The 57671-nt window shown below is 43.5% G+C and carries 49 protein-coding genes (1 of these 49 running past the window's edge); 19 read left to right on the top strand and 30 right to left on the bottom strand.

Features of this window, described 5'->3' with window-relative positions:
- A partial coding sequence (locus tag BT127_RS16315; protein WP_082335003.1) for a dockerin type I domain-containing protein occupies positions 1-420 on the top strand: 420 nt, incomplete at its 5' end.
- Positions 421-480: 60 nt separating this feature from the next.
- Here BT127_RS16315 and BT127_RS10685 read toward each other — a convergent pair.
- From BT127_RS10685 to BT127_RS10700, 4 genes are all read right to left on the bottom strand, one after another.
- The gene (locus BT127_RS10685; protein ID WP_075424990.1) at positions 481-1158 is read right to left on the bottom strand and encodes a recombinase family protein; all 678 of its coding nucleotides are present in this window, start codon (positions 1156-1158) and stop codon (positions 481-483) included.
- Positions 1159-1338: 180 nt separating this feature from the next.
- Entirely contained in the window at positions 1339-1755 is a 417-nt protein-coding gene (locus BT127_RS10690; protein ID WP_075424991.1) for a hypothetical protein, read from the bottom strand.
- Between the two features lie 150 nt (positions 1756-1905).
- Positions 1906-3072 carry a nuclease-related domain-containing protein gene (locus BT127_RS10695; RefSeq protein WP_075424992.1) on the bottom strand — a complete coding sequence of 389 codons (1167 nt, stop codon included), beginning with the start codon at positions 3070-3072 and terminating at the stop codon, positions 1906-1908.
- A gap of 129 nt (positions 3073-3201) precedes the next feature.
- Positions 3202-4050 carry a helix-turn-helix domain-containing protein gene (locus BT127_RS10700; RefSeq protein ID WP_075424993.1) on the bottom strand — a complete coding sequence of 283 codons (849 nt, stop codon included), beginning with the start codon at positions 4048-4050 and terminating at the stop codon, positions 3202-3204.
- Positions 4051-4554: 504 nt separating this feature from the next.
- On the opposite strand from BT127_RS10700, the gene BT127_RS10705 reads away from it, so the two are divergent.
- From BT127_RS10705 to tnpC, 7 genes are all read left to right on the top strand, one after another.
- Positions 4555-6381 carry a type I restriction-modification system subunit M gene (locus BT127_RS10705; RefSeq protein WP_075424994.1) on the top strand — a complete coding sequence of 609 codons (1827 nt, stop codon included), beginning with the start codon at positions 4555-4557 and terminating at the stop codon, positions 6379-6381.
- Positions 6378-7559 (top strand): restriction endonuclease subunit S, encoded by a 1182-nt coding sequence (locus BT127_RS10710; RefSeq protein WP_075424995.1) that lies wholly within the window; start codon positions 6378-6380, stop codon positions 7557-7559. The genes BT127_RS10705 and BT127_RS10710 overlap by 4 nt, the downstream gene beginning before the upstream one ends.
- On the top strand, positions 7556-8599 hold the full coding sequence (locus tag BT127_RS10715; RefSeq protein WP_075424996.1) for a RelA/SpoT domain-containing protein: 1044 nt from the start codon (positions 7556-7558) through the stop codon (positions 8597-8599). The genes BT127_RS10710 and BT127_RS10715 overlap by 4 nt, the downstream gene beginning before the upstream one ends.
- Positions 8600-8611: 12 nt before the next feature.
- A complete protein-coding gene (locus BT127_RS10720; RefSeq protein ID WP_075424997.1) occupies positions 8612-11743 on the top strand; it encodes a type I restriction endonuclease subunit R in 3132 nt (1043 codons plus the stop codon).
- A 482-nt stretch (positions 11744-12225) separates the two neighbouring features.
- The gene (tnpA, locus tag BT127_RS10725) at positions 12226-12549 is read left to right on the top strand and encodes an IS66 family insertion sequence element accessory protein TnpA (RefSeq protein ID WP_318257225.1); all 324 of its coding nucleotides are present in this window, start codon (positions 12226-12228) and stop codon (positions 12547-12549) included.
- Positions 12543-12899: an IS66 family insertion sequence element accessory protein TnpB gene (gene tnpB / locus BT127_RS10730; RefSeq protein WP_075424999.1), complete on the top strand. Its 357-nt coding sequence runs from the start codon at positions 12543-12545 to the stop codon at positions 12897-12899. Before tnpA ends, tnpB begins: the two co-directional genes overlap by 7 nt.
- A 92-nt stretch (positions 12900-12991) precedes the next feature.
- Positions 12992-14521, top strand: coding sequence for an IS66 family transposase (gene tnpC / locus BT127_RS10735; RefSeq protein ID WP_075425000.1), 1530 nt, complete (start codon positions 12992-12994; stop codon positions 14519-14521).
- Positions 14522-14642: 121 nt separating this feature from the next.
- Here the strand turns inward: tnpC and BT127_RS10740 are convergent, their stop codons facing one another.
- Positions 14643-16454 (bottom strand): leucine-rich repeat domain-containing protein, encoded by a 1812-nt coding sequence (locus BT127_RS10740; protein WP_075425001.1) that lies wholly within the window; start codon positions 16452-16454, stop codon positions 14643-14645.
- Between the two features lie 656 nt (positions 16455-17110).
- On the opposite strand from BT127_RS10740, the gene BT127_RS17205 reads away from it, so the two are divergent.
- The 10 genes from BT127_RS17205 to BT127_RS10790 all read left to right on the top strand — a co-directional run bounded on the left by BT127_RS17205 (position 17111) and on the right by BT127_RS10790 (position 29543).
- Positions 17111-17242 carry a hypothetical protein gene (locus tag BT127_RS17205; RefSeq protein ID WP_318257226.1) on the top strand — a complete coding sequence of 44 codons (132 nt, stop codon included), beginning with the start codon at positions 17111-17113 and terminating at the stop codon, positions 17240-17242.
- A 193-nt stretch (positions 17243-17435) separates the two neighbouring features.
- On the top strand, positions 17436-17846 hold the full coding sequence (locus tag BT127_RS10745; RefSeq protein WP_075425002.1) for a sporulation initiation factor Spo0A C-terminal domain-containing protein: 411 nt from the start codon (positions 17436-17438) through the stop codon (positions 17844-17846).
- A 27-nt stretch (positions 17847-17873) separates the two neighbouring features.
- A complete protein-coding gene (locus BT127_RS10750) occupies positions 17874-18623 on the top strand; it encodes a LytR/AlgR family response regulator transcription factor (protein ID WP_075425003.1) in 750 nt (249 codons plus the stop codon).
- 13 nt (positions 18624-18636) lie between these two features.
- Entirely contained in the window at positions 18637-18993 is a 357-nt protein-coding gene (locus tag BT127_RS10755; RefSeq protein ID WP_318257227.1) for an Hpt domain-containing protein, read from the top strand.
- Positions 18994-19020: 27 nt separating this feature from the next.
- Positions 19021-19356 carry an Hpt domain-containing protein gene (locus BT127_RS10760; RefSeq protein ID WP_075425005.1) on the top strand — a complete coding sequence of 112 codons (336 nt, stop codon included), beginning with the start codon at positions 19021-19023 and terminating at the stop codon, positions 19354-19356.
- 82 nt (positions 19357-19438) lie between these two features.
- The gene (locus BT127_RS10765; protein ID WP_075425006.1) at positions 19439-21964 is read left to right on the top strand and encodes a response regulator; all 2526 of its coding nucleotides are present in this window, start codon (positions 19439-19441) and stop codon (positions 21962-21964) included.
- Complete coding sequence (locus tag BT127_RS10770) at positions 21951-24806, top strand: ATP-binding protein (RefSeq protein WP_075425007.1); 2856 nt, start codon at positions 21951-21953, stop codon at positions 24804-24806. Before BT127_RS10765 ends, BT127_RS10770 begins: the two co-directional genes overlap by 14 nt.
- 273 nt (positions 24807-25079) lie before the next feature.
- Complete coding sequence (locus BT127_RS10780) at positions 25080-26177, top strand: MBL fold metallo-hydrolase (protein WP_075425008.1); 1098 nt, start codon at positions 25080-25082, stop codon at positions 26175-26177.
- Positions 26178-26333: 156 nt separating this feature from the next.
- Entirely contained in the window at positions 26334-27719 is a 1386-nt protein-coding gene (glmM, locus tag BT127_RS10785) for a phosphoglucosamine mutase (RefSeq protein WP_075425009.1), read from the top strand.
- Positions 27720-27944: 225 nt separating this feature from the next.
- A complete protein-coding gene (locus tag BT127_RS10790) occupies positions 27945-29543 on the top strand; it encodes a lipopolysaccharide biosynthesis protein (protein WP_075425010.1) in 1599 nt (532 codons plus the stop codon).
- A 279-nt stretch (positions 29544-29822) separates the two neighbouring features.
- Here BT127_RS10790 and BT127_RS10795 read toward each other — a convergent pair whose 3' ends face one another.
- Positions 29823-31373: a LolA-like protein gene (locus tag BT127_RS10795; protein ID WP_075425011.1), complete on the bottom strand. Its 1551-nt coding sequence runs from the start codon at positions 31371-31373 to the stop codon at positions 29823-29825.
- Positions 31374-31384: 11 nt separating this feature from the next.
- On the bottom strand, positions 31385-31942 hold the full coding sequence (locus BT127_RS10800) for an RNA polymerase sigma factor (protein WP_075425012.1): 558 nt from the start codon (positions 31940-31942) through the stop codon (positions 31385-31387).
- A gap of 348 nt (positions 31943-32290) precedes the next feature.
- Between BT127_RS10800 and BT127_RS10805 the strand changes: the two genes are divergently transcribed.
- The gene (locus tag BT127_RS10805; protein ID WP_075425013.1) at positions 32291-32695 is read left to right on the top strand and encodes a hypothetical protein; all 405 of its coding nucleotides are present in this window, start codon (positions 32291-32293) and stop codon (positions 32693-32695) included.
- Between the two features lie 197 nt (positions 32696-32892).
- Here BT127_RS10805 and BT127_RS10810 read toward each other — a convergent pair whose 3' ends face one another.
- The 23 genes from BT127_RS10810 to ilvB form a co-directional block, all read right to left on the bottom strand.
- The gene (locus tag BT127_RS10810) at positions 32893-33867 is read right to left on the bottom strand and encodes an aldolase catalytic domain-containing protein (protein WP_075425014.1); all 975 of its coding nucleotides are present in this window, start codon (positions 33865-33867) and stop codon (positions 32893-32895) included.
- A gap of 125 nt (positions 33868-33992) precedes the next feature.
- Positions 33993-35312 (bottom strand): hypothetical protein, encoded by a 1320-nt coding sequence (locus BT127_RS10815; protein WP_075425015.1) that lies wholly within the window; start codon positions 35310-35312, stop codon positions 33993-33995.
- Between the two features lie 290 nt (positions 35313-35602).
- Entirely contained in the window at positions 35603-36439 is an 837-nt protein-coding gene (locus tag BT127_RS10820; protein WP_075425016.1) for a hypothetical protein, read from the bottom strand.
- 11 nt (positions 36440-36450) lie between these two features.
- Positions 36451-36927, bottom strand: coding sequence for a 23S rRNA (pseudouridine(1915)-N(3))-methyltransferase RlmH (gene rlmH / locus BT127_RS10825; RefSeq protein ID WP_075425017.1), 477 nt, complete (start codon positions 36925-36927; stop codon positions 36451-36453).
- Positions 36924-37709, bottom strand: coding sequence for an MBL fold metallo-hydrolase (locus BT127_RS10830; protein ID WP_075425018.1), 786 nt, complete (start codon positions 37707-37709; stop codon positions 36924-36926). The genes rlmH and BT127_RS10830 overlap by 4 nt, the downstream gene beginning before the upstream one ends.
- 67 nt (positions 37710-37776) lie before the next feature.
- Positions 37777-39195, bottom strand: a complete 1419-nt coding sequence (gene cysS, locus BT127_RS10835) for a cysteine--tRNA ligase (RefSeq protein ID WP_075425019.1) — start codon at positions 39193-39195, stop codon at positions 37777-37779.
- A gap of 617 nt (positions 39196-39812) precedes the next feature.
- Complete coding sequence (locus BT127_RS10840; RefSeq protein ID WP_075425020.1) at positions 39813-41318, bottom strand: sialate O-acetylesterase; 1506 nt, start codon at positions 41316-41318, stop codon at positions 39813-39815.
- A 10-nt stretch (positions 41319-41328) separates the two neighbouring features.
- On the bottom strand, positions 41329-42315 hold the full coding sequence (locus BT127_RS10845; protein ID WP_502687168.1) for a hypothetical protein: 987 nt from the start codon (positions 42313-42315) through the stop codon (positions 41329-41331).
- A gap of 14 nt (positions 42316-42329) precedes the next feature.
- Entirely contained in the window at positions 42330-43283 is a 954-nt protein-coding gene (locus tag BT127_RS10850; RefSeq protein WP_075425021.1) for a hypothetical protein, read from the bottom strand.
- A gap of 14 nt (positions 43284-43297) precedes the next feature.
- On the bottom strand, positions 43298-44236 hold the full coding sequence (locus BT127_RS10855; RefSeq protein WP_075425022.1) for a hypothetical protein: 939 nt from the start codon (positions 44234-44236) through the stop codon (positions 43298-43300).
- A gap of 16 nt (positions 44237-44252) precedes the next feature.
- Positions 44253-45197: a hypothetical protein gene (locus tag BT127_RS10860; protein ID WP_075425023.1), complete on the bottom strand. Its 945-nt coding sequence runs from the start codon at positions 45195-45197 to the stop codon at positions 44253-44255.
- A gap of 10 nt (positions 45198-45207) precedes the next feature.
- Complete coding sequence (gene hydE, locus BT127_RS10865) at positions 45208-46254, bottom strand: [FeFe] hydrogenase H-cluster radical SAM maturase HydE (protein WP_075425024.1); 1047 nt, start codon at positions 46252-46254, stop codon at positions 45208-45210.
- 1 nt (position 46255) lies between these two features.
- A complete protein-coding gene (nadA, locus tag BT127_RS10870) occupies positions 46256-47182 on the bottom strand; it encodes a quinolinate synthase NadA (RefSeq protein ID WP_075425025.1) in 927 nt (308 codons plus the stop codon).
- Positions 47183-47698: 516 nt separating this feature from the next.
- The gene (locus BT127_RS10875; RefSeq protein ID WP_075425026.1) at positions 47699-48076 is read right to left on the bottom strand and encodes a RidA family protein; all 378 of its coding nucleotides are present in this window, start codon (positions 48074-48076) and stop codon (positions 47699-47701) included.
- Between the two features lie 250 nt (positions 48077-48326).
- Positions 48327-49400: a 3-isopropylmalate dehydrogenase gene (gene leuB, locus BT127_RS10880; protein WP_075425027.1), complete on the bottom strand. Its 1074-nt coding sequence runs from the start codon at positions 49398-49400 to the stop codon at positions 48327-48329.
- A gap of 378 nt (positions 49401-49778) precedes the next feature.
- Entirely contained in the window at positions 49779-50261 is a 483-nt protein-coding gene (gene leuD / locus BT127_RS10885) for a 3-isopropylmalate dehydratase small subunit (protein ID WP_075425028.1), read from the bottom strand.
- Positions 50258-51526 carry a 3-isopropylmalate dehydratase large subunit gene (leuC, locus tag BT127_RS10890; RefSeq protein ID WP_075425029.1) on the bottom strand — a complete coding sequence of 423 codons (1269 nt, stop codon included), beginning with the start codon at positions 51524-51526 and terminating at the stop codon, positions 50258-50260. Before leuC ends, leuD begins: the two co-directional genes overlap by 4 nt.
- A gap of 214 nt (positions 51527-51740) precedes the next feature.
- Positions 51741-53402: a dihydroxy-acid dehydratase gene (ilvD, locus tag BT127_RS10895; protein WP_075425030.1), complete on the bottom strand. Its 1662-nt coding sequence runs from the start codon at positions 53400-53402 to the stop codon at positions 51741-51743.
- Positions 53403-53512: 110 nt separating this feature from the next.
- On the bottom strand, positions 53513-54196 hold the full coding sequence (locus BT127_RS10900; RefSeq protein ID WP_075425031.1) for a hypothetical protein: 684 nt from the start codon (positions 54194-54196) through the stop codon (positions 53513-53515).
- Complete coding sequence (locus tag BT127_RS10905) at positions 54190-54672, bottom strand: hypothetical protein (RefSeq protein WP_075425032.1); 483 nt, start codon at positions 54670-54672, stop codon at positions 54190-54192. Before BT127_RS10905 ends, BT127_RS10900 begins: the two co-directional genes overlap by 7 nt.
- 260 nt (positions 54673-54932) lie before the next feature.
- Positions 54933-55967 carry a ketol-acid reductoisomerase gene (gene ilvC, locus BT127_RS10910; protein WP_075425033.1) on the bottom strand — a complete coding sequence of 345 codons (1035 nt, stop codon included), beginning with the start codon at positions 55965-55967 and terminating at the stop codon, positions 54933-54935.
- Positions 55968-56270: 303 nt separating this feature from the next.
- On the bottom strand, positions 56271-56774 hold the full coding sequence (gene ilvN, locus BT127_RS10915; protein ID WP_075425034.1) for an acetolactate synthase small subunit: 504 nt from the start codon (positions 56772-56774) through the stop codon (positions 56271-56273).
- 10 nt (positions 56775-56784) lie between these two features.
- Positions 56785-57671, bottom strand: partial view of a biosynthetic-type acetolactate synthase large subunit gene (gene ilvB / locus BT127_RS10920; protein ID WP_075425101.1) — the 3' portion only. 811 nt of this gene lie beyond the right edge of the window; the window shows 887 of its 1698 coding nt (coding positions 812-1698); the start codon falls outside the window, past its right edge; the stop codon is at positions 56785-56787.

The raw sequence follows: 57671 nt of genomic DNA on the forward strand, positions 1-57671 counted from the left end.
TTTTTTGATAGTGATCGTACTATTTCAAATGTTGAAAATTATTATTCCACCTCTCCAGCTGAATATAGTGGTGTTATTCGTGGCTACGATAATTCTACAGCGCAAGCCTATGCAGAGAAATACAACTACAAATTCGAGTCCCTCGGCGCCGCTCCCGAAGATAATGCAACAGAGTCAGGCGACCTTAACAGCGACGGCAAAATAGATGCAAACGATGCTACACTTGTCCTCGTTAACTACTCTTTGCTGTCAACAGGTGAAAAGATGCAGCTGACAGAGAGTCAGCAGAAAGCCGCAGACGTAAACGGCGACGGAAAGATAGATTCCTCAGATGCTACAACTATACTGCAATACTACTCTTACCTTTCAACAGGCGGTGATTTAGTGTTCAAAGAATATATGAAGCAAAACGGTAAATGAGGAAAAAATCTCCCTGACAATTTATTGTTGTCAGGGAGATTTTGGCTATTATAGCACAATTTATTCAGATTTAAGCTCTTTCTTATACTTATAATACGTATTTCTGCTGATATTGGCAAGTTTTATGCACTCCTGATCAGAGAGAGTGCCGCCGAAAGATTTGGAATGCTTTTTTATAAGTTCCTTTGCAGGAGCTTCTTTTTTTATATTCAGACGTTTACCTTTTGTACCACCAATCTGTTTTCCATTGAGCCGAGCTGTTTCAATCCCTTCTTTTGTTCTTTGACGAAGATCGGATACTTCTTTCTCTGATTGTTCAAAAGCAAGTTCAATCTGACGAGCAGCAAGCAACCGAAGGACTTTATTTGTTGCTGTAATATAGATATCAGCTATGTCATTTCCTACAAGCTCAATTCCACTACTGAGAGCTTGTTTATATGTGCTTGTATTCACATGAGGTTCTTTCAAGAACACAAGTTCTATTCCTTTGTCAAAGAGCTGCATATATAGTTCAATACCCTCTGTAGCATTACGGCTCATACGGCTAACGCTGTCAAACACAACAATATCACCGCTTTTGAGTTTGTTGTTCAGTCTTTTCCAAATTGGACGGGCTGAGGATGTACCTGTGAAAGTTTCTTTGAAAATTACTGCATTCGGAAAAGAAAAATGAATATTTCTTTCCTGTCTGATGAGACTTTGTTTGATAGTTGAGATTCTACAGTAACCGTAGATCATGTGAATCACTCCCTTTTAGTATTAAAACTGACGATCGCTGCTTTTGGTACTTTATATCATAACTCATTTTTGTATGGAAGGCAACAGTTTTGGTACTTATTAGATATACGTAAGATTTGGTATTGGAAATGTGCTATAATAGCACATTTTTTATTTAGTTTAACTCTGATGATAATTGTATCAACTTTGGACTAAATTTTTCATATATGAGTCAACAATAGTCTGATGCTCTCCAAGCTCAATTCCAAGCGCTGCTGCCTGTGCAATCTTTTCGGCAGAGGGATGGCCCTTAGAAAGGTTACGTATACCTCCTTTTACTTCAAATGGCAAGCCATTGTTTAGCGACTTGCTGACAGTGATTGTTTCCGTATCCACAACTGTGGTTAATTCAGAAGCTGTTTTGATAATAGAAGGATCAGCAATCTGAGAAATATTGCTTGAAAGCTCTTTGCCGTTTTTTATAAGTGATATAAGTGTATCCTTGTTCTTAAAAACAAGAACACCTACACCAACTGTTGCGACACCACCACTGATAATGAAAACCTTATGCTTATTACGCTCCCACCATGTCATTTCATTTTTCTTCTGTTCGTTCATACTAATTTAGCCCTCCTTAGTTTTAGACAACTAGAATTACAGTCATCAAAGTTCGTGTGTGACTTCTGTTTCCTATGAAAAGAAAAGCAAACCCATTCATAATCCGTACTTGATATGAATTATATAAGTGTGTTAAAACTCTCCTTCATATTAATTCCTCAATGCAATTCGCTTTCCGAGTGCAAATCTTAAACCATCAAACGCAGCACTTGCAAAGGCAACTCCTATAACAGATGCTACCGCTTTTTTATTCTTGTTAACTCTATCTATATGAGTAACACTATCGCGATTCTTTCCTATCGCTTTATCCCCAGTTTTTGCTATTTTGGTTTCACTTTTAGTCTCCTCAGGATTTTCAAGCAGAACTAACAGATTTGCAAAATCTTTCTTAAACTCATCCATATTGATCGACATTCTATATTCTTCTGAACACCTTGCTTCGGTAATTGCAGCCATCATAGCATTTATATCGTCATGTGTATACCAACGATCACTTGTAAACTTATCAATGAAATAAGGAAGCACTTTACATGAACAGACCTTAATATAACGATATTTGTTTTCCACATCTATGCCTTGATTTGAAAATGCAAGAATTTTAAATATTTTCAAATCACTTAATCCTGTCTTTTCAAGAGCTTTTCTAAGAAGCATTTCACGTTCATCAATTTTTCTAGCAATGTTCCCATCGCAATGTAAGTTTTTTCCGTTTCTGATGAAGTTTCCTTTTTCATCAATGAATACATTTTTTTTACTATTTTTTACCTCAATCAAAAAGATACAATTATTAGTAATTACAATAGCATCGATCTCCTTTCGAATTCCGTCATATTCGAGTTCGACATTATAAAGAACTTCATGTTGACAACTAATATCATTCAGAGCTTGATGACATATTTCTTCTCCTCTGATTCCTGAAATCAAACCACGAGTATCGTTGATTATGTCTTTAAACCCTTTTTCAACTTTTTTAAATTCATGATATGGAATACTATTGCACCTACTATAACGGTTACGTATTTCATCTATGATATGCCAATATCTTTTATCGTCCTCATCTAGTTCGTCAAAAATTGCTTGCAGATAATTTTTTTCATACTTATTGTTGGGATTATTATATGTATCCGATTTATCAGAGCTGATTCCTTTGTTAACTCCCTCTTTTTCAGTGATTTCACGCCCATTATTGAATACAAGATCTGCTAATTCTTTCTGTAATTTAAGTGATTCGGACAAAACCTCTCTTTTTGTGTAACTGACATTAGAAAAAGCAGTTATTTGAGAAAGTATTTCATTTACCCTTTTTTCATATTTCATTTTTATTCCTCCCTCATGTTTAAGCGACAGGTTTATTCTGTAAATAGGTTACTTCACAACCAAGAAATGACTTTTTAAAAGGTTTTGTCGTAATTCCTCCTTTGGTTTTTGTTTTGATTATTGTGAATATCATTCATTTTTATCTTCAGAAATGAATTTGGATTCGTTTTTTTCATTTTGAATGTTCATAATTTTTTCAGTATATTCACGCTCCTTTATTTCGATATTATTTATTTCTTCAAGAATTTCATTTACAATCTCATTGTTTTTGCCAGAATTTGATTCAACTTCTCTTACTAAAAGTGAGCAATATTTTCCCTTTTGCTTTAACAGTGAACGATATTCTTGATATACTGACAATAATCTGCTAATCTCGATAAATTGCTTATATTCATCTATTTCAGCATCATTCTGCTGCGTTATATCCGCTAATCGCTCATATTTCTCACGAAAAGAATCTATCTTGTCATTTAGTATAACTACATGTGCCTCTATTCTTGATAATTCTTTATATATTAACTTTATACTGCTATGTAATTGAGCTTTATTGGAAGAATTGGATATACCTAGGATTCCTCCTATCAAGCCCAAACCTAATGCGCCTCCTGCAGCAACAGAATAGGCTATAGGATTCAACAGCATCAAAGGAACAGAACCCCAAAGAGCTGCAGAACCTCCAATAGCTAGAGCTTTTTTATTTTTCTCATTGTTTCTAACTTTATTATGTAAAACTATGTTTCTAATTTCTGATGAATCATTATTTTCTGAAAAAACGAAAAAGGCTTCATCAGATAATAATACTGATTTAGGAATATTAAGTGCGTTTGCAAGTTTTAGTAAATTTTCTCCTTTAGGCTGACGCTCTCCATTTTCATAATACTGTATAGCACGTGTAGAAATATTTGCTTTTTTGGCCAATGTATTTTGAGTCATGCCTCTGAGTTCTCTCAATTTTACTAAACGTTCTGATAATTTCATAATAATTCCTTTCATTATAATTTGTTCGTTAATACGGTGCGTAATTTGTTCGTGTTTTGTTCGCTTTTATAATACTACAATATTGCAGAAATGTCAATGCTTTCTAGAAAAATCGTCATATTCTACAATTGTGCTGCGTAAAAATTGGCAGATAAAACAAAAATGTTCGCATATATTCACGAACACGAACTCAATAGAATATTTCTTTGATTGAGATCTACAAATATTTTAGCATAAATAATAAGGTAACAATACGTATATCTTGAATGATAGTTAATCAAAAAAGCTCCGTTTAATGACGGAGCGTGGTATTATAAGTAATCGTTGTAAAGTAATTTGGTAGTAATAGAAAAAAGAAATCTATGAAGACAGTTTAAAGCTTTTTCGTCCAGCAATGGCATATATTAGACACGCGCTGTAATGTGCATATTTGTCAAGAACTATTGCTTAATTCCATTAAATGTGTTATAATAAAATAAATATAAGCATTTTTAGGAGAACGTTATGATAAATATAAGAAAACTTGAAGCAGAGCTGTGGGAATCGGCTGATCTGCTTCGTGCAGGCTCAAAACTTACATCGAATCAGTACTGTATGCCCGTACTGGGACTGATCTTTCTCAGATATGCTTACAGCCGCTTCAAAATGGTTGAAGCAGAGATACTGAAAGATCGCCCTAAGCGTGGCGGACGTGTTATGCCTGTTGAAGCAAGCGACTTTGCGGCAAAGAGCGCCCTCTTCCTGCCCGAAGAAGCTCAGTATAAGTATCTCGTTAATCTGCCTGAGAATATAGCTGCAGCTGAACTCAAAAACCGCTCCGGTCATACCATGAACAGTCTCGGTGAAGTAGTAAATAATGCTATGCAGCTTGTTGAGGAGCAGAGCGAACAGCTCACAGGTGTTCTGCCTAAGGATTATACTATATTCTCGGACGAGCTTCTCTCAGAACTGCTCAGAATTTTCAATAACAGCGCTCTCGATGATATAGACGGAGATATCGTTGGTCGTATCTACGAGTATTTCCTGAATAAATTTGCAAAGAACATCGCTCAGGACGACGGAGTGTTCTTTACTCCTAAGTCCCTCGTTAAGATGATAGTCAATATCATAGAGCCGAAAAGCGGAACACTGCTTGATCCTGCCTGCGGAAGCGGCGGTATGTTCATTCAGAGCGGCGACTTCGTAAATGCCGCAGGTATGCACGCTAACAGTGCTATGACGTTCTATGGACAGGAAAAGGTGGAGTATAACGCTCAGCTCTGTCTTATGAATATGGCTGTACACGGTCTGACAGGTGTTATCAAGTCGGGCGATGAGGCAAACACTTTCTACCATGATGCACACAACCTCAATGGTAAGTGCGATTACGTCATGGCGAATCCTCCTTTTAATGTGGACAAGGTCAAGGCTGAATCCTGTGAGAATGCAGGTCGTCTGCCGTTTGGACTGCCCAGCGTTAATAAGAGCAAGGAAGTTGGCAACGCAAACTACTTGTGGATCTCCTACTTCTACTCCTATCTCAATGAAACAGGCAGAGCCGGTTTTGTTATGGCTTCTTCGGCTACGGACAGTCAAAGCAGGGACAAGGATATCCGTGAACAGCTTGTAAAAACAGGCGACGTTGATGTTATGATCTCGGTCGGCAATAACTTTTTCTATACCAAGTCTCTGCCGTGTTCGCTGTGGTTCTTTGACAAGTCGAAGAATGAAAACATCAGGGACAAAGTGTTGTTCATTGACGCAAGAAACTACTATACCGTAGTTGATCGCACTCTCAACGAGTGGAGCGAATGGCAGCTGAAAAACCTTAATGCTATCGTATGGCTGCACCGTGGTGAAACCGAAAAGTACAAGAATCTGCTGGCTGAGTACAGAAACGCTCTCGAAATTGATAAAAACTCCGAATTTGAAGAAATTATCAAGGAATGCGATTATCTGCACAAGCATATTCAGAAGCACTATAAAACCTTGCTTGAGTTAGCAGACCGCAATACAAAGAAGACGCTACAGGCAGAATGTGATGAAAAGCTATCTGAAAATGATGCAAGAAAGATACTCGCTAAAGAGGCACTCTGGCTGTATGAAAAGTTTGGTGAGGGCGAATACAAGGACATAGAGGGGCTTTGCAAGGCGGCAACGATCAGCGATATAAAGGAAAAAGGCTGGTCGCTGACTCCCGGTGCTTATGTTGGTGTTGCTCCTGTGGAGGACGACGGTGTTGACTTTACGGAGCGTATGGCTGAGATACACAAGGAGCTGCTTGCTTTGCAGGCTGAGTCCAACTCCCTTATGGAAACCATATCGAAGAATATGGAGGAGTTGGGGGTATGAATTGGGAGAAATCAAAAATTAGTGATGTTTGTAAAATAGGAGATGGTGCTCACGCTTCATTAAAACGTCAAAAAGAAGGAATACCGTACTTGACAGCAAAAAATATTACAAAAAACGGTATTGATTATTCAACTCTTGACTACATAAGCGAGGAAACATACACTAAACATTTCAAAAGTAATTCAAATGCACTTACAAAACCATTAGAAAATGACATTTTATATAGCATTATTGGCAGTATTGGCGGTGTATATAAAGTAAAAAAAGAAACAATTGGAATATCAAGTAGTGTTGCCATATTTAGATGCAATGAAAAGATATCTCCTGATTATCTGTATTATTTCATGAAATCCGATTATTTTGACGCACAAATACAGTCTATACGAGGTGGGGTAGCGCAAGGTTTCATGTCGCTATCCAAGCTTGCAATGATTGATATTTCATATCCACCACTCGAAACCCAACGCCGCATAGCCTCAATCCTCTCCGCCTACGATGACCTTATCGAAAACAATCAGAAGCAGATAAAGCTCCTTGAAGAAGCGGCTCAAAGGCTCTATAAAGAGTGGTTCGTCGATCTGCACTTTCCCGGCTGGGAGGAGACAAAGATCGTTGACGGTGTGCCGGAGGGGTGGGAACGTAAAAAGTTGATTGATATTGCCAATGTACAGTACGGTTATGCTTTTAACGGTTCTTTATTTAATTCAGAAAAGAAAGGAATGCCGATTATAAGGATCAGAAACATTCCTTCTTCATCTACAAATGATTATACAACAGAAACGGCAGACGAACAGTATCTTGTTTATAATGGAGATATCGTCGTTGGTATGGACGGCGAATTTCACATTAATTCTTGGGCAGACGATACAGCTTATTTGGTTCAACGAACTTGCAAAATAAAACCTATTATTCCTGAGATGAATGGATATTTATTATGGGCAATTTATGAACCTATAAAATATTTTGAAAAAACGGTTGTTGGTGCAACTGTCGCTCATCTCGGCAAGAAACATATTGACACAATTTCTTTGCTTGTACCGCCACAAAATCTTTACATATACTTACAATCAATATTTGATAAACGTCAATTATTAATGAACCAAAACAAGTTGCTTAAAGAAGCCCGTGACCGCCTTCTGCCTAAGCTGATGAGCGGAGAATTGGAGGTTTTAAAATGAATGGTTTTATTGATCAACCAAAATGGAAAAAAGTTGAATATTCACGTTCTCAAATAATAAAGGCTGGTAAAACAATTAGAAAAGACGACATTTCTGTAGATGAAAAGGCAAATGCTATCACTATAATAGATAATTGGCGTGCTGCACACGCCTATCCCTTGCATGTTATATATATGCATTTACGAAGAATGGGAGAAAGTAACAAAGAAATTATTGTTGCAGAACGTTTGAAAAGATTGGATTCAATATTAAGCAAACTACGAAGAGAGACAAATATGAGTTTGTGGACAATGCAAGATCTTGGTGGATGTCGTTTTATTGTTCCAACTATTGAAGATGTATATAAATATGCAGCTAAATATGAAGCTTCCAAAAAAAGGCACATACTAAAAGAAAAATATGATTACATTGAAAATCCAAAATCATCCGGATACAGAAGTGTTCATTATGTTTATGAATATCATAGTGACACAACAGATACATACAATAGGAATATGTTGATTGAAATTCAATTTCGTACTCACCTTCAGCATTTATGGGCTACCGCAGTCGAGACAATGGGGCTATTTACTAAAAATGCTATAAAATCAGGACAAGGAGATGAAGATGTAAAACGTTTTTTTGTATTAGCATCATCTTTATTTGCAATTAAAGAAAAACAAAATATTGTACCAAATACTATAAATGACATAGACGAAATAGTATCAGAAATAGAAAGTCTAAATGCAAAACATAATTATCTGGATTTTTTAAGTGGAATAAAGGTTGCTGTAGATTATCAAAAAATTAAAAAGAAGACGTCATATTACATTTTAATATTGAACTATGAAACTCATAGATTATCAATAAAACCATTTTTAGCAAGTGAATTTGAATCTGCAAATGAATTATATAATAAACTTGAAAGGCACAAAAACGAAGCGCAAATGGATGCTGTACTTGTTCGTGTTTCTTCATTTGAAACACTTAGATCAGCATATCCTAATTATTTTTCAGATATAAACGAATTTGTAAATATTATTAAATCCTATTTACAATAAGAAGGTGAACTTATGAGCTACGATTATTCCGAAAACATACTTGTACAGGGCGCAGCAGGAGATCTTCTCCGTGACGAACTGGGCTGGAACGTTGTTTTTGCCTATAACGAAGAGAAACTCGGCGTTGACGGCACACTCGGCAGAACTTCATATAAAGAAATACTGCTGATGCGGTATTTTCGTGCTGCTCTGAAAGACCTCAACCCGTGGATAACAGATACTCAGATAACTGAGGCAGAAAAGCTCATGACTGAGCATATGTCTACTGCCTCGCTTATCCAGATAAACGAGGAGAAGTACGGATATATCCGTGACGGAATCCCTGTGACCGTGAAACGTCCCGACGGCAGAACTGAAACTAAAAAGGCTAAGGTCATAAACTTCAATGAGCCTTGCAAGAATCATTTCCTCGCTGTCAAGGAACTGAAAATACACGGCGATCTCTACCGCCGCAGAACGGATATTGTCGGATTTGTAAACGGCATTCCGCTTCTGTTCATAGAACTGAAAAGAACCGATGTAGACGTTCAGAACGCCTACTATGATAACTATACAGACTACCTCTCAACGATACCGCAGCTGTTCTACTATAACGCTTTTCTCATGCTGTCAAACGGTATGCAGGCTAAGGTAGGAACTCTCGAAAGCAAGTATGAGTTTTTTCACGAATGGAAACGCCTTGCAGAGGACGATCAGGGCAGCGTCGAGCTTGAAACAATGCTGAGAGGTATCTGCAAAAAAGAGAACTTCATTGACCTGCTTGAAAACTTCATACTCTATGATCATTCGGGCGGACATACCGCAAAGATTCTTGCAAGGAATCATCAATATCTCGGCGTAAACGAGGCCGTAAAGGCTTATTCTGAGAGAAAGCTGAATGACGGAAAGCTCGGTGTTTTCTGGCACACTCAGGGCAGCGGCAAGAGCTACTCCATGCTGTTCCTTTCACAGAAGATTCGCCGCAAGTTTGAAGGCTCTCCGACAATAGTAATACTAACCGACCGTGACGACCTTAACAGACAGATAAGCGATACTTTCGAGAACTGCGGACTTCTCGGCAAGACAAAGGCTTCACAGTTTATCGCTTCAAGTGGAGATGATCTTGTCAGAAAGCTGGAGAAGAATCCTAGCTTTGTTTTCACTCTGATACAGAAGTTCAACAAGCCTGATGTTAAGCCTATATATCCAGACCATGATATAATCATCATGTCAGACGAAGCGCACCGTAGTCAGTACGGAGTATATGCTGACAATATGATAAAACTGCTCCCTACAGCTTCAAGGATCGGATTCACAGGTACTCCGCTGTTGTCAAGTGATAATATAACAGCAAGAACGTTCGGCGGATATATCTCTATCTATGACTTTAAACGTGCTGTTGAGGACGGCGCAACTGTTCCGCTGTACTATGAAAACAGAGGTGAGAAGATCGAAGACCTTCGCAATCCTGATATTACAGATAAGATACTTGACGCTATCGAAAATGCGGACATTGATCCTGACCACCAGGATAAGCTTGAAGCGGAGTTTGCGAAGGAGATACACCTGCTTACAGCTGAGCCGAGGCTGCGCTCCATAGCTAAAGATTTTGTAAAACATTACTCTGATCTATGGACAAGCGGTAAGGCAATGTTCGTTTGCCTGAATAAGGTTACCTGTGTTCGTATGTATGACTATGTTCAGGAATACTGGAAAAAAGAAATAGAAAGCCTTGCTTCTGCACTGAAAACTGCAACACAGCAGGAAGCACAGGAGCTTGAACGCAAGATCAAATGGATGCAGGAAACAGAAATGGCTGTTGTTATCAGTCAGGAGCAGAATGAAATACAGACCTTTGATAAGTGGAAGCTTGATATAAAAACTCACCGTACAAAAATGGAAAAGCGTGAGCTTGATAAAGAGTTTAAAGATTCTGAGAATCCGCTTAGGGTTGTTTTTGTCTGTGCAATGTGGCTGACAGGATTTGACGTCAAGTGCCTGTCATGCCTGTATCTGGACAAGCCGCTGAAAGCTCATACTCTTATGCAGACTATCGCCCGTGCTAATCGTGTGAATGCTGGTAAAAGCAATGGACTTATTATTGATTACATTGGTATCGTAAAAGCGCTAAGAAAAGCTCTTGCTGACTACACTGCTAATAATGGTAAGGGCGGTGACGATCCTACAATAGATAAGGAAAAGCTTATACAGCGAATACTAGAGACAATCGGAAAAGTAAAGCAGTACTTCAAGGAAAGAGATTTTGAAGTACGAAGTCTTATAGATGCGACAGGCTTCAAGAAAATGCAGTTTCTGAGAGATGCATCTGACATAGTGTGCGGAAGTATTGAAGATCGGAAAACATTTACTACATACGCTTCAGAAATAAGTCGTCTTATAAAATATACCGATAGATCGGACATAACCGGCGATACAAGGAAGGAATATGAAGCTATAGCTGCTATATATTCTGAAATACAGAAAAAGCGTAAGCATACTGATACAACTGATCTGATGATAGAGATCAATAATATTATCAATCAGTATGTAGCTGTAAATGCTAATCCGAATATAACAGAATCTAACCGTCAGTTTGATATAAGTAAGATCAATTTTGAGCTGCTTATCAGAGAGTTTGCGAAAGTCAAGCATAAGAATCTTGTGATGAAAGACCTTGAAGATGTGATAATGTTAAAGCTCAATCAAATGGTATTCGGAAATCCTAACAGAATAGACTATTATGAACGTTATCAGCAAATAATAGCCGATTATAACAGTGAACAAGATCGTACTAAAATTGAAAAGACATTCATGGACTTAATGAACTTTGCAAGCAGTCTAAATAAAGAAGAACAACGTTATGTTCGTGAAGGGTTTACAAGTGATGAAGAATTATCCATGTTTGATATGCTGTTCAAAGAGAATCTATCGCCGAATGATATCAAGAAAATTAAGGAGGTAGCTGTTAAACTTCTGTATAAAGCCAAAGCTAAAATTGCTGAGCTTGATCATTGGACGGATAAGCAGGAGACAAAAGCAGAGGTTGATAATCTTATAAGAGATACATTGTGGGCTGAACTCCCTGAAAGCTATGATGAAGTTAGTATATCAGTTTACAGGCAGAAAATTTACGAGTACCTCTTCACAAGATATAATATTGCATAAATGTCTTGAAGAAAATGTGGATGTATGCTCAATAATTTTACACTTTCTTTTTATTATTTTTCATAATAACGTAAATTATTGTGTATTGTGAAAGTCAACGAATAATAAAGCAAACCTCTCCTATAAAGGTAATGTCATTAAGCTAACCGAATACGATAAAGGAACAGGAGTATGTTTGTGATATAAGCGAACATACTCCTGCTATTACTTTTTGCAAAATGGCACGACGAAAAGACAGATCAAGGATCTGCCTGAAAAAATCAATGACATAGTAGAAGAATTATGGTAGTCTGTAATTGAAGGGTATAGCGGAATGGTAAAGAGTTTTTCTATCGTAAGAGTAAAATATCCCGCGTCTTCCCTCCCGCTGTCCAATGATGTATAATAAACTCCAAGAAACTTGATGGAGTAAATTGGAGATTCCAAAAAACTCCAAAAAACTCCATGTAGTAAATTGGAGTTATTTAGACACGGGAGGTAGCATGATGCAGAATAAAACAACAGAGATCGCAACGATCAGACAGGCAGTACGCCTGCAGGAATGGTCGGAACTGATCAAAACACAGCAAGCGAGTGGTCTGACCATAAAGCAGTGGTGTGAAGAGAACGGCATCAAGCCGAACACATTCTACTGCCGGCTGAAAAAGATCCGTGAGCAGTTCATTGAAGCTCCGACGATAGTTCCGCTGAATGTTTCGCAGCAGCGTCAGTCAGAGATCCACATAGGTAAAAATGATCTTCAGATCTCACTGCCGTCAGACATCGATCCCGAAACTCTCCTCGCACTGGTGAAAGCCCTATGCTGAACGATATTTCTTCAAATCAGCAAGTCTACCTCGTCACCGGCTACACCGATCTGCGGCGTTCCATTGACGGCCTTGCCATGATAATACAGGGGCAGCTCAGACTCGATCCGTTCAGCAGCGCACTCTTCCTGTTCTGCGGCAGACGCCGTGACCGTATCAAAGGTCTTCTTTGGGAAGGAGACGGATTTCTATTGGTCTACAAGCGGCTGGACAACGGACAGTTCCAATGGCCACGCAATGAAATTGAGGCAAAACTGCTGACACCTCAGCAGACAAGATGGCTGCTTGAAGGTCTGAAGATCGATCAGCCTAAGGCGATCAAAGACGGTAAAACAGGCATGATCTATTGAACCGAAAGCAAGGAGAATTTGCCTATTTTTCTTGCTTTTTCGCTTGTTTTGTGGTATAATATATGTATAGTTTCAGGAACGGAGGAAGCAGTATGTCTGAGCAGAATGCAGTAAAAAATGATCTGTCAATAGCACAGGAAATTTCTGCGCTCCGCTCAAGAGTTGCCATACTTGAAGAAGAACTTGCATTTGCACAGGATCAGCTTTCATGGCTGAAAAAGCAGATATTCGGCCGCAGAACTGAACAGGCCTCCGTTATCATGGATGCCTTGCAGCTCTCTCTGTTTCCGGAAGAACAGAAGTCTCAGGTACAGCCAAAGCCTGAAACAGTCACAGTCCCTGAGCATAAACGCAGAACAAAGCGTACTCACGATGACTGGATGGAAACACTGGCTATTGAGGAAGTCAAGCATCAGGAAGAGCATCCTGTATGCGAGAGCTGCGGTGCGGAGATGAAGGAGATAGGCAAGGAAAAGACTTATGACGAGCTTGTCTACACTCCCGCGAATTATCATATCCGCAGGCATATCGTATATACCTACAAATGCCCCGAGTGCGGCGAAAAGCCTGAGAATGATGCAGTTCATTCCGATGAAATTGAGCGCTGCAATATCCGACGCGCTGAGTACCCGAAGCCCATGATACCCGGAAGTTTCTGCTCGCCTGAGCTGCTTGCACATATCGTATACGAGAAGTATGCGAAAGCAGTTCCGCTGCACCGGCAGGAAAAGGACCTTGCCTCAAAGCATATCCCGTTGCTGAAAGCTACAATGTCAAACTGGGTAGGTGCAGCAGCTGAAAAGTGGTGTATGCCGATAGTGGAGGAAATGCACAGGATGCTGCTTGCCGGAGAAGTAATCCACGCAGACGAGACACGCATACAGGTGCTGCATGAGGAAGGCAGGAAAGCGACTGCCGAGTCGAAGATGTGGGTATACTGCAATGGGAAACTGAATGACCGCAGCATTGTCATTTTCGACTACAAGCCCACCCGGAAAGGCGAAAATGCACAGGCCTTCCTGAAGGGCTTTGACGGTTATCTGGTGCGTGACGGATACAACGGCTATCATGTGGTGAAAGGCGTAAAACACTGTGGTTGCATGACTCATGTTCGCCGTTATTTCGTCAATGCACTGCCGAAGGATAAGTCCGCACAGGAAAGGTCGGTTGCAGCAGAAGCGGTCAGATACTTTGAGCGGATATACCATGAAGAAAACCTGCTGTCAGACATGACGGCTGAGGAAAGATATGAGCAGCGTCTGGCGAAGGTAAAGCCTTTGCTCGATGCTTTCTTTGCGTGGCTTGAAACGCTTCATGTCAGCGGAAAGAGTGCTCTTGCCAAGGCAGTAGCCTATGCGCTGAATGAAAAGCCGTATCTATACACGTTTCTGGAAAACGGGAATGTTCCCATAGACAATAACCGTGCCGAAAATGCCATAAGGCCCTTTGCTGTGGGCAGAAAGAACTGGATGCACAGCAATACGGCGAACGGTGCGAAAGCAAGCGCAGCGCTGTATTCAATCGTTGCAACGGCACAGGCTAACGGGCTGAACACAGAGAAGTATCTGACAGAGCTGTTCTCACATCCGGCAGGAACAATTCTCCTTCCATTCAATACATGATATACAGACAGGCTCACCGAGGTGAGCCTGTTTCTTTGATACTATGTATCGGCGGTTTACACTTACCAAAGAAGAGAGCAGGCAGCCAATACGGCTGCCTGCATCGTGGAGGTTTATATTATTACTGGTTCTTTATTGCTTCAAAGAATTCATCAACTGTCATATTATATTTTTTTGTGTTGACAATGTTTTCATATTTGTATTGCATCATAAGATTACAATCAGATACATTTCCGTCATTCTTTAAATTGAGTTCAGAATACCAGCTTCCGTCAGTGAGATTTATATATACATAATCATTTTTATTGTGCGTTAGTTCGTTTACATTATAGATCAGCAGTCTTGCATCCCAACCATCCCAGCAGGCATCATTCTTATCCGCTGCATTTTCTCTGTATTCCATACCGAAGCATACCGTGGCATGAGGACCATTGGTGTCTTTATATTTTTCAACAATAAAAACTGCTGCATCCTCTCCATAGGTGATATACTCAGCATATCGCATCATTTCTTCACTTAATCTGTGTGTGCTGATATCTGTTTCATAATCGAAAGAAGACCTGTTTATATTGCTGAATACAGTAGTTACGTACGAAATCACATCATCAGGCATACTGATTGTTCCATTTATGTCACTTAATTTGTCATATCCCGGAGCATAATCTGATACCTGTAACTTATTAGAGGATGTCAATACGCTCACAGCAGCCATTCCGGAACATATTCCGTTATTAAGTTTGTTAAAATGTCCGTTTTCATAAGGAAGGTGCTGTTCATTAAAATATAACCGGCCGCCATGTGACCAGGCTGCTATAGTATTTGACTTTCTCCACTCATAATCCAAATAACGATCAGAAGCAAGTGAAGCAGCTTCATTGATATTATGGAATGTCAGTCCATAATTGTTTGCATAATTCTTCACTCTTCCGGAACCTGTGCTCCAGATTACGAAATCATTATTCTTCAACAGATGAGAATTTTCAAGATGATAGCCAAGAGCATAATAACCTATACTTGCGTTTGGATTCTTGCTTACAAATACCTTCATCTGAGGACAGCAATAGAATGCATAATCACCAATCGATATGATATTCTCAGACATCAGAACTGTTTTGAGCATATCACATTCATAGAATGCACCAAGTCCGATATTTGTAACGGAATCCGGTATGAAGATCTTATCCAGCGAATCACAGTTGCTGAACGAATGTACTCCTATGGAAGCCAGTCCGTCAGGAAGATTCACTCTGGTTGCACTTGAACAATTATAGAATGCAAAATCGGGCAGAGAAGTTATAGGCGCAGAAGATATGTCTATCCTATCAGAACCTGTGCAGTCGTAAAATGCTGCTGTTCCCATATCGCTTACATTGTGAAGTACTATGGTCTGCATACCCGAACAACCCCAGAATGCGTGGGAGCCGATATGTGAAGCAGATGCTGCTATACCTGCATTTTGAAGTGAGACACAGTTAGTAAACGCACTGTCACCAATAAAGTCAGGTGTACCATATACACAGACAAGATTTGTGCAGTTGTAGAATGCTGCACCTCCTATCGGGAGATCTCCGATAACAATATTTGAGAGATTTGTCTGATCCTGAAAGGCATGATGGCTTATAGCCGTCACCGGACGATCAATACCACCGACTTCTACTGTTGACGGTATCTCAACCCATGAATTATTTTCCTTGAGCATACTTCCGCATACCTCCAGATGATTGTCTGATGGATCCTGGAGGAAGTAAAGGGTGGATTTTGAATTGTATTCATACTTTATCTCTGTAATTTTTCCTGAAGCTTTTGGAGTGGTTGCTTCTGCTACGATAGAGCAAATTGACTGATCAACGCCTGGGATGACCGGAACAGCGTATGCAGCGCTTACTGTTATCCCTACAGCAAGCAGTAATGAAAGTGTTTTTTTAGTATTCATAATTTTCTCCTGTTGTAATAGATTTTGATATATATATTTCGTCTGAAAGCAGTGTGCACATCTGCAAAAACGGATGAAATGCATTAATTATAAGAATTTGTATCAAAAATTGATTCGTTAGATGTAATAATTATTATGCTGAGATTGTAGCACATTGTAATCCGAAAGTCAACGTTTTTAAGGTAAGATGTATTTTTATGGCGGTAAGTTGCATTTTTCAAGGAGTAAGATGAAAATGGCTGTTTCTATAAACATGAATTGTCATACCTAACTAATGCTATATCAATACCTCGAAAAGTGTGTTTGGCTTCCGTAATTGACTTCCGGTAATTGCAATGATAAAATATATCTGTGGTAGTATGTATATCAAATGAGAATACATCAAAACATCGTTGTTTAAAAAAAAGTTAGTTCATCAGCAGGAATACTTATTCGTCCTTGATGACTGCTCGGTTTTTTAGCATCATACTAAAGTTCGGCTTCCGGTGAAAATCAATAATTCATAAAAGAAACGCAATCTAAAATTTTTTTTAAAAAAACGTGTAACAACTTCAACACTTGATTTGTATGTATTAAGTGAAAGCAGATCTGTTTTAGAGAATGTCAGTATAAAAAAATACTGAACATGCTCAATAAAATATGAAAGGAGTTAGGGGATGAGCGAAAGCGAAATAAATGACATGCTGAAGCATTCGCCTGAAGATGGCCATCGTGCTTTATTTGACCAATACTTTCAATGGAGATCTGTAGCACTGGAAGAGGAAAATAAATTTATAAACAAAATTTAACTTGAAAATACTGCAGGATTATGATACAATAATATTATAATAATTTTGTGGTTTATAAGATACAATATCAGATTAATATTTTTTGAAATTCATAATGAAATCATCTTTTTTCATAATTTTACTTTTTCTGACAAAAAATATGCTATTATACTATTACAGAAAAATTTATTTATATCTAAAACGGAGGTATAAAATGTATAATTTATGTGTAGAAGAAAATAATGAAAAAAAGCTTACGGAAGTTATGAACGAGAGGGACATCATCGCCTCATTGCTCAATCAGCTTGGAATTCCAAGAAATACAGCAGGATATAATTATCTTTTATATATCATATTAAAGATCAATCGCTCGAATAATATAAATGTAAAGCTTACAACTGAGCTATATCCTCAGATTGCAGATGAACTTGATTCGTCCGTTAAAAGAATCGAACGTGGTCTCAGATATTCCATAGAAGCTGCGTGGGACAGGAACAGAGAAGGCATTAAGGCTATTCTTGGATATTATGATGACTGCAAGCCTTATTCAAGTGAATTTATATGGCTATTAGCAGATAAGTACAGAATGATCAATAATAAGAACCGGTATGCATTAATGTCTTGAACAATATTTACAGTAAGGGAGTAAGAAATGAAAGATGTATTTGAAATAGCGGTCTGTGACGACAGCACCTTTGACAGATTTGTAATTGCAGAAATGATAGATGGCTATTTTAAAGACAAGTCTTTTCTGTATCACGTTACAGAATACTGTAATGAAATTACTCTGATAGATGATATAGAAGAAAGTAACCGATATGATATTATTTTTCTTGACATATACCTTAATAGTCTTCTTGGCATCGAAGTTGCAAAAAAACTTCGTTCAGGAGGCTATAACGGGAAGATAGTTTTTCTTACTGCTTCTGATAAGTATGCAGTTGAAAGCTATGACGTAGATGCGGCAGGTTATTTGTTGAAGCCGCATAATTATGAGAAGTTTTGTAATGTAATGGACAGGATCCTCATAGGCAGACGCAAAAATACGATCATAGTCAAGAAACGAAGCAGCGTAGAATATATTTCCTATGATAATATCAGATATATCGAAAGCTCGAATACAAAATGTCTGATCCATTGCAGTGACGGCAAGGTACATACTGTATATACCCGCCTCGATCTGGTGGAAAACGATATTGATGACAAGCGCTTTTTACGCTGCCACAGAAGCTTCCTTGTTAACCTTTATTATGTAAGAAGTATGAATGAAAATTTTGTTATGGATAATGATGAAATAGTTTTAGTCAGAAAAAAGAGCATTAAGGATATTAGACGTATGTATCTTGAATACAATTCAAATGCTGTGCTAACGGGTGATTTAGCTGAAATAGCGGGAGCGTGACTTTGTGGAACTTATGGATTTTTATAATGCAATAGGTGAAAATTATGATCTGTTACTCAGCAGGCTTCTGAGTTCTGACAGAATAGAAAAATACCTGACAATTTTTTTCAGTGAAAATAGTATTGCAGATCTGAAAAACCAGATCATCAATAATGAATTTCAGTCAGCGATCAATACCGCTCATACTCTCAAGGGCGTCACTGCTACTCTTGGATTTGACCATTTAGCTTCTGATATATGTGGGCTTCACGGAGTTCTGAAAAATAATGAAAGTGAAAAAGCCGGCATACTATGTCAGCAGATCGTGGAAGAATATGAGCGTATCTATAAGTTATGGTATAATATACATAGTAAAGAGAGAGCATTATAATGATCAGCCCTGTAAAGGAGAAATAATATGATAACAATTGAAAAACTCCGTGAGTTTGGTGCAGATGTTGATGATGGACTTTCAAGATGCCTGAATAATGCGGATTTTTACACAAATCTTGTTGGTAAGCTTACAGAAGATACAATGATTTATTTGCTTGAGCAGCAGCTTATCAGGAAGGACCTTGATGGGGCTTTTGAGACAGCACACTCGTTAAAAGGAGTGTATGCAAATCTATCTTTGACGCCCTTGACAGTACCTGTAACTGATATGACTGAATTGCTGAGAAACAGAACAGATACAGAATATACTGAACTTATGGACAAGCTAAAAAATGAGTTTGAAAGACTGTGTGAATTGTAATAAACAATAAAGCTATGAGGGAACGGTTCTTTTGAAGTGTTCCCTTTTTTCATGATACTAATCAATTTTGGAGGAATAAGTCATGTTTGGCAAGCATTTTGAACTGAACGAACAGACAATGCACATTGTAAAGGCAATAGGAAGAATGATGCCTGGCGGCTTCTTTATATACAGAGCGAATGAAACTGAGGAGCTGCTTTATGCAAATGCCGCAGTTTTTAGTATTTTTGGCTGCAAGGATATTTCTGAATTCAAAGAACTGACCGGCTATACCTTTCACGGAATGGTACACCCTGATGACAAGGCAGCTGTTTCCGGTTCGATTATTGAACAAATCAAGAAAAATGAGGATAATTTTGACTGTGTTGAGTACCGTATAATCAGGAAAGACGGGGAAATCCGCTGGGTGGATGATTACGGTCATTATACCGAGACAGAAGCATACGGCGGTATATATTATGTGTTTATTTCTGATATAACCAAAAAGCATGAACAGCAGGAACTTGAAAAGCGCCTTGCCTTTCAGGAAAAACTTATTGAGGAGCAGAATCAGCGTGAACAGCAGGATAAGATGATAACTGCACTTGCCTCTGATTACAGAAGCGTTTATCATATCGACCTTGATATGAATGACGGCGTATGTTATCGAGCAGATCCAGAGGATAAGGAGCAGACAGCAGAAGGTGTACACTTTCCATACTATGAACGCTTTAAATGGTATGCTGAGCATTCCGTTGACGAGAATTACCGTGACGGTTTTCTTGAGTTTATTGATCCCGATAATATCAGAAAGGCACTGTCGGAGAATATTATCATTGCATATCGTTATCTTGCACACAGAAACGGTTCTGATTATTATGAGATGATAAGAATGGCAGGAGTGCGCCATGCTGAGGACAGAGATGATCATATAGTCCATGCGATAGGTCTTGGGCTCACCAATATCGACAAGGAAATGCGTGAAACAATGGCAAAAAATCAGGCATTAAGTGAAGCTCTTGAAGCTGCTGAACAGGCGAACAGGGCAAAGACAGCATTTTTATCCAGTATGAGCCATGAGATACGCACACCAATGAATGCCATAATCGGTCTTGACAGCCTTGCGCTGAGAAAGACAAATCTTGACCCTGAAACAAGGGAGTGTTTTGAAAAGATAGGCGAAAGCGCAAGGCATTTGCTGGGACTTATCAATGATATTCTTGATATGAGCCGTATTGAATCGGGAAAAATGATACTCGGGAAAGAGGAATTTTCATTCCGTGCAATGCTTGAACAGATAAATACTATTGTAATGACACAGTGCAGGGATAAGGGGCTGAAATATGAATGCAAGGTTATCGGCGGTATTTCTGATTATTATATCGGTGATGATATGAAGCTGAAGCAGATATTAATCAATATTCTCAGCAATTCTATAAAATTCACAGATGCTCCGGGAAATATTTCGCTTACTGTTGAACGTACTGCGGTTTTTGAAGATAAATCAACAATCAGATTTATTGTCAAGGATACAGGGATAGGAATGGATAAGGCATTTTTACCAAAGGTTTTTGACACCTTTGCACAGGAAGATTCAAGCAGAAATAATAAGTATGGCAGCACAGGGCTTGGAATGGCAATTGCTAAGAATATAGCAGATATTATGAATGGTACTATATCAGTAAAATCAGAAAAGGGCGTTGGTACGGAATTCACCGTTGTTGTAACGCTGAAAAACTGCGAGCGCAGCGGAGCGGAAGATGTATTCATTGATTCAAAAGAAATGCGTGTGCTTGTAGTAGATGATGAGGAAGTAGCCGCCGAACACGCAAAGATAGTGCTTGATGAAGCTGGTATCAAGGCTGATATCTGCCTTGATGGCAGGAGCGCACTGAAAATGCTGGAGGTGCAGCATACAAAGCATGAACCGTATAATCTTGTGCTTCTCGACTGGAAAATGCCGGATATGGACGGCATCGAATGTGCAGAAGAGATACGAAAACTCTACAGAAAAGAAACGACTATTATAATACTTACGTCTTTCAACTGGGACGAGATCATGGACAAGGCAATGTATATCGGAGTTGACAGCTTCCTTGCAAAACCGCTGTTTGCCTCAGATGTAATAAGTGAATTTGAGCGTATTGCTAGAAAAAACAATATGCTCATGCTTCGTGAAATAAAACGTGCAGATCTCAATGGAAAGCATATTCTTCTTGCTGAAGACGTCTTTATTAATGCAGAGATAATGAAAGAACTGCTGAAAATAAAGGGAATGATAACAGACCATGCAGAGAACGGGAAAATTGCTGTTGAAATGTTTTCGGAAAGTCAGGTCGGATATTATGATGCTGTATTGATGGACGTTCGTATGCCGGAAATGGACGGACTTGAAGCTACAGCAGAAATACGTTCACTTGGACGCCCCGACGCTGAAAAAGTACCGATCATTGCTATGACTGCCAATGCCTTTGACGAGGATGTTCAATTATCATTACAGGTCGGAATGAACGCACATTTATCAAAGCCTGTTGAAGCAGAGCGTCTGTATCATACGCTGGAAGAACTGATATGGGATGCAGAACAGACCAACTTACACCTGAGAGGATACAACAATGCAGAAAAATAAAGCAATAGCCGCTTTTATTATAATACTGACAATAATAATGACATTTGCTGTACCGATAAGAGTTTCTGCACAGGAACAACCAAAAACGATACGTGTAGGATACTATGAAAATGAAGTCTTTCAGGAAGGCGCAAAAGATGGCATCGTAAAATCGGGATATGCATATGAATATTACCTTAAACTCTCAGAGTACACTGGCTGGGAATATGAATACGTCTATGGTAGCTTCGGGGATGTATATGATATGCTTCTTGCCGGTGAAGTAGATGTTGTTGCGGGACTTGCATATAAGGAAGAACGGAAAGAGCTTATAGGATATCCTGATCTTCCTATGGGAAGTGAAACGTATAACTTTGTGAAGCATGAGACAGATACTGACATTACTGCTGATCCTCAGACATTTAACGGAAAAAAGATAGGTGTGCTGGACAGTGCAATGGTAGATACGCTGAGAGAATATCTTGACAGTCATGCCATAAAAGCAGAGGTAATGGCATTTTCTGATTATGAGGAGCTTTTTTCCGAATTTGATTCAAAGAATGTTGATATACTGGCGGCTGAAGGTGACGGCGCTTACGGCAGAGACCACGCCGAGGTTCTTTTTCCATTCGGAGACTCAAACTATTATTTGTGTGTAAGCAGATACCGCAGTGACATCCTTTCTGAGCTTGATACAGCACAGAATATGCTTGCGGCTGATGAGCCTGATTATCTTAATTATCTGAATCACAAATACTTTCCTGTAAGCGTTTCGTCAAGAGCTTTTTCAGCTGCTGAAAAAGAATGGATAGATACTCACAGTGAGATAAGGATTGGATATCTGGAAAACTGTCTCCCATACAGTGACACGGGAAAGAGCGGCAGCGTTACAGGTTTAATAAAGGATCTTATCCCTGAAATATTTAATGACCTTGGGCTTAATAAGATCAATGTGACCTATACAGGATATAAAAACTATGATGATATGATAGCTGCTGTGCAAACGGATATGATAGATGCAGCTTTTCCTGTTGGCGGAGGTCTTTACTATTCCGAAGAAAATGGGATATACCAGTCAAGTCCTATAATTTCTACCACGACAGAACTCGTTTACAATAACGGATATGATAACGATACAGTAAGCAGTTTTGCGGTAAACCGAAACAACACGATACAGTACTACTATATCATCACAAATTATCCTGATGCAAAAATCATCAGCTGTGATTCTATTGAAGAATGTCTTGAAGCTGTGCTCTCAGGCAAAGCAGGGGCTACTACACTGGATGGCATGAGGGCTACAGATATTCTGAAAAACAGCAGATTCCGCAATCTTTCACATCGTAACATAAGCAGGAATGATGATCGCTGTATCGGTGTAAAGATCGGAAACGAGGAGCTGCTTAAGCTGATCAATAGGGGAATTGCAGTTGTTGGCAGTGAATATGCTCATAATCGGGCATACAGATATACAGATGAACTGTATAATTATGGCTTTACAGAGGCGTTAAGGGATAATGCAGCCGTGTTCATTGCAATAGCTGGTGTAATAACGGGGCTTGTTATGTTTCTGCTTGTCCGTGATATAAAGCGTTCGAGAAAGGAGCTTGCTATTATAGAAAAGTCAAGACTTGAACTCGAACAGGCGAATAAAGAGCTTGATGAGAACAAGGACGCACTTTCCGATGCGCTGTCGGCGGCAGAACACGCAAACCGTGCAAAGACTGTATTTCTCAATAATATGTCACATGATATACGTACTCCTATGAACGCTATTATAGGATTTACAGCGCTTGCGGATTCGCATATAGACAACAAGGAGAAGGTGCGGGATTATCTTGGCAAGATAAGTGTTTCAAGTCAGCATTTGTTGTCTCTGATAAACGATGTACTGGATATGAGCCGCATAGAAAGCGGCAAGGTGTTGATAAATGCATCTGAAGCACACCTGACAGATGTTATAAATGATATATGTACCATTGTTCATGCCAATATTTCATCTAAACAGCTTAATTTCAATATCGACACAAATGACATCATACATGATGATATCTTTGTCGATAAGCTCAGACTTCAGCAGGTATTGCTGAATATACTTTCTAATGCAGTAAAGTTCACTCCCACAGGCGGAATGATAAGTCTGAAAGTTATAGAGAAACAGCCCGAGGATAATAAAACAGCATGGTTTGAATTTCGTATAAAGGATAACGGTATCGGTATGAGTGAAGAGTTCCGCAATATGATATTCGATGCCTTTACCCGTGAACAGACCAGTACAGTCAGCGGTATTCAGGGAACGGGACTTGGCATGGCTATCACCAAGAAAATAGTAGATATGATGGGAGGAACTATTTCTGTAAACTCCGAGGAAGGGAGCGGAAGTGAATTTATAGTTTATCTGCCTTGCAGGATAGTTGATAAAGTATCAGAAGATGATGGCACAGACAAGAATAAGGGTGATACAGTCAGTATTCATGATATTAAAGGAAAAACGGTTCTTATTGCTGAGGATAATGAAATGAATCAGATGATCGCAAAAGCAATTCTTGAAGAAATGGGCTTGACAGTTGATATTGCCGAAAACGGAGAAAGTGCCGTCAGAAAGATCAAAGAAGCTGATGCAGGATATTATTCTATTGTTCTTATGGATATACAAATGCCCGTTATGGATGGTTATGAAGCCGCAAAAAGGATACGTTCATTAGATGATAACGGAAAAGCTGATATTCCAATAGTTGCTGTAACTGCAAATGCATTTGATGAAGATAAAAAGCTTGCTTTGTCTGCTGGAATGAACGGTCATCTTGCGAAACCGTATGATATAGAACAGATCAGAAAGACGCTTATTGAACTATTGATATGAAGTGTGTTTTATCTTTTGTTGTAAACATCATTGTTCTTAATTTTGATTCTAATCTAAAAAATGGTCTTGAAATTATGCTTTTTTTATGATATAATTTCATTAATCAAATATTTAGAATTAAGTGAAGTTTTGACACTTTTGGGTATAAATCACTTACAGTGGTAGAGCACTCGGCTGTTAACCGAGTTGTCGCCCGTTCGAGCCGGGCAGGGGGAGCCAAATGAGTCGTTTTCATTAAGAAAACGACTTTTTTTATTTTAAGGAGGTAAAAGGATGAAAAGTAGAAAAGCTCTTAAAGTAATTATCGTTGTTTTTGCGGTACTGTTATTTCTTATGATAGTTATATCGCTGTTTCTGGCATATTACTTTAAACCGATCGGCAGTACTCCGGGAAAGGCGCTCAGGGCTGAATATTCCGAAAAAAATGAATATTATCATGACAATCAGTTTCATAATCCTGAGAATACTGCTGATTCAGCACCTGCCCATCCGGTTGCAAAGCTTGAAATGCCTTCAAAAACCGTTGGTGCTGAACATATAAGTGAACTGAAGCGTGCTGAAAAGGGCGAACTTAAGCTTACGTGGCTTGGACACTCTTCCTCGATCGTTCAGCTCGGAGATCAGAATATCCTTCTTGATCCACTCATTGTTCCAGACAGCGGGAAAAGGTTCTCCGCTCTTCCTGATCGAATATCCGAATACCCTCTGGATCCCGATTCGCTGCCTGATATAGACGTTCTCTGCATTTCCCACGATCATCACGATCATCTCGATTTCTACTCGATAAGGGCTATCGATGAGAAAGTTAAGGAATATGTTGTACCGCTCGGTGTGGATGTTACCCTCGAAAGCTGGGGCGTTGACGATTCAAAGATCCACGCTCTTGACTGGTGGGAGGACGTTGAGATAGGTGGAGTTACTTACACTCTTACTCATGCTCAGCATTATTCAGGGAGATTCAGTTTCTTTCTTAATTCCACTTTATGGGGCGGAATTTACATGAAGGATGACTCTCACAGCGTTTATTTCACAGGTGACAGCGGTATGTGCAGTACTTTTGCTCAGATATACGAGAAATTCGGTGAGACTGACCTTATGCTCGCAGACGCAGGTGAGGATATGCCTACATGGTCACATATGTACCCTGATGAAGCTGTAAAGGCTGCACAGGATGTACATGCGGCTTGTCTTGTCCCTGTACATTGGGGCGCTTATGTCTATCGTTCTATTCCGTGGTATCAGCCTGCGGAGGATACTCTTGCAGAGGCAAAGAAACAGGGTATAACAGCTGCGGCACCGCGTATCGGTGAAACTCTCAGCTTTGATGAACTCTCAGGAGCTGATGAACACTGGTGGGATGAGTATAAATGATTCCTTTCCGGTTATATGATGTTAGTTTTCTGCGTATAATCAATTGACTATTGTAGAATATTGTGATATAATGAAAGAATACACGACATTCCCCGAAATAGGATGATTCGGGCAAATTTTATTACCTGATTTTTTCTCAGGATTAAGGAGACAAATATGGGAAAGTATTTTGGTACAGACGGTTTCAGAGGTACTGCAAATGAGAACCTCACAGCAGACCATGCTTTCAGAGTTGGACGATTTCTTGGCTGGTATTACGGCGAGCTCAAAAGACGCAATGGCGACGACAGCGCTCCGCGCATAGTTATTGGTAAGGACACACGCCGTTCAAGCTATATGTTCGAGTATTCACTGGTTGGAGGTCTCACTGCTTCAGGTGCGGATGCTTACCTTCTTCACGTAACTACAACTCCTTCGGTTGCTTATGTTACCCGTGTGGACGGTTTCGACTGCGGTATAATGATTTCCGCAAGCCATAATCCTTACTACGATAACGGTATAAAGCTCATCAACGGCAACGGCGAGAAGATGGAGGATGAGGTCATAACCCTCCTCGAGGCTTACCTGGACGGCGAACTCGATGCATTTGGTCAGAAGTGGCAGGAGCTTCCCTACGCTCACGATGAAAAAATAGGACGTACTGTTGACTATATCGCAGGCAGAAACAGATATGTAGGCTATCTTATCTCTCTCGGAATGTATTCTTTCCGCGGCATGAAGATAGGTCTGGACTGCGCTAACGGTGCTTCATGGAATATTGCTAAGGCTGTATTCGATGCTCTCGGCGCTGAGACTCACGTTATCAATGCAGAGCCTAACGGTACTAATATAAACAACAATGCAGGTTCTACCCACATAGAAGTGCTTCAGAAGTACGTTGTAGAGAACGGTCTTGATGCAGGCTTCGCTTATGACGGCGATGCAGACAGATGCCTCTGTGTGGACGAAAAGGGCAATATCATCACAGGTGACCACATACTCTACATATACGGTCGCTACATGAAGGAACGCGGCAAGCTTATAAATAACACTGTAGTTGCTACTATAATGTCCAATTTCGGACTTTTCAGAGCCTTTGACGAACTCGGTATCAACTACGCTAAAACTGCCGTAGGTGATAAATACGTATACGAATACATGAAGGAGAACGGCTGTATCCTCGGCGGTGAGCAGTCGGGACACATTATCTTCTCGAAGTATGCTTCAACAGGTGACGGTATTCTTACAAGCCTTAAGATGATGCAGGTCATCATGTCCAAGAAGCAGAAATTCAGCGAACTTGCTGCTCCTCTCATCGTATATCCTCAGGTACTTGAAAACGTCAGAGTCAAGGATAAGTCCGCAGCGCAGGCTGATCCCGACGTACAGAAGGCTGTATCTGCTGCTGCTGAAAAGCTCGGCGATACAGGACGTATTCTTGTGCGTGAAAGCGGTACAGAGCCAGTCGTACGTGTAATGGTCGAGGCTGAGAACGAAGATATCTGCCGTGAACTGGTAAACAGCGTTGTCAGCGTCATAAAGGAAAAAGGACATACAGTCTGATATGATATATAATAACGGACTTTCAGCTTGTGCGGAAGTCCGTTTTTCGTAATTATTATCAAAAATTCGGGACGAACAATCTCTGTTTTTGCCGAAATACAGGAAATTTTTTAATTCACACCAAAATCATTGACTTTGTACCGAAAAAGTGATATCATTATATAGTGACGGCTTGTACATACTGCCGTCTTACTAAACTATAAAACAAAGGATCGGGAGGTCAAAATGGCAGTTTCAAATGAACGTAATCTCAATATTACGCTGAAAAATGAAGAGAAAGATCAGGACGAAGTAGTTATATCCATTTCAGCCATTCTGAAAAAGCTTAAGAAATATTTCACTATATGGCTCGTTGCAGCTGTATTCTTTTTCGTTGCTTCTTTCGGATTTGCTACTCTTACCACTCATGTTAAAAAACCGGAGCTTACTGCTCTTGTAAGCTTCTCTTACTCAGGTATTGAAAAGGGTAAGGACCCCGCAGGCAGAAAGTTCGATATCAATTCTATAAAGAACCCTAATGTTATCGAAAGAGCTCTTACAGATCTTGATCTGTCACTTGAGCACGTTGAGGATATCAGAAAGGGTATCAAGTTCAAGGGCATCATCCCTAAGGACGCTATGGACAGGATCACTGTTTATAAGAGCGTTTACGAGACAGCTAGCAGCGGTAATCTTCAGGCTGCTGAGGAAATGCTGGATGTTACTTACTATCCTACACAGTATGAGGTTTATTTCGATTACAACGATACAGAACTCAGTTCCTCTCAGGCACTTGATGTATTCAATACCATGCTTGAAGAATACCAGAACTACTTCTACGAGACATACGGCTATAACGAATCTCTCGGAAGCGCTGTAAAGGCTATCGACTATACCGAGTATGACTACCCCGAGGCTCTCGATGTTCTCAGCAACAGCCTTTCAACACTCAGAAAGTATGTTAAGTCTCTTGACAGCGAGGACGCTACAAGATTCCGTTCATCCGAGACAGGATACACATTCGATGATATCTATCAGGCTATAAGAACTCTCCAGAGTGTTGATGTTGACAGAATTTCATCCTATATCTCACTCAACAATGTAACAAAGGATAAGGAAGAAGCTATTTCATACTGCGAATACCGTCTTAAGGCACTTGCTCGTGAAAAGGCAGAGCTTGAAGAGCAGATCAAGGTATATGACGATTCTATCAAGCAGTACGAAAAGGATCAGGTCGTTATTATCGGAAATCAGGACGTAAATGTTGACAGCACTATCACTCAGGCTTCAGCACAGTACGATAAGATGATAAACCAGAAGAACAACGCTGCAACTGATCTTGCAGAGACAAAGAAAAGTATCAACTACTATAACGACAGAAAAGATGCTCTTAAGGGCAATACAACCGCTACGGACGCTCAGAAGGCTGAGGTAGACAGCAGACTTTCAAAGCTCAGCGATAAGGTAAATGAGCTTGTTGATATCGTTTCAAAGACAGCTGATGACTACTATCAGAACGTAACTTTCAGAAATGCTTATAACATCCTTGTTCCTGCATCTGATTCAGTAGTCGGAAGACTCGGAAGAATCATTGACAATGCAAAGCTTCCGTTAATTCTCCTTGAAGGACTTGCAGTAATGATCTACTTCGCAGTAGCATTCATTGAGGCTATCGTAGGCGAAACAAGAAAGAGAAAAGGACTTGTTGAAGGAACTTCCGGCTCTGAGGACGATACAGATGAAGAGTCTGATGATCTTGCAGAGGCTATTGAAGAGATAGCTGACGAGATCGAGGAAGAAGCTGACGTTAAGAAGACTGACAACAAGAACAAAAAGAAGAAATAAAGTATTAATGGGGATGCCTTTGAAGAGGCATCCCCTGATTTCTTTTTATGCCTTTACTTTAAATTTTAAGCCTGACATGGCACTTCAGTAAAACTAATGATTAAGAGATACTGTGAGTGAGTGCCATGTCAGGCTTAAAATTTGGGGCAAAAAGTCTTTGGAAAAGGGGTTCGGGGGTGACTCCCCGCAGTGCGGGGAGATGTCCGAAGGACAGAGGGGACCGCCTCCGTAAGAGGAGAACCTTTCCTCAGAAAGGTTTTCCCCTGATAATGGTTGTATTTACTTCTGATAGTATACCAGTGTGAAGAGCACGTTTTCGCCCTCTTCGTCATATATCTTTATGTCTGTTCCTGCGGGTGAAGGTTCACCGTCGTCAACTCTTACAACTGCATATCTCTTCATTACATCCTCGGGTTGATCGCCGAAAGCTTCAAAGAGATCGTCCTTGCGGAAGTATCCGCCGCCGTCATAGAACAGGCAGTTGTATATAAGGTCGGGCAGTTTATCATAGTTTTCGCGTACTATTGCCCCATTGCAGCTGCCGTAGGTCTCGCCGTGGCTGTTTGTATTTATCTCCGGCTCTGTGAAGTATTCATCAGTGCGGTGTATCTCAAGATCCTTTTCGGGTACGGGTTCAGCATCGGCATCGAAGCGGATATCCTTTGTTACCATCCATTCGATGAGCTCTCCGTCAGTGTCGAAGGTCTGCATTTTAAGAAGGCATCCTGTAGCCTTGTCAACTACGAATGTAAAGTTGCTGAGACCTCTGTAAGGGATAAGTCCTGCTGAGATACGTGGATGTGTACCCTCGAGAACTACGCAGTCTCTTCCTGCATACTCAAAGGACTCGTTTGTTATATCCCATGTTGAGAAGTCGTAGAGAAAATCTACAGCAGTGTAACCCGGTTCAAGCAGATTGAACGCTGCTCTTGTGTTGGAGCATATACCTCTTAATTGAACATCGCCGTTTTCAAAGTATGCGATAGTGGGAGTGTAATAATCCGCATCGCTTGGTATATCGATGCTGTTCATATAGTCGATGACTGTCTGAGGATCGAGCTGATCGCTTGTACGGTGCTGAGCCTGATTTTCTTCCGCAGTTGCGATACGTGCAATATTTGAATCATGGGCCATTTCAAGCTCGTTAGTGCCGTCGCAGTAAACATCGAATACGCCGAGATACTGATCCATTTCGCCTTCAAGGGGCTGATCGTTTGCAACATCGTGGTAATCGTTGTAGATGTTGTAGCGTGTAAGAACGTCCAGTGACTTTCCTGTAGTAAGGTCAACGTTGAATGCGGACTCTGTACAGAGGTCGTTACGTGCTGTATCGCTTTGTATCATGACGCCTGATGCATAGTCGTAGTAATCGATGCTGTTGAGCATCTTGCCGAATACGCCCATCTGTGTTGACATATCGAAGTCCTGGATAACTGCTTCTTCTGCAGGTTCTTCCTCAGTTTCTTCTGTAGCTTCCTGAACTTCGGAAGTTTCGGTTGATTCTTCAGTTTCAATTTCGCTGAATGTGCGGTCGGGATTCATATTGTTCCTGATGAGGTAGTGACCTCCGCCGATACCGCCGATGAGTACAGCAAGTGCAGCTGCAATGCCGATATATCTCATGATGCCGTGTCCGTGATGAACTTCAACACCTGTTACCTTGTCCGCAAAATCGTTTCCGCTCTTTTCTGCTGCAACTCTGTCCTGTATGCGTTTATAAAGCTCATCCTTCTTTGCTTCGCTGAAAACAGGGTGAGCATCGGATATGCGCTGAGCGTCCTCGTTATCAGAGTGTGAGAACAGTTCGTTTATTTTATTTTCACCTTTCATAGTTATCCTCCTTAAAGTGTTACACCAAGCTCTTCGAGAGACTTTTTCAGCTTTTTAAGGGAACGGCTAAGCCGCATCCTTACTGCCGCAGGAGTCATTCCCACGGTCTTTGCTATCTCTATGGAGCTCATGTCGAAGAAAAATTTGTGGATGATGATAGTTGAATCTGGTTTGCCGAGTCCCTCGACCTTGTCAAGGAGAAGTCGGAAGGTCTGTGACTTCTCGGCGGATTCCTCTATCGAGTCCGAGTTATCGGGGATATCGTTTGTTTCTTCATCACCGACTGTATAGAATTCGGCAGCTGTCAGCGAGCGTTTGAGGTTTATTGCCTTGTTCCTTGCAACAGCGCCTATGTATGAGCGGAGCGAGCCTTTCGCGTATGTATCGTAGTGGAGTATGACATCTGCGAAGGTATCAACGATACAATCCTCAGCGTCCTTAGCGCAGCCTGTTCCGCCGAGAGTACGGTGGATGATAGTAAATGCGTATCCGTGGTACTGCTCAAAGAGCTGCCGGAAGCCGTCATCGGGGTTGCTGCGGATGAGGTTTTTAAGTTCGTTTTCTGTCATTACGCTCCTCCTTTCTTTCATGTAAAGCGAAGTCTGCAGATCGTTTTCATTTATATATACAATCGGGTGGGGGAAAGTGCAACACTTTTTTTATATTAAGCTATTAGCTTTTAGCCGTTAGCCTTTAGCTTGTGGTATCGCCTGCGGTGATGAATCTGAATGTAGGGACGACGCCCCACTAAAACTATTTGTAATAATTCACATGATAATTACATTCATTGCAACTTTTTTGTAAATTATTAGCTTATCATATTGTTTTTTTATCATCGTTTGATATAATTAAATTGGAATCATTTGGAATCATTCTCTAACTGTGAGTATTTTACTAAAACCAAAAGGAGGATAAAAATGGGATTATCAGCTAAAAGGTTAGGAAAATTATTTGGTTTGAATTCACAAGAAATGAATGTTTATCTCAAAGAAGAAGGCTATCTTAAAGGTGAGCCAGGAAACTATTCTCTAACCAAAAAAGGTGAGAAATATGCTACTAAAAAAGAAAAAGATAATGGATATGGTGGTCATGCTGCGCGTCATTGGAGTTGGACTGAATGGGCTGAAGAAATAGTTGAAAAAATCAATATTGATTCAAAAAGAAGAGCGGAAATAGAACAACATACATCGGAACAAAGAAAAGAGCGACGTATAAAAAAAGACAGGGAATACGAAGAATATATGAACAAAATGAATAGTCAAAAGCAAGAGACACCTCAGTTAGATATTCTTTCAAAAATAATAAAAATCTTTAAAAAATGATTAATGATAAATAACGAGATTATAAATTGATGTCTGTATCGTAATTTTTACCAAATTAAAATATTAAGGCTACAAGGGCGCACAGTGTGCGCCCCTACTGCTTTCTGTGCGGACTGCCAAAGGCAGCCCCTACAAGCCAAAGGCTAACAGCTTTACGTATTAAAAAAGTGGCGCTCCTTGAAGAAGCGCCGCTGCAATTATTCCTGTGAGATTATTTCCTTGTAGAACTCTGCGTAGTCCTTTCTGCCCTGCTTTGTGAACTCGATCGCGGTTCTTGGATGCTGGTTCAGAAGACCTGTCATGAGGTACTGGAAATCGTAACCCCATACCGCGCCTGCCGCACGTACTTCGGGGATGTACTTCTCGATGAACTGGATAACAGGGTATACGTTGTACTTGGGGTTCTTAAGGAAGCCGAGAAGAAGCTCCATAGCGCAGTTTCCTGCACCTCTTCCCATACCTGCGTATGTAGCGTCGAGCCAGTCTACACCGTCGCCTACAGCCTCTATAGTGTTAGCGAAAGCGAGCTTCTGGTTATCGTGAGCATGCATACCGAGCTTCTTGCCGTATTTATCAGCTATCTCGCCGTAGAGTGCAGCGATACGTGCTATCTGTTCGGGGTAGAGGGAGCCGAAGCTGTCAACGATGTAGAAAACGTCAACAGGTGACTTGCCGAGGATATCAAGTGCAACACTGATATCGCTCTCCTGAGCTGTAGATATAGCCATGATATTGCAGCTTACCTCATAGCCCTTCTTCTTGGCATCCTCTATCATATCAACTGCTGTAGGTATCTGGTGGATGTAAGTTGCAACACGGATAAGGTCCACGGGACTCTCTGAGCGGTCGTGGATATCCTCCTTGTAGTTGCAGCGTCCAACGTCCGCCATAACGCCTATCTTAAGGTCTGTATTGTTCTCGCCAACGATAGAGCGGATATACTCGTCATCGCAGAACTTGCATGGTCCGAACTTTGATTCATCGAACATTTCTTTATCAGCCTTATAGCCGAACTCCATGTAGTCCACACCCGAACGCAGATTAGCGTTGTAGAGTGCCTTAACGAATTCATCGGTGAAGCGGAACTCGTTTACGAGACCTCCGTCACGGAGAGTTGCGTCTATAACCTTTATGTCAGGACGGTAATCCATAAGCTTTGATAACTCCTTCATATTAAAAACGATCCTTTCTTTGATTTCACACTTTACGCTGTAACGCTTTAAAGTGAATTTGTATTGACTGTATTATACCACAAATATATTCACTTGTCAAATGGTTTTCACTATTTTTCAAATATTTATCTTAAAGTTTCCTCTTTATTGTTTAATTGCTTAGAAGCTTTTTCTTCTGTTTCTTTTTTGTCGGCTTTTATATCAGTAAATTTGATATAAGCTTTATTGTCTGTGTATACTAATTCAATTTGACTATTATTTATAATTTGATTATACTGGGCTAGTCCTTTGGTTATGCGTTCAAAAGGTTTTAAATCGTTGCATTCTTTTATTAACGATTCTGCTTGTTGCACTACAGCATTTTTTGCTTTGGTTTTAGCATCATCTGACTTTTCATTAATTGCATCAGTAATTGTATAACCTAAAGTGAAACTGCCAAAAAAGGCTTTTGTTACACCACCGGTTACTACTTTTCCTATATCTTTAATCAGTTCATTTGCCTTATATGCTTTTGCATCATTTAAAAATTCTTTAAAATCTGAGTCAAGCATTTTTACGCTACTGTTATAATTATTGACCTGACCTATAATATCGCTTTTTATTGATGAAAGATATTTTTGATCAGTATTACCAGATATAAGCATTTCAAGGTAATATGCTAATGAATAGGTTGCGGTAACATATTTGTAGCAAAGAATAAGATTACCCAAGTCGTTTATTGCAGGAGGAATATCTTTTTTCTCCCCCTTTTTCTTTAATCGTAGAAACGCTTCTTTTTTGATTTGAAAAGATGTTGAATAGAAATTGATGTTAGATAAGCTATCTATACGTATTTGTTGTAACATTTGAATAGTAGCTTGCTTTAAGTAATCATTAGATTGAATAGAACTATAATCTCTAATAACTTGCTGTAAATATTTTTCGTTTGCCCAAACCTTACTGGTTTTTTCCATTTCAAGAAATTGCCTTATTTCGTCGATTTTTTTATCTAATAAAGACAGTTTACTATTTATTTCTGAAAGAAAGTATTGTCCAGTAATTGTCGACATAGCGGAGAAAATAGTGTTTGCTATCAATGGAGCTGAAGAAGCCGCTTTCCATAATGCACTGCCTTTAATATTATTATTTGTTCCAAATTCAACAATATTACCTCTAACAAATCCGTTTCCTTCTTTAGCTTGTTGCAGGACGCCGAGTCCTTTATCAAAGTAAACACGATAAGTTCCGTGGTGACTTAGTTCATGAAGAGCGAGTCCTGGAATTTGATTAAAAAGCATATTTATTTGTTCAAAATTTGATGAAGAAATTTCTGTGTAACCAGAAATTGATAGTGAATCAGGTGGGATCTCACTTTTATCATATAGACTACGTATTCCGTAAGTGTTTAATAAGTAGTTGTCTATTTCTTCATTGGAATTGTACTGATCTTTTTTCTTTAAAACCATTTTTTCACTCCTTTATAAAAAATTATCCATGTTTGTTATACATGAAGTTCTCTTTATACATACTATTTTCTGATTTCTTCACGGGCGCTCGGAAAGCGCCCCTACACGCTAAAGGCTAATGGCTAATACGGGCGCACACTGTGCGCCCCTACTGCTTTCTGCTTTCTGAAAACTAAAGGGGCGATGTGGGTGACTCCCCACAGTGTGGGGTAACTCCCTACAGTGTAGGGAGATGTCAGCGAAGCTGACAGAGGGGACGGGCGACGGTTAGGAGTCGCCCCCTACACTGATCACTGATTCTTTTTGGACTTTCCCAGTGATGAGGGAATGTACATCCAGGGTTCGTACTTATTCATCTTGTATATGAATGAGTTATCAAGGTCGCCCATTATTTTGCTGAGCTTGTCCATATAGTCCGATGAATCCTTCATCATTTTAACAAGGTCGCTGCCCTTCATATCGGTGGTAACGGTGTAGCTTCCTGTTTTTCCGTCGGCACCGAAATAGACTTCGTAGCTGCCCGAAACGTCCTTGAGGTAGGCTTTTACGTCGATAATATCGTCGATATCCTCGGCGCTTTTCTTGTAGTATGCATCGTCGTCGGAACTGACAGCATCGGAATAGGGGATCTTCTTATCGCATACGGAGAGATAGAGTATCTCGCCTGTTTCCTTATCGCATATGAGAGTCTGTATGGAATCAAGCTGTTTATCGCTTACGTCCTTGGAGCGGGCATAAGCTTCAAATGTACGTGTATCTGTTGAATTCCGCTCTTTCTTTCTGAAGAGCATCGATGCGGACTGGAGTTTGTCCTTCAGTTCGGTTATACCGCCTTCTTCAGCATTTTTTTCAGCTTCTTTGGTGGCTTCTGTGGTGGTATCTTTGGTAGTATCTTCTTTTTTCTCTGTGGAGGATGCTTCTGCTGTAGTTGATGCAGCGGCGGCAGTTGTCTTTTTCTCCTTAGCTGTAGTAGCTGCCGTAGTTGCAGCAGCTGTAGTAGTTGCCGCAGCAGTGGTAACGGTCTCGGAAGAAGCGCCGCTTGTGTTTTCGTATGTATTGTAGTCCTCGCAGGCGGTAAAGCATCCAAGCATGGAAGCCGCTGCGATAACAGCCAATGTTCTTTTCATATTCATCCTCCTTATTTATGGTACTTTCCTCCGCTTGCTATCTGGAAGCAGCGGTATATCTGTTCAAGCAGCATAACTCTTGCAAGCTGGTGGGGGAAGGTCATTTTCGACATAGAGAGCTTAAGGCTTCCCATAGCCTTTATATCGGGGTCCAGACCGAAGGAGCTTCCGATAATGAAGGTGACGCAGCTTTCGCCGTTCACACCTGCCTGAGTTATCTGCTGTGAGAGTTCGGTACTGCTGAGCTGTTTTCCCTCGATGCACATGGGGACTATCATGCCCTTTGCGTAGCGTTTTATCTGTTCCGCTTCTTTTTTGAGAGCGGCGGATATCTCCTTATCCGAGGGATTATCGCTGAGGCGGCACTCGTCCAGCTCGTGGAGCTCGAAGGTGCAGAAACGTCCCAGACGCTTTATGTATTCAGCACAGGCGCTTCTGAGGTAATCCTCTTTAAGCTTGCCTATGACGATAAGGTTTATATTCATCAGAAGATAACAGCTCCTCCCTGAGTTTCGACAGGTGCAACGCCCAGAAGGTAGTCCCTGCCGCGAGTCATGCCCGAAAGGCAGCTTTCAACGGTCTTGTCGGCAATATAGGGACGGTTGTTGTCCTGGCTGAGATGTCCGAGGATTATGTGTGTAGTGCCCTGTGTTACGAGTTTTCTTACCTGTGCGCCGCTGTCGGTATTGGAGAGATGTCCGTTGCAGGAAAGTATGCGCTCCTTAAGGTAAAGAGGGTAGGGACCGTTCCGCAGCATCTCCTCGTCGTAGTTGGCTTCAAGGAGTACCAGACGGCAGCCTGTAAGAGCCTCATCCACCTCGGGAGTTATATGTCCCAGGTCGGTGCAGACAGCGCAGTGCTTGTCATCGGAGGTGTGTATCCTGTAGCCGCAGCTCTGAATGGTATCGTGGGGAGTATTGAAGCATCTTACCTCGCATCCGCCGCAGTTTATAGTGATACCGTTCATATCGATAACGGGAGAATTTGCCGCTATCTTATCGCTGTCGCAGAGTCTCTGAAGGGTACGCTTCTGACCGTATACAGGCATACCCGTATGTTTTGTGAGCATTTTAAGACCTGTTACGTGGTCGGAGTGTTCATGGGTTATAAAGACCGCCTGAACAGCCGAAAGGGGAATCCTGTTGACTTCAAGAGCGGCAGAGAGCCGCTTGAAGCTCACTCCGCAGTCTATGAGTATACCGCCCTGTTCTGTACCGATAAAGGTACTGTTGCCCTTACTTGAGCTGAAAAGGGGGTATATGCGTGCCATTGAAGTGCCTCCGTTCTGAAAATATCGTCATTTAAATTATATGCCTTTTAAGTTTTTTTGTCAAGCATCAGAGCTTGTTTATCTCGGTTCCCTGACGGGTTTCCTTTACCTCATAGCCGAGTGCGGTTATCTTATCGCGTATCTCGTCGGCAAGAGCGAAGTTTTTCTCCTTACGTGCAGCCTGACGCTGTTCAACGAGAGCCATTACCTCCTCGGGGATATCGGATGAAGCGTTAGCGGATTCCTCTGCGAATTTCTTTGCATTTGCGATGAGGTCCAGACCGAGTACCTTGTCGAATTCCTCCAGAAGTGCCAGCTTTGTAGCGTTGTTTGCACCTGATTTGAGTACGTCATAGAGTACAGTGATACCCATAGCAGTGTTGAGGTCGTTATCCATAGCCTCTCTGAAGCTCTGCATAAGGCGGTCGAATTCAGCCTTGTCGGTATCTCCCGAAGCATCGGCAGTAAGGGGAGCTATCTTCTCTATGAGCTTGCTGTAAGCCAGCTTTGCGTTATCAAGGTTCTCCCATGAGAATACCAGCGACTTTCTGTAGTGGGACTGTAAGCAGAAGAAACGGTAAACTACAGGCAGATAGCCTTTTTCCTCCAGAAGCGAAACTGTAAGGAACTCGCCCTTGCTCTTGCTCATCTTGCCGCTGTTTGTGTTGAGGTGGAGTACGTGGAACCAGTAATTGCACCATTTATGGCCGAGGTAAGCTTCGGACTGTGCGATCTCGTTTGTGTGGTGTGGGAAAGCATTATCGATACCGCCGCAGTGTATATCAAGGTACTCGCCCAGATTCTTCATGCTGATGCATGAGCACTCGATATGCCAGCCGGGATAGCCTACGCCCCAGGGTGAATCCCATTTAAGCTCCTGGTCATCGAACTTGGACTTTGTGAACCACAGTACGAAATCGGCTTTATTGCGCTTGTTGCTGTCCTCCTCAACGCCCTCGCGGACACCTACAGCAAGGTCCTCTTCCTTGAAATCGTTGAATACATAGTATTTTTCCAGCTTTGATGTATCGAAGTAAATGTTGCCGCCTGCCTCGTAAGCGTAGCCCTTATCCATGAGTGAAGATATAACACGGATGAACTCGTCTATATAGGTAGTTGCGGGAACTACAACGTCGGGAGTCTTTATGTTGAGCTTTTTGCAGTCATCGAAGAAAGCGTCCGTATAGAACTTAGCTATCTCCATAACGGTCTTATGCTCGCGCTTAGCGCCCTTAAGCATCTTGTCATCGCCTGTATCGCCGTCACTTGTAAGGTGTCCCACGTCGGTGATGTTCATGACTCTCTTAACGTCCAGACCTGTGAAGCGGAGGTATTTTTCCAGTATATCCTCCATTATGTAGCTTCTGAGGTTGCCGATATGAGCGTAGTGATAGACAGTAGGTCCGCAGGTGTACATACTTACCTTGCCTGCCTCACGAGGGATGAACTCCTCTTTTTTATGTGAAAGTGAATTGTATAACTGCATGTTTATCCTCCTTAAAAAAATAAACGCCCCCTGAGAATGACTCAGGAGGCGTAGATACGCGGTTCCACTCCGATTTATAACTCTTTCCCGTAACGAGGGGGACGCCGACGGATACGCACGGACAAGCCGCTTCCCCGTCAGGGCTGACAGACGCACTTCACGTTATCGTTCTGCGCCGTTTCACCGTCCCGACGCTCTCTGAAAGAAACTGATATACGCTACTCTTCCTGCTGAGCCTTTATAGATATTACCTATATATTATATACCATCAATGCGTGGTTTGTCAAGCGTTTCAGTTGTCAGAAAGCAGAACTCAGAACTAAGAGCTCAGAAATCAGAAAGTAGAAAGCAGTAGGGGCGCATTCCGTGCGCCCGTGATATCCAAATTATGATGAATCAATTGTAGGGGCTGCCTTTGGCAGCCCGCATGATCCAATACATACGGTCAAATACAACGGACCGCCGAAGGCGGCCCCTACATGGTATCAGGGTTGTGGACTATTGTACGTGTGCCAATGGGACGGCGAATCGCCGTCCGTTTTCATCCGTATTTATTTTTGACCATGCGGACGGCCAATGGTTGTCCCTACACTGCTTTCTGAAAACTATTAACTGCTTCATGAACGAAATGGCGGTATCGGAAGTCCGTTCACACTGAAAAGCTTTACCTCGGCGTAATTGTTCCACAGGTACCTTACACGCACAGGGTATTCCACAAAGCGGCTTTTAAGGTGGAGAACTCCGCATCCGTCGAACTCCGCTTCGTCAGCAGGGAAGAACTCTCCCTCTGCATCGGCTATTGCGAATCCTGAAGCCCAGCCTGTTTCTGTCCTTACGCCGTACATATTGTCAAAGTATACCCTCAGCTCGTCCTCACCGCACTCCACATGGCTGTAAACAGGGGGGAGAGTGTCCTTCCTGTCCGCAAGACTGTAGACCTCGCTGAGCGCCTGAAGGTACATACGATGTCCCACAGGTGCCTTGTCTATGGGGTGGATGTTGCCGAATTCTCCGCAGTCCAGAAGAACTGCAAGTCCCGTATTGCGTACTGTTTCATAAGCCTTCATCTGAGCCTCACGAATAAGGCTCCAGCTTGTATCGGTTTCGTGACCTTCCTCGCCGTATACAGGGAGCTGCGCGATGATAAAGGGCAGGCTGTCGTTGTGCCACATGGTACGCCACAGGCCGATAAGTGAAGTAAGCAGGGGATAGTAGACCTCGGGGTGACGGTCATCGGATTCGCCCTGATACCAGAGAACTCCCCTTACGGTATATGGTGCTATCCTGCACAGCATTGTGCTGTAAAGACCGCAGGGACGCTCAGGGTGGAGATGTCCCATAGGTCCGGGGTAGGGATCCTCGCCGCAGAGGGCAGAAGCTTCGCCCCAGCGCAGTCCCTTTTCGTTCATGCAGGCAACTACCTTTTCTATCCATTTATTGCGTGTTGCGGTATATTCAAGATACTCCGCAGTCATCTGCTCTTCGGACTTACCTTCAACGGCTTTATCATAGTCATCAAGGTAGACAGCAAGGCGGCTGTCATGGCTGAGAACATCTTCGGATACCCATGCGGAAGCGGAAGTTCCGCCCCAGTTGCAGCCTATCACGCCAACGGTAACACCGAGCCTTCTGCTGAGTTCGGCAGCGAAATAGTATCCTGCTGCGGACCATTCTCCCGAACCTTCCTCAGAGGGGAGAGTCCAGCAGCTCTTGCTTTCCGCACGTTTCATATCCTCGCCGGAATATGAGCATTTGGGAGTGTTATAGTATCTTACGTTCTCCTTATGGCAGTTTTTCAGTGCTGAGATGCCGTCCTTATCGTTCCTGAGTTCAAACTGCATGTTGGACTGTCCCCCTGCAAGCCATACCTCGCCGTAAGCCACGTTCCTGAACACTATCCTGCGTATATCCGAGGTTATTTCAAGGGTGCAGCTCCTGCATGCGGAAGCAGCAGGCAGCAATGCGGACCATCTGCCGTTATTCACGGAAGCCTTTGCACTTATCCCCATTTCGGGAACCGATACGTATATATCGCCGCAAACGTCCTCACAGGTGCCGAATACCCTTACGGGGACACCTCGCTGAAGGACCATATTATCGCTGAATACTGCTGCTGCTTTCATAGTCTGCTCCTTATCCGTTTATCTTGCTCTTTTCGCCGTCGATAACTACAGCGCCGTTTCTTTCAAGGTTGTGCAGGAACATGAAACGTGCCTCGTCACGACATTCGGGTTTTATCATGTAGTACATATAGTTCTCTATAACGTTGAGGTTGCTGGCTGTACGTCCCTCTATCTTGAACTGTCTGAATCCCATGGGGACATACTTCTCCCAGATAGCTTCGGGAGTTATGAATGTGGGGAGATTGAGCTTTATAACGTCGAATATGCTTCTTGAAGTACAGTGGCAGTTTATAGCTGTGGTAACTGTTTCTGTAGCGTAGTCGTTGATGTTGAAGGGCTCGCCGGGGTGGTTTTTAAGGTGCTCGTTGTAGATTATCATCTGTTCGCCGATGAGTCTGTAGTGGTCAAGACGCTTCTGACAGTTAGGTGTGCAGCAGGCGTTGGCAAGTATCTCTATCTTGTCCTTGTGGGGAAGCTTTTCGAGGATATCGAACTTGTTGTTAAGGTCATAGTCGAGGACTACGATGCTGTAATCCTTTGCAAGCTCTGCTTCGAGAACTCCCGGATCGGTGATACGCTTGCAGGTAGAGCTTGTGAGCTTGTAGTTGGGGTATTCGCTTCTGATATACTGCTCCAGCAGTGGAGAATTAACGATACATTCGTTAAGACCATTATCCGCAAGCTTCATCACCTTGTTGCAGAAGGGATCGTAGAGATGCTCCTCTTTCAGCACGGGGTTTGTGAAGGTAAATCTCAGCGGTATGCCGAGGGAATTGAATGCCTTGATGACCATTTTGATGAAGCTCTCATCGCAGGTTCCGCCGACAGTTCTTCCGCCGTTCCATATGGAAGGGGGGAACACTCCGTAGAATGAAGCTATCTCAACTCCCTCGCGGAAGTATTCGGGAGCGTACTTCACCATGTTTGCGAAAACGAGGTTCAGTCTGTAGTGAGCAGCGAAGTCGGGCAGGTGAAATCTAACTTTTATATCATCCATAATAATACCTCCTGTCAGTTAATAGTGATAACGTTGTTTTTGTTGAGGTTTCTGTAGAAGGAAAGTCTTGCCTCGCCGATACATTCGGGCTTTACCATGTAGTAGAGATAATGCTCGATGAGGTTGAACATATCAAATGTGCGTCCCTCTATCTTGAACTGGCTGAATCCCATGGGAACGTACTTGTTCCAGATATCATCGGGGGAGATATGACAGCTCAGCTGCTGTACCTCGTAAAGTGAACGGTTAACGCACTGGCAGTCGAACTCGAAGCGGCTCTCGGGGTGTTCTGCCTCGAACTTAGCCGAATCAAAGGGAGCGTTGGGGTATTTCCTTACATGGTTTGCATAGGCTATCTGTTCAAGACCTATGGTATCGTAGTGGTGGCTGCGGTGGGCACATCCGGGGTTGCAGCAGGCGTTTACCAGTATCTCGCACTTTTCCTTGTTGGGTATCTTTTCGAGGATATCGAACTTGTTGTTAAGGTCGTAATCGAGAACGACTATGTGGTAATCCTTTTCCACTTCCTCATACACCTTATCGGGATCGGTGATACGCTTGCAGGTAGAGCTTGTAAGCTTGAAATTGGGGTAGTTCTTGCGGATGTAGTCCTCCAGCAGGGGAGAATTGACGATACATTCGTTAAGACCGTTATCCGCAACGTGCATCACGAAATTGCAGAACTCGTCGCTGAGGTGTTTCTTTTCGAGCTTGGGGTTAGTGAAAGTGAAGCGGAGGGGGATGCCCTTGCTGTTGAAATACTTTGTAACGCCCTTTACGAATTCCTTGGTGCAGGTGCCGCCCTGGAAGCGTCCGCCGTTCCATATGGAAGGAGGGAACACACCGTAGAATGAAGCTATCTCAACTCCCTCGCGGAAGAATTCGGGACGGCTTTCAAGCATTGCAACGAATACCATATTGAACTTATCAAAGCCTGCAAAATCAGGCAGATGGAATCTTACTCTCATGTTTTCATCCTCCTTTATCGGAACAGCAGTGAGCCTGTATTCTCGAGACTTTTCAGCAGGGTGAACCTTGCTTCGTCGCGGCGTTCGGGCTTTGCCATATAGTACATATAGGTCTCAAGCACATTGAGCGGACTTGCTGTACGTCCCTCTATCTTGAACTGCTCGAATCCCATCGGCACGTATTTCTCCCATATAGCCTCGGGGGAGATATGGGTTCTCAGGTCTCTTATCTCGAAGATGCCCCTCTGTGAATAGGGACAGTCACGGAAGTGGTCGGGATCATACTTTGATGCATCGAAGGGAAGGTTCGGGTACTTCTTGATATGAGCGTTATAGGCTATCTGCTGTACGCCTATAGAGTGGTAATGCGCCGACCTTCTCGGACATCCGGGTTCGCAGCAGGCATTTACAAGAAGCTCGCAGTCCTCTTTCCTGGGGAGCTTTTCAAGCACCTCGAAGTTATTGTTGAAATCATAGTCCACGACCACGATGCTGTAATCCTTTTCAAGCTCCTGCTTCAGAGCCTCGGGATCGGTGATACGCTTGCAGGTGGAGCTTGTGAGCTTATACTTTGGGTATGTTCTTCTTATGTATTCCTCCAGCAGGGGAGACATTACTATCGCCTCGTTGAGACCGTTGTTCGCAAGGTTCATTACCATGTTGCAGAAATCGTCGCTGAGGTGTTTCTTCTCCAGTGCGGGGTTGGTGAAAGTGAATCTCAGGGGGATGCCTCTGTCATTGAAAGCCTTTATGACGCTTCTTACGAAGTTCTTGTCACAGACTCCGCCCTGAGTTCTTCCGCCGTTCCATATGGAAGGAGGAAACACACCGTAGAATGAAGCTATCTCAACTCCTTCACGGAAGAATTCGGGACGGTTCTTAAGCATCTCGGCAAACATAAGATTCAGCTTGAAATTGCCTGAAAAATCGGGCAGATGAAATCTTACTCTCATTATAGTTCTCCTTGTATCAAAGTCTGATAACGCCGTTGCGTTCGAGGTTCTGCATGAATAAAACTCTTGCACGGTCGCGCATATCGGGCTTCATCATGTACTGCATATAGGTCTCGATGATGTATATCTTTGAAGAAGTTCTGCCCTCGAGCTTGAACTGCTCGAAGCCCATAGGGATGTATTTATCCCATATAGCATCGGGAGTTACACATGTGCTGAGCTTGAATATATCAAAGACAAAGCGTTCACGGGCATGGCACTTTATATTGTTATCCTCGTTCTCGGCGGAATAGTTGTATATATTGAAAGGTCTGTCGGGCATGATGCTCATGTGGTCGGTGTAGTATATCATGTCCTGACCGATAAGGCGGTAGTGGTTTCCTCTGTTGGGACATCCCGGATCGCAGCAGGAATTTACAAGCACCTCTACACGCTCTTTATGGGGGATAGTTTCCAGCAGGTCGAACTTGTTGTTAAGGTTGTAATCCAGCACAAGTATGTGGTAATCCTTCTCCATTTCCTCCCTTACCTTTTCGATATCGGTTATCATACGGCAGGTAGAGCTGGTTATCTTGTAGTTGGGGTATTCCCTGCGGATATACTCCTCCAGCAGGGGAGAATTGACTATTACCTCGTTGAGACCGTTATCCGCCATTTTCATTATCCTGTTGCAGATAGGATCATAGAGGTGTTCTTCTTTCAGTACGGGATTGGTGAATGTAAAGCGCAGAGGGATGCCGTGTTCGTTGAAGAGATGCATGACCTTCTGAGCCTGCTTATCGTCATATACACCGCGGAGGTTTCTTCCTCCGTTCCAGACAGCCTGGGGGAAAGAACCGTATACAGAGGCTATCTCTACGCCTTCGCGGAAGTATTCGGGACAGTTTTCAAGCATTGTCATAAAGACAACGTTAACGCCGTAGTGTCCCCAGAAATCTGGCAGATGGAACCTTGCTTTCATAGTTGTTACCTCATATTGTAAAGTCGGCGCAGTCACCGCGTTCAGAGGCTACCTCATAGCCTGCGGAGACTATCCTGCGGTCGAGACAATGTCTGCACTCTGCCGCTTCTTCGCCTGTACATATCTTGTTGTCGTATAAGTCGTATTTCTTTCTCACGTCCACAGGTGAGAGGTTCGGCATGACCACGTTACAGCCTGTTTTAAGTCCCATTTCGCGTCCCATAGGGTGAATGGTGCCAAGTGCGGTAGTTGCAGGGAGAAGCACCTTCGGGAACATCAGACGGAGTATACCGAGAAGCCTGAGAGTCAGTTCAAGGGTTCCGCCCTTTTCCTCTGCGAAGGGAGTGCTGTGGTGGGGTACGAAGGGACCTATGCCTATCATCTGGGGCTGCAGCTTTTGCAGGAAACGCAGGTCCGTGACCAAGTCCTCAGTAGTCTGAAATGGAGCGCCGACCATGAATCCCGAGCCTACCTGATAGCCGAGCTCTTTAAGGTCGAAAAGACAGCGTATGCGGTTATCAAGGCTCATTTCGGCGGGGTGGAGCCTGCGGTACAATTCGGGAGAGGCGGTCTCGTGGCGTAGCAGATATCTGTCCGCACCTGCCTCTTTCATTAGCCTGTAGCTCTCACGGGAACGTTCTCCCAGTGAAAGGGTTATAGCGCAGTCGGGGTATTTTTCACGTATCTCTGATATGATACTGCACATAAGCTCGTCCGTAAAGAACGAGTCCTCGCCGCCCTGCATCACGAATGTGCGGAAGCCGAGGGAATAGCCGTTTTCACAGCATGAGAGTATCATTTCCCTGTCAAGGCGATAGCGGTCGGCATCCCTGTTGCTTCGGCGTATACCGCAGTAAAGGCAGTCGTTCTTACAGTGCGAAGATACCTCGATAAGTCCGCGGAGGAATACTTTTTTCCCATAATAGCGCTGTCTTACCTCGTCCGCACGGATACGGAGAAGCTCCGCAGTTTCATCATCACGGTCGTTTATCAGCTCTGCAAGTTCGCTGTCGGAGAGGTCCTGTCCGGAGTATAGCTTTTCAACGAGTTCCTTCATATCAGCCGCCGAGCCTTATCATCTCGTCTATGCACTTTCTTGCATCTGCAATAAGTTCTGCATCCATAAGTATCTCGAATGCCTCGCCGTTGTCCATACCCATAAGCGAGTTATAAACGTCGGGGAGAGTTGTGAGCTTCATGTTGCGGCAGACGATGTTCTTTGTAACGGGATAGAATTTCTTGTCGGGACAGTCATACTGTAAATGCTCCGAGATAGATGTTTCTGTACCGATGATGAATTCCTTGTGGTCGGATTCCTTTGCGTAGTTCATAATGCCCGATGTAGAGCCGACATAGTCAGCAAGAGCCACAACAGAGGGTACACATTCAGGGTGTACGAGAAACAGCGCATCGGGGTGTTCTGCCTTAGCCTTCTTTACCTCGGCAGGAGTTATTGCCGCATGTGTGGGACATCCGCCGTGAAGGAGCTTTATGTCCTTTTCGGGACACTGCTGCTTTACCCAGTCGCCGAGATTGCAGTCCGGTATAAACAGGAGCTTTTCGTTATCCAGCGCCTGTACTATCCTCAGTGCGCTTGAAGATGTTACGCATACATCACAGACGGTCTTAAGAGCGGCAGTTGTATTGATATAAGCCACAACAGTGCGGTCGGGTTCCTGAGCTTTCAGCTGAGAGATGAGAGCCTTGTCCATCTGTTCAGCCATCGGACATCCTGCATCCTTGTTTGCGAGGAAGACTCTCTTTTCGGGCGAGAGCATCTTTGCTGTCTCTGCCATGAAGTGAACTCCGCAGAAGAGTATGTTATCTGCGTCTGTCTTGGTAGCGTCCACGCTTAATTTATAGCTGTCACCGGTGAAATCTGCTATTTCAACTATCTCTCTCGCCTGGTAGCTGTGAGCGAGTATAGCGGTATTTGTCTCTTTTTTGAGCTTTATGATCTTATCCTGTAATTCACGAACAGTCATGCGGCATCTTCCTTTCATTTATAGACGGCAGAATATAGTCTGCCTATTATATTGATTATACCACATCCCTGCCGATAATTCAAGTCTTTCAGTTATCAGAAAGCAGTTATCAGAAATCAGAGCGCAGAAAGCAGTGTAGGGGCGCATTCCGTGCGCCCGTCATTACACGTACATCCACATGCAACCTTGATACCATGTAGGGGGCGATGCCTACATCGCCCCTTTAGTTTTCAGAAATCAGAAAGTAGAAAGCAGTGTAGGGGGCGCATTCCGTGCGCCCGTGATAACCAAATTATGATGAATCAATTGTAGGGGCTGCCTTTGGCAGCCCGCATGATCCAATACATACGGTAAAATAAAACGGACCGCCGAAGGCGGCCCCTACATGGTTTCAGAGTTGTGGACTATTGTACGTGTGCCAATGGGACGGCGAATCGCCGTCCCTACAATGTTCTATTCATATTTATCGGTGATAACACGAGCGCACGGAATGCGCCCCTACAATATTTTATGGATTCAGAGAACGCTCTCAGCAATGACCTCGACCTCGGCAAGAACACCCTTCGGAAGTGTCTTGACGGCAACACAGCTTCTTGCAGGAAGCCCTGTGAAATAGCGTCCGTAGATCTCGTTAAAAGCGGCGAAGTCGTTCATATCCGCAAGGAAACATGTAGTCTTTACAGCCTTGTCGAAGGAAGAACCTGCGGTCTCGAGGACTGCCTTAAGGTTCTGCATTATCTGCTCTGTCTGTTCCTCTATGGTGTCAGAATCGACTGCGTTGGTGACAGGGTTTATAGCTATCTGACCGCTCGTGTACACCATGCCGTTAGAGACTATTGCCTGTGAATAGGGACCTACTGCCGCAGGTGCTTTTTCTGTATGTATTTTTATCATTGTTAATACCTCCGTTTTTTTAATTCGTAATTGAGAGCTAAGTGTAGGGGCGCATTCCGTGCGCCCGTTGGTACCAGAACAATAACATGTAACCCTGATACCGTGTAGGGGGCGATGCCTACATCGCCCCAATAATTTACATATTGTCAGGCAGGGCTGATGTGGGCATCAGCCCCTACAATGTTCTATTCATATTTATCGGGGTCATCACGGGCGCACGGAATGCGCCCCTACACTGCTTTCTGCTCACTTACAACTCTGATAACACCTTGTCGGTCATTTCGGTGCATGAAAGGGGAGAAGCCGTGGAATCGCCTATGATATCGGCTGTGCGGTATCCCTTGTCCAGTACGCTGTTGACAGCATCCTCAATGCAGTCCGCCTCGGCAGAAAGACCGAATGAATAGCGGAGCATCATGGCTCCCGAAAGGATAGTCGCCAGTGGATTTGCCTTGTTCTGACCTGCTATGTCGGGAGCGCTTCCGTGTATGGGTTCGTACATTCCCCTTGTTGAAGCTCCCAGAGATGCGGATGCAAGCATACCTATCGAACCCGTTATCTGTGAAGCCTCGTCCGAGAGTATGTCTCCGAACATATTTGAGGTAACTATAACATCGAACTGTGAAGGGTCCCTTACAAGCTGCATTGCGGCGTTATCCACGAACATGTCTGTATATGCCACCTCGGGGTACTCCACGGAAAGCTCGTGCATTACCTTTCTCCAGAGCCGTGAGGATTCAAGGACATTCGCCTTGTCTATACTGCAAAGACGTTTACTGCGCTTCATTGCCGAATCGAAAGCAACTCTGCCTATACGTTCTATCTCGGTAACGCTGTAAGCCTCGGTATCGAAAGCCTCTCGTCCGTATTTACCGTCACGGTAGCCTCTGTCGCCGAAGTAGATGCCCCCTGTAAGCTCACGAACTATCATGAGGTCGAAGCCTTTTCCAACTATCTCGTCCTTCAGCGGAGAAGCACTTCTCAGGGCAGGATAGAGCCTTGCAGGCCGTAGATTGGTATATAGTCCCAGTGCCGAGCGTATTCCCAGCAGAGCCTTTTCGGGACGTCTTTCTCCGGGCTGGTCATCCCACTGCGGACCGCCAACAGCTCCGAGGAGTACACTGTCGGAAGCGAGACAACCGTCTATAGTTTCCTGCGGAAGGGGCATACCTGCGGCATCTATAGCGCATCCGCCTATGAGGTATGGGGTGAAATTGAATTTATGTCCGAACTTATCTGCCACTTTTTCAAGTACTGCAACAGCGCTGTCCACTATCTCGGGACCTATGCCGTCGCCTTTAAGTAAAGCGATATTGTATTCCATTTATCTCACCTTTCTCTTTTAATTCGGAATCGGGGTATTGCCTTACGGCGATGAATCTGAATATGGGTATTCGTACAATTATGCGTAACCCTGATATCGTGTAGGGACGGCGATTCGCCGTCCGTTTTCATCCGTATTTGTATTTGACCATGCGGACGGCCAATGGCCGTCCCTACAATGCTTTCTGCTTTCTGATATCTGAAAACTAAAGGGGCGATGTGGGTGACTCCCCACAGTGTGGGGAGATGTCAGCGAAGCTGACAGAGGGGACGGGCGACGGTTAGGAGTCGCCCCCTACAGGGTATCAGGGTTGTGGACGATTGTACGTGTGCCCCTACACTGCTTTCTGATTTCTGCTCACTGATTACTGATTTCTGTTTACTTGGCTATAGACGCCATAAGTCCGCCGTTTTCGATTATCTTCTGTATGAATTCGGGAAAGGGCTCCGTAGTGTACTCCCTGCCCGTTGTAAGGTCACGGATGATGCCGTTATCAAGGTCGGCTTCAACGGTATTGCCCTCTGCTATAGCCTCGGCGGCTTCGGGACATTCAACTATCGCAAGACCTATATTTATCGAGTTGCGGTAGAATATCCTTGCAAAGCTCTTTGCTATGACCAGCGATATGCCGCTTGCCTTTATGGCTATGGGAGCGTGTTCACGGGATGAACCGCATCCGAAGTTCTGACCTGCTACCATTATATCACCCTGCTTTACACGGCTTACAAAGGTCGTATCTATGTCCTCCATGCAGTGAGATGCGAGTTCGGCGTGGTCGCTTGTATTAAGGTATCTTGCAGGGATTATAACGTCCGTATCAACGTTGTCCCCATACTTTATAACGCTTCCCTTGTATATCATATGCTCATTACCTCCCACGGACTTGTTATCTTTCCTGTAAGTGCGCTTGCTGCGGCTGTTGCAGGACTTGCAAGGTAGACCTCCGATTTTACGTGTCCCATACGTCCCACGAAATTGCGGTTTGTGGTAGTTACTGCACGTTCGCCCTCTGCGAGTATGCCCATGTGTCCTCCGAGACAGGGACCGCATGTAGGCGTTGAAACTACAGCGCCGCTCTCAATGAATATCTTAAGAAGTCCCTGTTCCATAGCGTCAAGGTATATCTGCTGTGTTGCAGGAATGATTATAACACGGACGTTCTTTGCACATCTGTGTCCCTTCATTATTTCGGCAGCTGTCTGAAGGTCCTCCAGTCTGCCGTTGGTACATGAACCGATAACTACCTGGTTTATGGGGATATCGCCTATCTCACCGAAGGTACGTGCGTTTTCGGGAAGGTGAGGGAATGCCACTGTAGGCTCTATTGCCGAAAGGTCTATATCGATTACCTCGTCGTATACCGCATCATCATCGGGAGCGTACACTACAGGTTCAGCGCCGCCGTGTGCACGGATGTAATCAAGGGTGATATCGTCCACAGCGAAGATGCCGTTCTTTGCGCCTGCCTCTATAGCCATATTTGCGATGCACAGCCTGTCCGCCATAGTAAGGGAAGAAAGTCCCTCGCCTGTGAATTCAAGCGAGCGGTAGAGTGCGCCGTCCACGCCTATCCTGCCGATAAGGTGGAGTATAACATCCTTGCCCGATACGAACCTGCGGAGCTTTCCCGTGAGGTTCACCTTTATAGCCGAGGGCACCTTGAACCACGCCTTGCCTGTAGCCATTCCACAAGCCATATCCGTCGAGCCTACACCCGTTGAGAATGCACCGAGAGCGCCGTAGGTACAGGTATGTGAATCGGCACCTATAACGGCATTGCCTGCTGTAACGAGTCCCTTTTCGGGGATGAGGGCGTGTTCTATGCCCATTTCGCCTACATCGTAAAAGTGGGTTATGTCCATATCTTCGCAGAAATCACGGCACATCTTACACTGCTGTGCTGCCTTTATGTCCTTATTGGGAGCGAAGTGATCCATTATCATTGTGACCTTGTCTTTGTCGAACACGCTGTCTTTGCCGAGCTTTGCGAACTCCTTGATAGCCACGGGAGAGGTTATATCATTTCCGAGAACGAGGTCGAGGTCTGCGAGGATGAGCTGTCCCGCCTTGACCTGACATTGTCCCGAATGAGCCGCAAGGATCTTCTGCGTCATTGTCATACCCATTTTACACACTTCTTTCTTTTTGTTTTTTAGCCTTTAATCAGCCCTTAGCCGTTAGCTTGTGGTATCGCCTTACGGGGATGTATTTATAATGATTTGTAGGGGCGCTTTCTGCTTTCTGATCTCTGATTACTGTGCGGACGGCCAATGGCCGTCCCTACAATCGGTTCATCATGGGCGCACGGAATGCGCCCCTACACTGCTTTCTGATTACTGCTCATTTATTAAGGATAGCGCCTTTGTCCGCAGATGATACCATTGCAGCATAGCGCTTAAGGTAGCCTGTTATGTTCTCTTTCCGCTTTATCGGCATTGTACGTCTGCGCTCCTGAAGCTCCTCGTCGGAAACTTCAAGGGTTATGGAATAATTAGGGATGTCTATGGATATCATGTCGCCGTCCTTTACGTAAGCGATAGTACCGCCGTTCACAGCCTCGGGAGAAACGTGACCTATTGCCGCTCCTCTGGTAGCACCCGAGAAACGTCCGTCCGTGATAAGTGCAACTGTTGAGCCGAGTCCTGCACCCTGTATAGCCGATGTCGGCGAGAGCATCTCCCTCATTCCCGGACCGCCTGCAGGTCCCTCATAGCGTATTACCACAACGTCGCCTGCCTTTATGCCGCCTTCGTAAATGACCTTTATAGCTTCCTCTTCACTGTCGAAAACCCTTGCAGGTCCCCTGTGTACAAGCATCTCGGGAGCCACTGCGCTTCTCTTCACCACACATCTGTCAGGTGCAAGATTGCCCTTAAGTACGGCTATTCCGCCTGTTTCACTGTATGGCTCGTCTATGGGACGGATAGTATCGGTATCACGGTTCACGCATCCCTTTATGTTCTCGCCCACTGTCTTTCCTGTAACTGTAATGCAGTCGGTATATATGAGGTCCTTTTTGCTCAGCTCGTTAAGAACTGCGTAGACTCCTCCTGCCTCGTTTAGGTCCTCCATATAGGTGTGACCTGCGGGAGCAAGATGACAGAGGTTCGGAGTCTTTGCACTTATCTCGTTAGCCATGTCAAGGTCTATCCTGATGCCGCATTCGTTTGCGATTGCAGGAAGATGAAGCATACTGTTCGTGGAGCATCCGAGAGCCATATCCGCAGTAAGTGCGTTATGGAAAGCCTTTTCCGTCATTATGTCACGGGGACGGATGTTCTGCCTGTAAAGCTCCATTACCTGCATACCTGCCTCTTTTGCAAGGCGTATGCGGTCCGAATATACCGCAGGGATAGTGCCGTTTCCGCGGAGTCCCATTCCGAGTACCTCTGTAAGGCAGTTCATTGAATTAGCCGTATACATTCCCGAACATGAACCGCAGGTAGGGCAGGCATGTTCCTCAAACTCGGTAACGTCCCCGGCAGTCATCCTGCCTGCTGTATATGCGCCTACAGCCTCGAACATCGATGAGAGGGAAGTCTTTCTGCCCTTGACGTGTCCCGCAAGCATAGGACCTCCGCTGACGAATATAGTCGGTATGTTTATACGTGCCGCAGCCATGAGAAGTCCGGGAACGTTCTTGTCGCAGTTCGGCACCATAACGAGGGCATCGAAGTGGTGTGCAAGAGCCATACACTCGGTAGAATCCGCAATAAGGTCACGGGTAACAAGGGAATACTTCATGCCCTTATGTCCCATAGCGATACCGTCGCATACGGCGATAGCAGGGAATACCGCAGGAGTACCGCCTGCCATAGCTACGCCAAGCTTGACAGCTTCAACTATCTTGTCTATGTTCATGTGTCCCGGAACTATCTCGTTGTACGATGAGACTATGCCAACCAGCGGACGGTGCATCTCCTCTTTAGTATGTCCCAGCGCATTGAAAAGCGAACGCTGTGCCGCCTTGTCAACGCCTTCGCAGAAATAATTTCCGCTCATTTTATTTCACCTCGTTTAAGTTTTCAGAGCTCAGAAAGCAGTGATATGGTAACGGGGAATTGTCCGTGTACCGATGGTCGCACATGTGCGCCCCTACGGATTTCTACTTTCTACTTTCTGATTTCTGAGTTCTGAGTTCTTTTCTCTGCTTTGTCGATAGATGACGATTTGCCGAAGATAATCAGTATCAGTCCGATTATTATGAAAGGCAGACTGATAAGCGGTCTGTTCCTTACCTTGTCAAGCTTTACCAGCTTAAGTCCGACAGCATGTGCGTCTGCATCCCTGATGTCGGTTATTTCCTCGCCTTTGAGGTAATACTTGTCGTTAGACGACTTCACACGGTCAAGCAGCTCGGCAAAGTGTTCATTATCCTCGTCCGTGAAAACTGCCGCATATCTGTTATATGGCTTGACCTCGGACGTACTGAGCTGATCGAGCGAACTGTATACTTCGGGATCTATTGCACCGTCGAATATCAGCTGACGGTACTGACCGCATATATTTACCACGAATCCGCTTTTCGTCAGAAGGGGATCGCTGTCGCTTGAAGCTGTGTAGGAACACAGCGGTCTGTCCTGTTCGGCTCCGTCAGGCACGGTACAGACCATGTTTTCAAGGGATACTATAACATACTGTCCCTTTTTCGGAGAGGTTATCTCGTCCGCACTGTTTACGTTCAGCGAACGTATTGAGGGTATACCTGTTATTACCAGTACAACTATGCCGATAACAGCGAGTATTGCACCTGCTATGGTCTTTATATCGATGCTGAATTGTCTGTTGTTTACCATTTGTTTTTTTCCTTTTTCTTTCGGATGTTTTCATCACGCTCACGGATGAGTTGTTCCCTTACTTCCTTATCAAGCACAAAATCAAACTCGTCGTCGGGATAGTCGAACTCGCTGTCCTTTTCTTTCTTTCTGCGTTCCGCATCGGACTTTCTGCTTCTGCGGAAGCTCCTTTCCCAGTCGGCAAAGGGCGAATAGAACAAGGGTGCGCCCAGTATCACTATAAGTCCGCCGATAATTGTCTTGTGAACTTCGTCCGCCGCTTTTATACGGCTCTGTCTTTCAGCCTCTATTCGGAGCATATCGGTGTCCATGTCCTCTTCCACGCACAGCTCTTCGTACTCTTTTATGACCGCTTTTTTTATGGCTTTGCCCCGTATTGCGGAGGAAGTCATAAGCGCTATGCCGAGTATGATGAGGATTATGCCCGAAAGCTGCATGAATGAGAATCTGAATCTGTAAGTATCATCCTTTTTCATAAACCATTTCCCCTTTGCTGCTCCGACCTTTTTGACAGGGGAGCATGATATTCTGAAAGGTCCCTGCGGCAGGTCTTGAAAAATATAAAGCGCAGGGACCATTCTGTTAACAGAATATTAACAAATTATTGTGATAAGTTTGTGAAAATATGATGATTATGTGAAGAAAATATGAACAGAAAATTAATAATCGTCCGGATTTCTACTTCATGTATACTTTCTCCCTTGACTCAGGGGACAACTCCCGTGAATAATTACTGTCAGTTATTGATGAGCTTGTCCTCGTCGCTCCAGCTGTAGAGCTTTCTTATCTCCTCGCCTATCTTTTCGGCAGGATGCTCTGCTGCAAGCTTTCTCATTGCGTTGAAGTGTACCTGACCGCCTGCGGGTGACATGTCAAGCAGGAATTCCTTTGCGAATGAGCCGTCCTGTATGTTTCTGAGTACCTGCTTCATAGCCTTCTTTGTGTCCTCTGTGATTATCTTCGGACCTGTTACATAGTCGCCATATTCAGCTGTGTTTGATACTGAGTATCTCATGCCCTTGAAGCCGCTCTGGTAGATAAGGTCAACTATGAGCTTCATCTCGTGGATGCACTCGAAGTAAGCGTTTCTCGGATCGTAGCCTGCCTCAACGAGTGTCTCGAAGCCTGCCTGCATAAGTGCGCAAACACCGCCGCAGAGTACAGCCTGTTCACCGAAGAGGTCTGTCTCGGTCTCTGTTCTGAATGTGGTCTCGAGTATGCCTGCACGGGCACCGCCTATTGCAAGACCGTATGCAAGTGCTGATTCCTTAGCCTTGCCTGTAGCGTCCTGATGTACTGCAACGAGACAAGGTACGCCCTTGCCTGCCTGATATTCGCTTCTTACTGTGTGTCCGGGACCTTTTGGTGCGATCATTGTAACGTCAACGTCAGCAGGCGGAGTTATGCAGCCGTAGTGGATATTGAAGCCGTGTGCGAACATGAGCATGTTTCCTGCTTCGAGGTTCGGCTCGATGTCGTTCTTGTAGAGCTGAGCCTGCTTTTCGTCGTTTATGAGTATCATGATGATGTCAGCCTGCTTTGCAGCCTCTGCCGCTGTGAATACTTCAAATCCCTGGTCTACAGCCTTCTGCCATGACTTTGAGCCTTCGTACAGTCCGATGATAACTCTTCCCTTGTCACCGAGTGACTCCTTGGCATTCAGAGCGTGAGCGTGTCCCTGACTTCCGTAACCGATAACAGCGATGGTCTTGCCGTAGAGAAGTGAAAGATCGCAGTCCTTTTCGTAGAATACCTTTGCAGTATTTTCCATTGTTAATTACTCCTTTTATTATTATTACAGTTATCTTATGTAACCGACAAGTCTTCGCAATAAAACCGTTTTCAGGGAAAGCCCTCTCTTGCAGGGCTTTCCCTCTCCGCAGACAGTCCACCGGACTGTTTTGAAATTCACCCTTTGCTGAGCGCTTTATGTAGTGAGGGGCGTTGCCCCTCCAACCCCACCAGAGACGCTGTCTCTGGACTCTGCTAAATGGGTGTAACCCCTTTAGAATCCCGAATTGGTGATGATATCAGCTTACCTTAAAGCTTTGTCAGATGCTTTCGATACTGTTGTTTACTTGGTCTTGAGACAGTTCTCGCCGCGCTCGATAGCCACGATACCCGTGCGGCACATCTCCATTATGCCGTATGGCTTCATAAGCTCGATGAAGGCATCTATCTTCGATGTCTCTCCTGTAAGCTCGCAGATAAGCGCAGTTGTTGAATAGTCAACTATCTTTGTGCGGAATATCTCTACCGCAGTCATTATGTCCTGTCGTGTAGAGGGCGTGTTCTTTACCTTGATGAGCAGAAGCTCACGGATAACTGTTTCGTTGGGATCGAGTACTTCCACTTCCTTTACATCGTGGAGCTTTTCAAGCTGGCGCAGTATCCTGAGCTTTATGTCCTCGTCGCCCCTGAAGGATACCGTTATTCTTGAATAGCCGCTGGACTCAGTTTCTCCCACTGTGAGGCAGTCGATATTGAAGCCTCGTCTCGTGAACATTCCCGATACTCTCGAGAGGACTCCCGAAACGTTTGATACTATAACGCCTATAACGTACTTATTACTTGTCATTCTGCTCACCTCACTTTATCTCTGTGATTATGTCGTCTATCGAACCGCCCGGAGGCAGCATCGGAAGTACGAATTCATCGCTGTTTACAGCGCAGTCTATCACGAATGGTCCGTTGTATGCGAAAGCCTCTGCCGCAGCCTTTTTCAGCTCGTCCTTGTTAACGGCTCTTGCGCCCTTTGCACCGAATGCTTCCGCAAGCTTTACGAAATCGGTCTTTCGTTCAAGTGTTGTATTGGAATAGTGCTTGTCGAAGAACAAAGTCTGCCACTGGCGTACCATTCCGAGAACTCCGTTATTCATGATGACTATTACTATTGGTGAATTCTGGGAAACCGCTGTTGCAAGCTCGTTGAGGTTCATGCCGAAGCTTCCGTCACCTGTAAAGAGTATCGTTCTTCCGCCTGATGCCGTTGAAGCTCCTATGGCGGCACCGAGACCGTATCCCATTGTACCGAGTCCGCCGCTTGTAAGGAGGGTTCTCGGCTTCATGAAGGGATAGCGCTGAGCTACCCACATCTGGTGCTGTCCTACGTCGGTAACTACGATATCCTCTGGCTCTGAGTGTGCGCTTATTGCATCCACAATGTCATAGGGGGTGAGCCTGTCTGCTGAGAGCTTCTTATCGGCAAGCGCAAGGGCACTTGCAAGACGTTTCTTCTCTTCCTGACGAAGCTCTGCGATACGTGCGCTCCACTCGGGATGCTCCTTCTTCTGCACCATTGCGGTAAGGCGGAATACAGCGTCCTTTATATCGCCTTGTATCGGCAGGTCTGCGGAGATGTTCTTGCTTAGCTCCGCACTGTCTATATCTATGTGGATTATCTTGAAATTCTGTGCATAGCGTGACTTGTTTCCCGTAGCTCTGTCCGAGAATCTTGCTCCGAGAGCGATAACGA

It is taken from the genome of Ruminococcus sp. XPD3002 (assembly GCA_900119535.1).
GTDB lineage: Bacteria > Bacillota > Clostridia > Oscillospirales > Ruminococcaceae > Ruminococcus > Ruminococcus flavefaciens_H.

Bases quoted from the DNA above. Each gene is read 5' to 3' on its own strand.
- BT127_RS10685 (WP_075424990.1), bottom strand. From the start codon at position 1,158: ATGATCTACGGTTACTGTAGAATCTCAACTATCAAACAAAGTCTCATC.
- BT127_RS10690 (WP_075424991.1), bottom strand. From the start codon at position 1,755: ATGAACGAACAGAAGAAAAATGAAATGACATGGTGGGAGCGTAATAAG.
- BT127_RS10695 (WP_075424992.1), bottom strand. From the start codon at position 3,072: ATGAAATATGAAAAAAGGGTAAATGAAATACTTTCTCAAATAACTGCT.
- BT127_RS10700 (WP_075424993.1), bottom strand. From the start codon at position 4,050: ATGAAATTATCAGAACGTTTAGTAAAATTGAGAGAACTCAGAGGCATG.
- BT127_RS10705 (WP_075424994.1), top strand. From the start codon at position 4,555: ATGATAAATATAAGAAAACTTGAAGCAGAGCTGTGGGAATCGGCTGAT.
- BT127_RS10710 (WP_075424995.1), top strand. From the start codon at position 6,378: ATGAATTGGGAGAAATCAAAAATTAGTGATGTTTGTAAAATAGGAGAT.
- BT127_RS10715 (WP_075424996.1), top strand. From the start codon at position 7,556: ATGAATGGTTTTATTGATCAACCAAAATGGAAAAAAGTTGAATATTCA.
- BT127_RS10720 (WP_075424997.1), top strand. From the start codon at position 8,612: ATGAGCTACGATTATTCCGAAAACATACTTGTACAGGGCGCAGCAGGA.
- tnpA (WP_318257225.1), top strand. From the start codon at position 12,226: ATGATGCAGAATAAAACAACAGAGATCGCAACGATCAGACAGGCAGTA.
- tnpB (WP_075424999.1), top strand. From the start codon at position 12,543: ATGCTGAACGATATTTCTTCAAATCAGCAAGTCTACCTCGTCACCGGC.
- tnpC (WP_075425000.1), top strand. From the start codon at position 12,992: ATGTCTGAGCAGAATGCAGTAAAAAATGATCTGTCAATAGCACAGGAA.
- BT127_RS10740 (WP_075425001.1), bottom strand. From the start codon at position 16,454: ATGAATACTAAAAAAACACTTTCATTACTGCTTGCTGTAGGGATAACA.
- BT127_RS17205 (WP_318257226.1), top strand. From the start codon at position 17,111: ATGAGCGAAAGCGAAATAAATGACATGCTGAAGCATTCGCCTGAAGAT.
- BT127_RS10745 (WP_075425002.1), top strand. From the start codon at position 17,436: ATGTATAATTTATGTGTAGAAGAAAATAATGAAAAAAAGCTTACGGAA.
- BT127_RS10750 (WP_075425003.1), top strand. From the start codon at position 17,874: ATGAAAGATGTATTTGAAATAGCGGTCTGTGACGACAGCACCTTTGAC.
- BT127_RS10755 (WP_318257227.1), top strand. From the start codon at position 18,637: ATGGATTTTTATAATGCAATAGGTGAAAATTATGATCTGTTACTCAGC.
- BT127_RS10760 (WP_075425005.1), top strand. From the start codon at position 19,021: ATGATAACAATTGAAAAACTCCGTGAGTTTGGTGCAGATGTTGATGAT.
- BT127_RS10765 (WP_075425006.1), top strand. From the start codon at position 19,439: ATGTTTGGCAAGCATTTTGAACTGAACGAACAGACAATGCACATTGTA.
- BT127_RS10770 (WP_075425007.1), top strand. From the start codon at position 21,951: ATGCAGAAAAATAAAGCAATAGCCGCTTTTATTATAATACTGACAATA.
- BT127_RS10780 (WP_075425008.1), top strand. From the start codon at position 25,080: ATGAAAAGTAGAAAAGCTCTTAAAGTAATTATCGTTGTTTTTGCGGTA.
- glmM (WP_075425009.1), top strand. From the start codon at position 26,334: ATGGGAAAGTATTTTGGTACAGACGGTTTCAGAGGTACTGCAAATGAG.
- BT127_RS10790 (WP_075425010.1), top strand. From the start codon at position 27,945: ATGGCAGTTTCAAATGAACGTAATCTCAATATTACGCTGAAAAATGAA.
- BT127_RS10795 (WP_075425011.1), bottom strand. From the start codon at position 31,373: ATGAAAGGTGAAAATAAAATAAACGAACTGTTCTCACACTCTGATAAC.
- BT127_RS10800 (WP_075425012.1), bottom strand. From the start codon at position 31,942: ATGACAGAAAACGAACTTAAAAACCTCATCCGCAGCAACCCCGATGAC.
- BT127_RS10805 (WP_075425013.1), top strand. From the start codon at position 32,291: ATGGGATTATCAGCTAAAAGGTTAGGAAAATTATTTGGTTTGAATTCA.
- BT127_RS10810 (WP_075425014.1), bottom strand. From the start codon at position 33,867: ATGAAGGAGTTATCAAAGCTTATGGATTACCGTCCTGACATAAAGGTT.
- BT127_RS10815 (WP_075425015.1), bottom strand. From the start codon at position 35,312: ATGGTTTTAAAGAAAAAAGATCAGTACAATTCCAATGAAGAAATAGAC.
- BT127_RS10820 (WP_075425016.1), bottom strand. From the start codon at position 36,439: ATGAAAAGAACATTGGCTGTTATCGCAGCGGCTTCCATGCTTGGATGC.
- BT127_RS10830 (WP_075425018.1), bottom strand. From the start codon at position 37,709: ATGGCACGCATATACCCCCTTTTCAGCTCAAGTAAGGGCAACAGTACC.
- cysS (WP_075425019.1), bottom strand. From the start codon at position 39,195: ATGCAGTTATACAATTCACTTTCACATAAAAAAGAGGAGTTCATCCCT.
- BT127_RS10840 (WP_075425020.1), bottom strand. From the start codon at position 41,318: ATGAAAGCAGCAGCAGTATTCAGCGATAATATGGTCCTTCAGCGAGGT.
- BT127_RS10845 (WP_502687168.1), bottom strand. From the start codon at position 42,315: ATGGATGATATAAAAGTTAGATTTCACCTGCCCGACTTCGCTGCTCAC.
- BT127_RS10850 (WP_075425021.1), bottom strand. From the start codon at position 43,283: ATGAGAGTAAGATTCCATCTGCCTGATTTTGCAGGCTTTGATAAGTTC.
- BT127_RS10855 (WP_075425022.1), bottom strand. From the start codon at position 44,236: ATGAGAGTAAGATTTCATCTGCCCGATTTTTCAGGCAATTTCAAGCTG.
- BT127_RS10860 (WP_075425023.1), bottom strand. From the start codon at position 45,197: ATGAAAGCAAGGTTCCATCTGCCAGATTTCTGGGGACACTACGGCGTT.
- hydE (WP_075425024.1), bottom strand. From the start codon at position 46,254: ATGAAGGAACTCGTTGAAAAGCTATACTCCGGACAGGACCTCTCCGAC.
- nadA (WP_075425025.1), bottom strand. From the start codon at position 47,182: ATGACTGTTCGTGAATTACAGGATAAGATCATAAAGCTCAAAAAAGAG.
- BT127_RS10875 (WP_075425026.1), bottom strand. From the start codon at position 48,076: ATGATAAAAATACATACAGAAAAAGCACCTGCGGCAGTAGGTCCCTAT.
- leuB (WP_075425027.1), bottom strand. From the start codon at position 49,400: ATGGAATACAATATCGCTTTACTTAAAGGCGACGGCATAGGTCCCGAG.
- leuD (WP_075425028.1), bottom strand. From the start codon at position 50,261: ATGATATACAAGGGAAGCGTTATAAAGTATGGGGACAACGTTGATACG.
- leuC (WP_075425029.1), bottom strand. From the start codon at position 51,526: ATGGGTATGACAATGACGCAGAAGATCCTTGCGGCTCATTCGGGACAA.
- ilvD (WP_075425030.1), bottom strand. From the start codon at position 53,402: ATGAGCGGAAATTATTTCTGCGAAGGCGTTGACAAGGCGGCACAGCGT.
- BT127_RS10900 (WP_075425031.1), bottom strand. From the start codon at position 54,196: ATGGTAAACAACAGACAATTCAGCATCGATATAAAGACCATAGCAGGT.
- BT127_RS10905 (WP_075425032.1), bottom strand. From the start codon at position 54,672: ATGAAAAAGGATGATACTTACAGATTCAGATTCTCATTCATGCAGCTT.
- ilvC (WP_075425033.1), bottom strand. From the start codon at position 55,967: ATGGAAAATACTGCAAAGGTATTCTACGAAAAGGACTGCGATCTTTCA.
- ilvN (WP_075425034.1), bottom strand. From the start codon at position 56,774: ATGACAAGTAATAAGTACGTTATAGGCGTTATAGTATCAAACGTTTCG.